We start from the raw sequence: 55,711 nt of genomic DNA, 5'->3' as shown, positions 1-55,711 counted from the left end.
CGGAGGACTCCAGCGGGCGTTTAAGGCTTGAGGCTGTTGTCGCCCTCGAGCCTGGGCCATATGGCACTGGTATGTAAAGTCTTCCGCGCCGCCGACTTGGACCGCTGCTCGATGCCAAGTGGCGAACGCAGGAATGAGGACCGGGAAACGCCGCCGCGGATCCCTTCCCCCTGCCTCACGGGGAGAAGGTACCGGCCAGGCGGGTGGCGACCATCCATCGACTATTCACGAGAAAGCCCCTTGGCGAGGCGCACCAGATTGACGAACTCGGCGCGGTAGCCGAAGGGGTCAGCCCCTTTGGCGGCGGACGCGAGATCGGCGATCGCCGCATAGGAATAGCCGGAAAGCGCCGAGTTCCCCGCAAGCTTCTGGCCGAAGGCGGCGACGGCGGCCGAGAAGCGGACGTCCGCCGGGGCGTCGGCGAGCGATGGCTCGGCATTCGCCTCCGTGACCGGCGTGGTGATCAGCTCGCTTTTGTCGCCGTCCGACTTCTTGTAGCGGATCTTGAGGTAAGCGAGCTCGTTCGCACGCGAAGGCGCGCCAGCGGCAGGCTTCTCCGCGGCTGCATAGCGCAAGTCATCGTTGAGGACGGCCGGACTTCCCTTCGGCGTCACTTCATAGATCGCGGTGACGCTGTGGCCGGAGCCGATATCGCCCGCATCCACGCGGTCGTTGTTGAAATCCTCGCGCTTCAGGGCGCGGGTCTCGTAGCCGATGAGGCGATATTCGGCGATCGCGGCAGGGTTGAACTCCACTTGCAGCTTGACGTCCTTGGCGATCGGAAAGAGCGATGAGCCCGCTTCCTCGACCAACGTCTTCTGCGCCTCCGCCAGCGTGTCGATATAGGTGGCAACGCCGTTGCCGTTCTGGGCGATCGTCTGCATCAGCGCATCGTTGTAATTGCCTCGACCGAAGCCGAGCACCGAGAGGAAGATGCCGCTCTTGCGCTTTTCCTCGACCCGCCGCTTCAGCTCCTCGTCGCTCGAGGGACCGACATTGAAGTCGCCATCCGTCGCCAGCAGGATGCGGTTGACGCCACCCTTGACGAAGGCTCTTTCGGCCAGCTGATAGGCCGCGTCGATGCCGGCCGCTCCGGCCGTCGAGCCGCCGGGTGCCAGCGTGTCGATTGCGGTCAGGATCTTTGCCTTGTCCTTGACCGCGGTCGGTTCGAGCGCGGTGCCGGCGTTTCCGGCATAGGTGACGATCGACACGGTGTCTTCCGGGTTCAGCTTTTCGATGAGCAGCCGGAATGCGTTCTTCAACAGCGGCAGCTTGTCCGGTTCGTCCATGGAGCCGGAAACGTCGATCAGGAAGACGAGATTGACCTTCGGCGCCTCCGCCGGCACGACCTCGTAGCCCTTGATCGCCACATGCATGAGGCGCGTGTCCGCGTTCCACGGGGTCGGCGTTACGGTGACCGTTGCCTTGAAGGGCTCGGCGGGCGATGCCGGGCGCGGCCAATCATAGGGGAAATAGTTGACCATCTCCTCGACCCGCACGGCATCGGGACTGGGCATCTCGCCCGCCATCAGCGAGCGGCGGACGAAGGAATAGGAGGCCGTGTCGACATCGACGGAGAAGGTCGAGACCGGCTCGGTCGCGACGCTCCTCACCGGATTGGCATCCGCGTTGCCGAATCGCTCACGGTTCTCATCCGGCTGCGGGAGAATATCGGCCGGTGCAGCCGGCGCCGGCATGACCTCCATTCGCCCGCGCGTCGCAAGGCCGACCGCCTCGCCAACGGTGCTCGGTGCCGCGGTGTCGGCAGCCGTCTGGCTCGCCGTCGCGTCGGCTCCCGCGGCCGATGCCTCGCTTTCTGTCTTTTCGGAGTGTTTTGTGGTGGCCTGCGAGCGGGCGAGCGACGCACCGCTGCCCGCCGGGGGCGCAGCCGGCTTAGGCTCCACCTTCACGGCAACCTCGATCTCCGGCTCTGGCGGCCGATCGTTGCGGATCATTTCCAAGGTCAGGAGGGCGGCGGCGGGCACGACGATGAGCGTTGCCAGTGCCGATCCCGCGAGCAGTTTCCGGTTCATGATGGGGCTCCATATCCGGTTGAGGATGGAGCTTGGACGACCGGGCATGGCTGATCCTTGGGCGGCAGTCGAATTTTCCGCCGCGGCGTCATAGGCCTCCATGGCGGCAGCGAGAGCGCGCGCCCGCGCCTCGCTCGAAGGCGTCGGCGGCAGCTTTCCGGCAAGCGTTTCGAAATCATCGGTCATGATCATACAGCCTCCTTGCCGAGCAATGTCCGCAGGCGCTTGCGCGCCTCATGGACGTGCCAGGAGATGGTCGCTTCGGAGCAGCCGAGCACGTCGGCCGCCGCGGCATGGCTCAAGCCCTCGGCATAGACGAGCAGGACGGCATCGCATTGCTTCTCCGGCAGCGCCCGGACTGCCGTCCAGAGCGCCTCCTGCCGGTCGTCGTCCTCCCCGTCGGATGCGCGCTGCGCCGCTTGATCCGATGCATAGGCCTGCATCCTGCGCGCATCGCGCACCTGCCGTCGTCTGTGGTCGCGCGCGGCGTTGAGCGTCAAGGTGTAGAGCCAGGTGCGGAAACGGCTGGTGCCGCGAAAGCCGCGAACAGCCGAGCCGAGGCGAATGCAGACGTCCTGCGCTATATCTTCCGCATCGGCCCCATTGCCGGACCAGCGCCAGGCGACCGCACGGACGAAATCATAATGGCGCTCGACCAAGAGGCTGAACGCCTCCCTGTCGCCCCTCACCGCCTTTTCAACGAGTTCCGCGTCCAAGTCCGTGCCCGCTTCTGACCTGTTTCCCCGTTAGACGTCCGCCAGTCGCTATTCCTTGGGTCCAGTCGAAAAAAAGTTATCGCGGGAATGAAGCGACGACTGCGATGATCGGCCCGAGAGGGAACAGCCGATCGTGGCGATTGATCTCCGGCGCATAGAGGCTCGAAATCGTGCCGTCGAGAAAGAGCGCATTCGGGCAATCGAGCATGTCGCGAAACAGCGTCGCGAAATCATGAAAGCGCACCGGCCGCTTCGACACCGCGAAGACGACCTCGCCGCCTTTCGTCACGCCGACGCCGTTTCGGGTTTTCAAACTATCGCTGTCCGGCAGGAAGCGCGGATGCAGCGCCCCGTCGATCACCAGCATCGGCCCCGATTGCGTCGCAAAGCGCGGCTTGATACCGGCGGCGCGATAGGCCGCCGCCGCCATAACGCCCGCCTTGCCGTCGCCGATGTAAAAGACGCCGTTCGGCAACAGGTGGAAATTGCCCCAGCCGGAATTGGTGTTGAGCGGTGCCTGCTCCATGCCCTCCTCCACATGCAGGCCAACGGGCGAAAGATCCTCTTGATACATGCCGCCATTCATGGCGAAGACGAGATACTCGTCGCGATGCCGCAACTCGAGCGACAGCGCCTTGAAGGATTTGAACGGCGCGCCCGCCTGATCCTTGTTGTAAAGGCGAATATCGCTCGCCGCCGGATCGAAGGAGCAGACGATATAGTCCTGGCCGAGGTGGCTGACGTTACGGCAGGCAGCATCTGCCGCGTCGTCCGGCGAGGGTTTGGCAAAGCCGGCCGTGAGAATGGCAGCGCCGACGAGGAAGGCTTTCGGAAACAGTGGCATGGTTCGCGACTCGAAGCGGATCGTGACGCGTAGCATCGCACGGATTGCGGCGGTTTGATGCGCGCGGTCTTTTCCGGGATATAGGGTTGGCAGGTCAATAACGGCGCGGACGCGCCGTGGCTGGATTCCTGTGACAAGCACAGGAATGAGGGAGAGAATGTTGCTACCGTGCTGCCAGGCTAACCAACTTGATGACCGGGAGTTCGTGCTGTCTACGCGTCACCAGCCAACTGACCTGGTGAAGGCGGGCGGATAGGCCCGTTGCGACCTGGTTTCAAAGCATCTTCACGCGCGCGGCGTGTCGCTGCGATGAATAGTAGAACGCCGCGCACCCGCTAAGCTCTCTCATCAAGTCAGTTGAACTGCTCGTGCGCGGCCAAAAATATGGCCCCTCATTCCTGTGCTTGTCACAGGAATCCAGCAGCGCCGCGTCCGCGGCGCAGGAGACCTCTTCACCTAGAGGCTCAGTGCCGCCATATGGAAACGGAGTTGCATATCCGGGTAGCGATAATCCCGCCCGACGGGACAGGCATCGCGCGAAAGACAGCCATGGGCGAGACAGCCGCCCGCCCCCGGCTCAGATCTCAGATGCGTGCGGCAGCGGCCGACATCGAATGTGCCGGAAGCCAAGGCGTCGGCCGGACAGGCGGAAATGCACGGCTTTTCCATACAGGCATCGCAGGGATGGCCAGCCGGAACGCTGCCCGTATGGGGCAGCTCTCGATCAAAGCCGAGCGCGCCGCGGTAACCGTGCCAGAGGCCAAAGCGAGGATGGACCAGGATGCCGAGCGGAGAGGCCTGCAGGCCCTCGGCGCGCATCGCCCATTGCTGGAACGGCTGCCACGGCGGATCGGAGGGGAAATAGGCCGTGGCACCTGTCGTCTCGGCCACCGTGTGGATCGCCTGTTTCGACCAATTGTCGAGCGGGTTTGCGCCGCCGCGATCCGGCTCGTGCTCGCGCCACCGGTTGAAAGGCTCCCAGAGCGAAGCGCCAATATTGCCGATGAGCACCACGCTGGCGGCGGGCTTGCCATCCGCGCGCGTCGGCGCAGCCTCGCCAGCTGCAAAATTCACCGTGCCGCGCAAAAAAAGACCGTGCGGCGCGAGCGCCGCACGGATCGTTTCCACCAATTCCTCCGCCGAAGAAACCGTCATTTCGGCTTCGGCCCCTGTAGATCGTAATGCGGGCGCCAGACGTCCTTCTGGATCATGTCGGCCACCTGCGCCCTGCCGCCTTGCTCCCTGGCTCGCTCGGGAGCCTTTCAGGTGAAGGCGTCCGGCATCGAGTCCTTGCGCTTGGCGATATACTCCTTCAGAGCGTCGTCGATCGCCGGATCGAGGTAAGGCGCCTCGTAATGTTCGAGCCAGGAACGGGCGAGCGCATTGGCGCGCTGTTCGATCCGCTTCTCGCCTTCGATTTCCCACTGCTCGAAGGAATTGTTGTCGGCGAGCGGCGAGCGATAGAAGGCCGTCTGGAAGTTGGCTTGCGTATGGGCGCAGCCGAGATAGTGGCTGCCGGGGCCGACTTCGCGGATCGCGTCGAGCGCCTGGGCGTTTTCGGAAAGGTCGACGCCTTCGGCCATCTTCTGCATCATGCCGAGTTGGTCCTGGTCGATCATGAACTTCTCGTAGGAGGAAACGAGACCGCCTTCGAGCCAGCCGGCCGCGTGCAGCACGAAATTGGTGCCGGCAAGCAACGTCATGTTCAGCGTGTTCGCCGACTCATGCGCGGCCTGCGCATCCGGAACCTTCGAGCCGCAGAGCGAGCCGCCGGTGCGGAACGGCAGGCCGAGACGGCGGGCAAGCTGCGCCGCGCCGTAGGAAACCAGCGACGGCTCCGGCGTACCGAAGGTCGGCGCGCCCGACTGCATCGAGATCGACGCGGCGAAGGTGCCGAAAAGCACCGGCGCACCCTTGCGGATGAGCTGCGTGAACGAGGCACCCGCGAGCACCTCGGCCAGAATCTGCGTAAGCGTACCGGCGACGGTGACCGGGCTCATCGCACCTGACAGGATGAACGGCGAAAGCACGCAAGCCTGGTTGTGGCGGGCATAGACCTTGAGCGCTCCCACCATGGTCTCGTCGAAGACCATCGGCGAGTTGGCGTTGATGAGGTTCAGCGTCACCGTGTTGTTCTCGACGAAGTCGTCACCGAAGACGATCTTCGCCATGGCGATCGTGTCTTCCGCGCGCTCGGGCGCCGTGACCGAGCCCATGAACGGCTTGTCGGAATATTTGATATGGCTGTAGACCATATCGAGATGGCGCTTGTTTACCGGAACATCGACCGGCTCGCAGACCGTGCCGCCGGACGAGTGCATCGACGGCGCCATATAGGCGAGCTTCACGAAGTTGCGGAAATCCTCGATCGTCGCGTAGCGGCGGTTGCCGTCGAGGTCGCGAACGAAAGGAGGTCCATAGACCGGCGCGAAGATCGTCGCCTTGCCACCCACATGGGCGCTGCGCTCGGGATTGCGCGCATGCCAGGTGAAGTTCGACGGCGCGGTCTTCAGGAGTTCGCGGCAGAGTCCCTTCGGGAAATGAACGCGCTGGCCGCGCACGTCGGCGCCAGCGGCCTTCCACAGGTCAAGCGCCTCGGCGTCGTCGCGGAATTCGATGCCGATCTCTTCGAGAACAGTATCGGCATTGCGCTCGATGAGCTGCAGACCTTCCGCGTCGAGCACTTCATATTCGCGAATCTTGCGCTGGATGTAGGGCAGAGACGGTCCCGGACCGCCGCCGGTGCGGGATGCCCGGCGCGCCGCCGCTCCCCGTCCCTCGCCACGCGCGCGGCGTCCGCCGCCTTCGACCGCGCCTTGTTCTGTCACGTCGCTCATTCGCTCATTCCTCTCCCGCCGCGCCTCTATGCAAGGGACGCGGCAACGCTTTGATTAAGTGGCGCATTTTCCTTCCGAAGGTCGACACCAACTGTCGGAACCATGCACCGGGATCGATTTTTGGCTAATGCTACCAAGCCGCCGAACCGGTACGGGTCTCAATGCGCCAAGACGTGGCGCATCTCAGACACTCAACCTCGACACCCGTCAAGGCCCGGCATGGGACCAAATTCGGCACCACGCGCACGAAAGTCGTTGCAGGAGGCAGACGGCGCCCAATGTAACATCTTGAACTGTTGCAGAATTTTACCGGCTGCCCGATTACGAATGCGGTCGAGATGCGATAGGACTGTGAATGCGCGGGCGAACCGGCGGCGCCGTCGCTTTTCATCATATGCGACGTCGCTTTCAAAAAGAGATTTTTAGGTTTGGGCCGCTAAGGATGAGCAACGCGTCCGGATCGTGTCCGATCGTGCCAGATCACCGCGCGAAGACTACCGTGCCAGGAACCGAGGAACCCTACTATGGCAGACGATGAAATCATTCTCGAGGACCTTTCCGACGAGGAACTCGTGCAGCAGATGCATGACGACCTTTATGACGGTCTCAAGGAGGAAATCGAGGATGGGACGAACATCCTCCTCAAGCGCGGCTGGACGCCCTACGACATCCTGACCCAGGCGCTCGTCGAAGGCATGCGCATCGTCGGTATCGACTTCCGCGACGGCATTCTCTTCGTGCCGGAAGTTCTGCTTTCGGCGAACGCGATGAAGGCCGGCATGTCGATCCTGCGTCCGCTGCTCGTGGAAACCGGCGCGCCGAAGCTCGGCAAGATGGTAATCGGCACAGTCAAGGGCGACATCCACGACATCGGCAAGAATCTCGTCGGCATGATGATGGAAGGTGCCGGCTTCGACGTCGTCGACCTCGGCATCAACAATCCGGTCGAAAACTACCTCGAAGCGATCGAACGCGAGCAGCCGGATATCCTCGGCATGTCGGCGCTGCTGACGACGACCATGCCCTACATGAAGGTCGTTATCGACACGATGAAGGAAAAGGGACTGCGTGACGACTACGTCGTCCTCGTCGGCGGTGCGCCGCTCAACGAGGAATTCGGCAAGGCTGTCGGCGCGGACGCCTATTGCCGCGATGCCGCCGTCGCCGTCGAGACCGCCAAGGACTTCATGAAGCGCAAGCACAACAGGCTTGCTGCCGGCTGAGCCTGAAATGGCTTTTCAGGAAGAAGGCCGGCTGCGCGGATGAAAACGGCAGCCGGCTTTCTTATTTAAGCGAAAGGAAGGGCGCAGATACGGCGCCCAGCCTTAAATCGTCAGTTCGCGGCTCTTGCAACCCGGCGACCAGCCGACTCTGTCGCGTTGACGGTGTTTGCGGTATCCTGCCCCATGCCGCGTATCGTGTTGGCGCAGGAACTCAGGGTTGTCAGCGCCATCAGGATGACGCCGATCGTTGCGAGAGTCTTCGTTGTCATGACCATGATTCCTTCATGTTGCTGCAAGGCGGAATAAAAATGGAAAACGCAACGTCGGCAAGAGAACGTGCACAACCAAAGAAAGTTCATGTCATTGGTTGCGGCGCCATCGCGCGCGAAATCCTTGCGATCTGCGAAGCCAACAAACTCGACCACATCGATCTCCACTGTCTGCCCGCCATTTGGCACAACACCCCGGAAAAGATTACGCCCGGGCTGCGCGAGGCGATCGTGCGGGCGCGCAAAAGGGGCTTCGAGCGCATTTTCATAGCCTATGCCGATTGCGGCACCGGCGGCCAGCTCGACCGGCTTTGCGAGGAGGAAGGTGTCACGCGCATTCCCGGCCCCCACTGTTATTCCTTCTTCGCCGGCAACGATGATTTCGCAAAGCGCTGGGACGACGACCTCAGCGCCTTCTTCCTCACCGATTTCCTCGCCCGCCAGTTCGAAGCCTTCGTCATAGAACCGCTCGGCCTCGACCGGCACCCCGAACTGCGCGACATGTATTTCGGCCACTACCGCAAGCTCGTCTACCTCTCGCAGGTGGAGGACGCAGCGCTCCAGGAAAAGGCCCGCCGCGCCGCCGACACCCTCGGCCTCGAATATGAATACCGCTTTACCGGCTATGGCGACCTGACCCGGTCGCTTATCGACGCCTGAAATCGGGCATTCAGGCTCGTTGCTCGACGATCGCTCCAACGATGCGGCGAACGACCGGAAGCACCAGCATGAGGCTGGGGAAGGCAATGGCCCAGGACGCGCCCCAGGCGTGAGGCCAAATTGCGGCGAAGCGATCCCACCCGGCATTCATCAGCGTCGACACCGATGACACGATTCCGGACATGAACACCGAGAGTATCAGCGGCGTGATGATGGCGGCGTAGCGCGCGGGAAGTTTCTTCATCCTCATTGAATTGCGCACGAGCGTGAGCATTCGAGATCCTTTTCGTTGGTCCGGAGGGTCGTCGATAAATCTGGTCACGCGGCTTGCCGCGCCAGTTCGTCTATATAGCTTCGCGGCGTTCACGGCTTCAACCTTGGCCGGATCGCGGCGAGAGCGCGGACCTTGCCTCGCGCTGGGCGCGCATGTCGGGTATGCAGCGGCCACAAAGTCCGCGCCTTTCTCGATATGCTGGCGGCGCACCTTGATCTTCGCGATCTCTGATCCGGGCGGACGGGGCGACCGCGAAACCAGCGAGTTCCTCGATACACCGATGCTTAAGCCTCATGCTCTAACGGTTGCGTATTCATGGAGAATGCGCCGGGAGACCTGTGTGACGGCTAGGGCAAGCAAGGGGAGAGTGCATTCCGCGGCGTCGGAACGTATCGTCGTGGTGACCGCAGGCGGTGACAATCCGAATATCATGATCAATGCGCTCGCCGCGCATTTCGCCGACGTGGTGGTGCTGAAGGAGCAGCCGGAGTCGAAGGCGGTCTTCCTAAAGCGGCGGGCACGAAAGCTTGGCTGGCCAACAGCATCTGGGCAACTGGCGACGATGATCGCGTCCCGTATCGGCAAGCGATTCATCCGCCGGCGGGCGGAAGAGATCATCCATGAGCACGGCGTCTCGACCGCGCCCAACCCGTCGGTCGCAGTACACCATGTCGCCTCGATCAACGATGCCGAAGGCCGCGCGCGGCTTGTCGCCCTTCGACCCGCCGTCGTCTTCCTCATCAGTTGCCGCATGCTGAAGCCGGAGACCCTTGCTGCAATCCCCTGCCCGGTTCTCAATTTCCACGCCGGCATCAACCCGCAATATCGCGGCCTGATGGGCGGCTACTGGGCGCGAGTCAACAACGACCTCGAAAACTTCGGCGCGACCGTCCACCTCGTCGACGAAGGCGTCGACACCGGTGCCATCCTCTACCAATCCCGGCAGGTGCCGACGCGCGCCGATACGATGCACACCTATCCGCTGCTGCAGACCGCCGCTTCGACCGGGATCGCCATCCAGGCTGTCGAAGACGCGCTTGCCGGGAATCTCCAGCCGATCGATGTCGCAGCCGCGTCGCGGCAATGGTACCATCCGCCGCTCTGGACCTGGGTTTGGAATGGCGCGCGGCGCCGAATCTGGTAATCAGGTGGGAAAGTGAGGAGAACGCAAATGTCACAAGAGCGCTATGAACTCGTTCTCGATCCGACCGATCATTGGACGGTATGGGACAATGTGACCGGCGTGCCTGTGGTGTTCGCCGATCAGATCCTTGGGGGTCTCACCGAAGAGGAAGCAGAGGCGGCCGTCAAGCTGCTGGTCGAACTTGACCGGAATCGCATGGCGACCGCCGTCGAGAATGCGGCGTAGTCGCAAGAACAAGCCGAGCGCGCTGACGGGAATTCCCCCGGTGTTTCCTTCATGCGGACGCGACGGGCCTGCCTCTACCGAGCGCCTGCCCTGAGTACACGATGGGTAGCGTTGTCGACGGCGTGGCCTGTTTGGGTGCTGTCCTGCACGAAACCCCGAGCGGTGTTTGCGCAAGACGAAAGCGCAAGAAGCCCGAGGCACATCATTGCGATCACGACTTTGGGCATCGCCGTCTCCGGAATGGGCGCGCTATCTGCGCGCGATCCCAGGGAGATGATGCACCTCGTGGCGAAATCAACCCCATCGCAAGGACGCGGCGATCACGAAGGCGTGCCGCCTTCCCAACGCCATGTTTTTGACCAGCAAGTAGCGGAACATCAATGAAGGATGAGGAGAGCGGTTTTTCATGCCGCGTTCCGCTCAAAGCTGCCTGGATTGCTTCGATCCGAATCATCGTGATCCGAAGGCTCGCCATAGCCTCCATGATTGGAGAAGACCATGGACCGCAAAACTCTTGTCGTCGCAATTGCGACAGCGCTTCTGGCGGTTGCGGGATGCACCACCAGCCAGACCAGTCAAAACGCCAGCACGCCTCCCCCTCCGTCGGCCAGTACCGGCTCCGCGGGCGGCGGGAGCATGGGCGGTGGCGGACAGGGAAGCGGGAGCTCGGGCTACTAGGGTGCCGTGCGTTCAAATGAACGCACAAAGGACGCCCTAGCACTTTGATTCTAGAGAATCTTATGCGCTTTCTGTGATTCCACCTGAAAGCGGGATGCTCTAGGGAACGGCGGGCGACGATCTCATTCGATGAGCGCCACGACGGCGAACACCAGGGCGGCGACGATGATCGCCAGAACCACGATCTGTAGCAAATTTGCGTCACGCATGCCGAGGGTCCTCAGGCTTTAAACGAGCGAGACAGTCCGCTGTTCCGCGCGCTCTGTTGCGAGCGACGTGTTCTTTCCATGCGAGCTGCGGCCCGCAAATCGCCGCCAAGTTTTTCCATAAGGCTTGTACCGGTAGCCGCCGGCGTGTGACCGGTCCGTGCCCCGCTGAAAGCACCGCGCCCCGGCGCATTCGCGACGAATGCGCGCCCGCCCGGATGCGCGGCTGGGGAGCGTCGTTTTTGGACATATCCGACGTCGTGGCAAGGTGAGCCACCGCGCATGGACATGCGCATTGTCGGCTCTTGAGGAGAAGAAGAATCCCATGGCAGATCGCATCATCGTCTACTGGCGCGACATTCCCGCCCAGGTCATCATCAAACAGGGTCGCAAGAGCGCCAAGCGCGAACTCTCGCTGCGCTTCACCGAGGCGATCGATATGTGCGCAATGCGCACCGGCGCCGCCGAGACCGACGACTACCTTGCCGAATGGCGCAAGGCCGACCCGGTTTCGGTCTCCGACGACCTGGAGGCGGAGGCCGACAAGGCTGCGGCGGAACTTGAGGCCGCCTATGACCGGGAACGGCTAGTCGCGCTCGTCAAGGCCGGAGGCCGGGACAATGCCTGACCCCAAGGTCGTCACCGGCAACGCTCAACCCGCCAAGAAGGCGGCAACCGGCGCCTATACCCCGCAGGGCGTGTCGCCGAGCCGGCGCTCGCGCCACAAATATACGGTGCGGCTCTGGGCGGTGCGCAATTCGCGCTTTCTCGAATGGTTTTATAACCGCTTCGCCGACATGTTCCTGCTGCTCCATCCGCTGTGGAACGCGATCGGCTACGGCCGCGTTGAACGGCCGGTGACCTTCGTCGAGCGTCACGTCAAGGGCTTCCTCTTCGACTGTCGCATGTGCGGCCAGTGCGCGCTGTCCTCGACCGGCATGTCCTGTCCGATGAATTGTCCGAAGCAGCTCAGGAACGGCCCCTGCGGCGGCGTGCGTGCCAACGGCAACTGCGAGGTGGAGCCGGACATGCCCTGCGTCTGGGTGCAGGCGTGGAAGGGCTCGCAGAACATGGTGAAGGGTGACGCGATCATGAATGTGCAGAAGCCGGTCAACCAGTCGCTGCGCGAAACGTCGTCGTGGTTGCGGGTGACGGCGGAAGCCGCGGCCGCTCGCGACGCAGCGAAGAAGGAAGGCCCGCAGCAATGAGCCCGGATATCAATCCTCACGATCCGGGCGCCCCGCTCGATCCCCTGCCCGGCCATTCCTCGCGGGGACGGCTGGAGCGTGTGCTGCGCCGCGGCGAATTTGCGGTGACCGCAGAACTCAACCCGCCGGACAGCGCCAATCCCGAGGACGTCTACGAGCGCGCGGCGGTCTTCGACGGCTGGGTCGACGGCATCAACGCGGTCGACGCGTCCGGCGCCAACTGCCATATGTCGTCGGTCGGGATCTGCGCGCTTCTTACGCGCATGGGCTACGCGCCGATCATGCAGATCGCCTGCCGCGACAAGAACCGCATCGCCATCCAGGGCGATGTGCTCGGCGCTTCCGCCATGGGCGTGCAGAACATCATGTGTCTGACCGGCGACGGCGTGCAGGCCGGCGACCAGCCGGGCGCAAAGCCGGTCTTCGACCTCGACTGTATGTCGCTGCTCGAGACTGTCCGCATCATGCGCGACAATTCGAAGTTCCTGTCCGGCCGCAAGCTGACGACGCCGCCGCATGTCTTTCTTGGCGCTGCGATCAACCCCTTTGCGCCGCCTTACGATTTCCGCCCATACCGGCTCGCCAAGAAGATCGAGGCCGGCGCGCAGTTCGTGCAGAGCCAGTATTGCTTCGATGTGCCGATGTTCCGCGAATACATGAAGAAGGTGCGCGATCTCGGCCTGCACGAAAAGTGCTTCATCCTCGTCGGCGTCGGGCCGATGGCCTCCGCCAAGACTGCCCGCTGGATCCGCTCGAACGTGCCCGGAATCCATATTCCCGACAGCGTGGTCGCGCGCCTCGAAGGTGCGCAGGACCAGAAGAAGGAAGGCAAGCAGCTCTGCATCGACATCATCAACGAGGTGAAGGAGATCGAGGGGGTCTCGGGCGTTCACGTCATGGCCTATCGGCAGGAACAATATGTCGCCGAGATCGTGCATGACTCGGGCGTGTTGAAGGGCCGCCGGCCCTGGAAGCGCGAGAGCCTGCCGAGCGATGCGCTGGTTGCCGAGCGGCTCGAACACATTCGCGAGGGCATCGAGGAGAACCAGGAGCAAATGGCGGAGGCCGCGGCGCACCACCCGCACTAGAGCATCCCGTTTTCAGGTGGAATCACCGAAAGCGGATAAGATGCTCTAGATCCAAGTGCTAGAGCATCCTTTGTGCGTTCATTTGAACGCACGGCGCACTAGGACGTTGGGGCGAGAAATCGCGCTCCCCGCTCGATATAAGAGGAAAACCGGCGCATCGGCCTGTCCAGCGCCTTACAAACGAAGACGGGGCCTATTACAAAGCCCTACGCTCAGGATCAAAGGATCTTACATGACCCGCACCATCGTCGCTTCCGCCACCCGAGAGATCGTCATCGGCTTCGACCAGCCCTTCTGCGTCATCGGCGAACGCATCAACCCGACCGGCCGCAAGAAACTCGCCGCCGAGATGATCGAAGGTAACTTCGACACCGTGATCAAGGACGCGCTGGAGCAGGTCGCCGCCGGCGCGACGATGCTCGACGTCAATGCTGGCGTAACCGCCGTCAACCCGAACGAGACCGAACCGCCGCTGCTCGTCAAGACGCTGGAGATCGTCCAGGGCCTCGTCGACGTGCCGCTGTCGATCGACAGCTCCGTCACCGCCGCGATCGAAGCGGGCCTGCGCGTCGCCAAGGGCCGTCCGCTGGTGAATTCGGTCACCGGCGAAGAGGAGAAGCTGGAAGCGATCCTGCCGCTCGTCAAGAAATACGATGTCCCTGTCGTCGCGATCTCCAACGACGAGACCGGCATTTCCATGGATCCGGACGTCCGCTTCGCCGTCGCCAAGAAGATCGTCGAGCGCGCCATGGATCACGGCATCAAGCCGCACGACATCGTCGTCGATCCGCTCGTTATGCCGATCGGCGCTCTGGGCGATGCCGGACGGCAGGTCTTCGCTCTTCTGCGCCGCCTGCGCGAGGAGCTGAAGGTCAACACCACGTGCGGCCTCTCCAACATCTCCTTCGGCCTGCCGCACCGCCACGGCATCAATGCCGGCTTCATTCCGATGGTGATCGGCGCAGGCATGACCTCGGCGATCATGAACCCCTGCCGTCCGCAGGAAATGGAAGCCGTGCGCGCCGCGAACGTCTTGAACGGCACGGACGCGAACTGCACCAACTGGATCATGACCTATCGCGACCACAAGCCGGCCGAAGGCGGCCATGCGGTCGCCGCCGCGGCGCCGGCTGGCGGCGGCGGACGGCGTGGCGGACGCGCAGCGCGGGCCGGTGCCGCTGCGCGGGCGGAATAGTCATGGCAAGGCACCATTCCCTCGCGAGCGATCTGATGGCGTTGTGGTTCCAGGCGCCCATGGTTATTGCCACCCGCACACAAGCAATGGCAATTGCCGCTATGACGGGCTCAGCAACGGACTATGCCGAAAGCAGCCGCATGGTGACGGAGAAGATGGCTGCGGTCGCGGAAAGCGTCATGGCAGCGAACGTCGCCATCGCGAAAGAGGGAATGGGGCTCGCGGCAGCCTTTGCCGCTGGGAAGGCCGTTTCCGGCGGCCACGACCGGGTGACGGCCGCGGCACTTCGTCCCTATGCCAAGCGCGTGCGGGCCAATGTCCGCAGGCTTCGGAAGTAAGTCGACTGGCGAGGCAGAAAGATGCTGAACGTGTCCCCGAAGGAAAACAAGAACGATCCGCTGGTGCTGTTCATGCCATCGGGCAAGCGCGGCCGGTTCCCGGTCGGCACGCCAATCCTTGACGCCGCGCGTTCGCTCGGGGTCTATGTCGAAAGCGTCTGCGGCGGCCGCGCGACCTGCGGGCGCTGCCAGGTTTCCGTGCAGGAAGGCAACTTCGCCAAGCACAAGATCGTCTCGTCGAACGACCATATCTCGCCGATCGGCCCGAAGGAGCAGCGCTACGCCAGCGTGCGCGAGCTGCCCGACGGCCGTCGGCTCTCCTGCTCGTCGCAGATTCTCGGCGATCTCGTCATCGACGTGCCGCAGGACACCGTCATCAATGCGCAGGTGGTGCGCAAGGCCGCAACGGACCGGGTGATCGAGCGCAACGCCGCCATCCAGCTCTGCTACGTCGAGGTGGACGAGCCGGACATGCACAAGCCGCTCGGCGACCTCGACCGGATGAAGGCCGTCCTCGAAAAGGACTGGGGCTGGAAGGATCTCCTGATCGCGCCGCACCTGATCCCGCAGGTGCAGGGCATCCTGCGCAAGGGCAACTGGACCGTGACCGCCGCGATCCACCGCGACATGGATTCCTCGCGTCCCTTCATCGTCGGCCTCTGGCCGGGCCTCAAGAATGAGGCCTACGGCATCGCCTGCGACATCGGCTCGACGACGATCGCCATGCATCTGGTGTCCCTCCTCTCCGGCCGCATCGTCGCCTCCTCGGGCGCGTCGAACCCGCAGATCCGCTTCGGCGAGGATCTGATGAGCCGCGTCTCCTACGTCATGATGAATCCCGACGGCCGCGAGGCGATGACCAAAGCGGTGCGCGAGGCGGTGAACGGCCTGATCGGCAAGGTCTGCACCGAGGGCGAAATCGACCGCCACGACATCCTCGACATCGTGATCGTCGGCAACCCGATCATGCACCACCTGTTCCTCGGCATCGACCCGACGGAACTCGGCCAGGCGCCTTTCGCGCTCGCTGTTTCCGGCGCGCTGCAATATTGGGCGCACGAGATCGACATCGAGGTCAATCGCGGTGCAAGGCTCTACATGCTGCCCTGCATCGCCGGCCATGTCGGGGCGGACGCCGCCGGCGCCACGCTTTCGGAAGGCCCGCATCGGCAGGACAAGATGATGCTGCTTGTCGACGTCGGCACCAATGCCGAGATCGTGCTCGGCAACCGGCAACGCGTCGTCGCCGCCTCCTCGCCGACCGGCCCGGCCTTCGAGGGTGCCGAAATCTCCTCCGGCCAGCGTGCCGCCCCCGGCGCGATCGAGCGCGTGCGCATCGACCCCGAGACGCTGGAGCCGCGCTTCCGCGTGATCGGCGTCGACAAGTGGTCCGACGAGGAAGGTTTTGCGGAGGCCGCCGCGTCGGTCGGCGTCACCGGTATCTGCGGCTCGGCGATCATCGAGGTCGTCGCGGAAATGTATCTGACCGGCATCATTTCGCAGGACGGCGTCGTCGACGGCGCCATGGCCGCGAAAAGCTCGCGCATCGTGCCGAACGGCCGGACCTTCTCCTACCTTCTGCATGAGGGCGACCAACGCATCACCGTCACGCAGAACGACATCCGGGCAATCCAGCTTGCCAAGGCCGCGCTCTATGCCGGCATCAAGCTCTTGATGGAAAAGCAGGGCGTCGAGCATGTCGACACGATCCGCTTTGCCGGTGCCTTCGGCTCCTTTATCGATCCGAAATACGCCATGGTGCTCGGCCTCATCCCGGACTGCGACCTTACCAAGGTGAAGGCGGTGGGCAACGCCGCCGGGACCGGTGCGCTGATGGCGCTCCTCAATCGCGGCCATCGCCGCGAGATCGAGGAAACGGTGAGGAAAATCGAGAAGATAGAGACGGCTCTTGAATCGAAGTTTCAGGAGCATTTCGTCAACGCCATGGCGATGCCGAACAAGGTCGATGCCTTCCCGAAACTCGCCGAAGTCGTCACGCTTCCCGAGCGCAAGGTGCTGACCGATGACGGCGAAGGCGGCGGCCGCAGGAGGCGCCGCAGCAGGGAGTAGGCACAATTCTGCTCATCGGGGCGATCCGGGATCACCGCCCGAATTTGAGCCTTAAAGCGGCACCGTCAGCCCGACCTTCACCCGATCCATCGCAACGAAGGTGCGGAATCTTTTGACGTTGTTATTGCCGAAGAAGAGGCGTCGCGTGAGCGCCTCGTAGTCGGCCATGGTCGCGACGACGATGACCAGAATGAAATCCGCCTCGCCTGTGACGTAGTAGCATTGCTGCACCTCCGGCGCGGCCGAAAACTCCGCCTTCGCCGCGTCGATCAGTTCGGCCGTCTCGCTGATCACCTCTACCTCGACGAAGATCGTGATCGGTTGGCCGACCCTGGCCGGATCTACGATGGCGCAATTGGCCGCGATGACACCCGCCTCCTCCATGCGCTTGATCCGCCGCTGCACCGCCGGCGCCGAGAGATTGACCGCCTCGCCAATCGTTCGCTGCGGCGTGGCATTGTCCTCCTGCAGGATCTTCAGGATCGCAAGATCGAAGGAATCGAGGGCGATTTCGGGACGAGTCTTTACCAAGCGTTCACTCCACGAAACAAACTTGCATTTCAGGCGCCGGAATACAGCGCATTTTTCATGCACAGTGCAATACAAATTCGCCAATCTGCTGATTTGAGGCGGGATGCGGACGGAAAACCGCATACTCTTCCTCATCCCGCTCTTTGCGGCGCGGGATGCGGGCGGAAAACCGCATACACTTTTCCTCATCCCGCTGATGAACGAGGACGCCCATGTTTGTTCTGAATACCCATCCGGACTACAACAAGCCGCTCGAGCCGACTGATGCCGAAACGCTTGGAGAAGACGGGGCAAACACGGTCGAGCGCTTCCTGGCGCATCGCACCAATCATGCCGAGACGCCGCTGCATGCGCTGCCGGCGCTCGCCCGCGAGCTCGGCGTCGGCGCGCTCCATGTCAAGGATGAGGGCCATCGGCTGGGTCTCGGCAGCTTCAAGGCGCTCGGCGGCGCCTATGCGGTGATCCGGCTGGTTCTGGAGGAGGCGCAACGGCGCCTCGGACGCCCGGTCGATATCGCCGAGCTGCATTCGCCGGAGGTGATGGCGGTAGCGGCGACGATGACCTTCGCCTGCGCGACCGACGGCAATCACGGCCGCTCGGTGGCGCAAGGGGCCGAGCTTGTTGGCGCGAAGGCGGTGATCTTCGTTCACGGCGGCGTCAGCGAGGCGCGCGTGGCGGCGATCTCTCGTTTCGGCGCCGAGATGGTCCGTGTCGACGGCACCTACGATGATACGGTTGCGGAAGCGGCGCGGGTCGCAACCGCGCACGGCTGGACGATCGTCTCAGATACGTCCTGGGCGGGTTATGAGCGCATTCCCGGATTGGTGATGCAGGGCTATACGGCAATGGTCCGGGAGGCGCTGCGCCGGCTGCCGGAACCGCCGACGCATGTCTTCGTGCAGGCGGGTGTCGGTGGCGTCGCCGCAGCCGTCAGCGGTCATCTCGCGCTTACATTCGGCGACAAGCGGCCGACCTTCACCGTCGTCGACCCTGTGCGCGCAGCCTGCATCTTCGAAACCGCGCGTGCCGGGCATCCCGTGAAGATCGCCCATGGCGAGCCGACGGTGATGGCCATGCTCGAATGCTATGACCCCTCGCTTGTCGCCTGGCGGGTGCTCAAGCATGCGGCGGACGTCTTCATGACCGTTGACGAGCAGGACGCGATTGCCGCGATGAACCGGCTGGCGCGCCCGTCCGGCCACGATCCGGCAATCGTCGCCGGAGAAAGCGGCGGCGCCGGACTGGCGGGCCTCATCCGGGCGGCATCGACCCCGGCAATTCGGGCGGCCGTCGGTCTCGATGAAAACGCGCGGATCCTGCTTTTCAATACCGAAGGCGCGACAGACCCGGAGCGCTATGCCGAGCTTGTCGGCATGACGCCGGCACAAGTCTGCGCAAAAACCAATCGGGCGTGATGCGTGCACGTTGCCGTTGCATTGGCGGAGGAAACAAATGGCTGACCTGAAACTGCTCGAACGCGAAATGCGCGGATGGCGGCGCGATCTTCACGCCCATCCGGAATTCGGCTTCGAGGAGAAGCGGACCTCCGCCTTCGTCGCGGCGAAGCTCAGGGAGTTCGGCCTTGATGTCGCCGAAGGCGTCGGCGGCACCGGCGTCGTCGGTACGCTCCGTCGCGGCAACGGCAACCGAGCCGTTGCGCTTCGCGCCGACATGGACGCGCTGCGCATTCCGGAACAGGGAGCGCTTGAGTATCGCTCGCAAAACCCAGGCGTTATGCATGCCTGCGGCCACGACGGCCACACGACCATGTTGCTCGGTGCCGCAAAGTTGCTCACCGAAGACGGCGGCTTCGATGGCACCGTGCGCTTCATCTTTCAGCCGGCGGAGGAATGGGGCAAGGGCGCACTCGCCATGCTCGACGACGGGCTGATGGAGCGGTTCCCGTTCGAGGAAATCTACGGGCTGCACAACATGCCGGGGCTTCCGGTCGGCCATTTCGAGACCCGTGCCGGCGCCATCATGTCGGCGGAAGACAATTTCGAAATCGTCCTCAAGGGCGTCGGCGGCCATGCGGCCCGGCCCCACGCGGCCAACGAGGTGCTGGTCGCCGCCTGCGCCCTCGTCACCAACCTGCAGACGATTGTGTCCCGCCGCCTGAGCCCGGCCGATATCGGTGTCGTCTCGGTCACGGAACTCCTGACCGACGGCACTCGCAATGCCCTGTCCGGCCTTGCCCGCATCCTTGGCGATGCTCGCAGCTTCCGGCCCGAAGTAAGTGCCGACATCGAGAAGCAGATGCGCGTGATCGCGGAAGGCACGGCGCTGACCTACAACGTCTCCGCCGAGGTGACCTATACGCGCGAATTCGTGCCCCTTCTCAACGATGCGGCCCTCGTCGAGGAAGCCTTCGCCGCCGCAAGAACCGTGTTCGAACCGGATCACATCGCCACGGCTCGCGAGCCGATGACTGGATCCGAGGATTTCGCCCGCTTCCTTGAACACGTTCCCGGCTGCTTCGTCTTTCTAGGCAACGGCAGGGACTCCGCGACGCTGCACAATCCTGCCTACGATTTCAACGACGCCGGGCTGATCCACGGCGCCCTCTTCCACGCCGCCATAGTCAGGCAGCGTCTGCCGGCGGACTGAGTAAAGCCGGTGCGTGACGGTCCTCCGGGCTCGAGCCGCGTCGTTTCGAGGAGCCAGATCATTTCATTGTTGCGAAAACGGTCTAATTCTCCGGCAGGCCCGCCTTCTTCATGCCGGCCGCCATCGTTTCGCGGAAACGGCTGACGTCACGCAGCGAGGGAAGCGCGACATATTTGGCGATCGTGTAGTCGGGCTGAATGGCGAGAAACCGTTCGGCCGCCCAATGGGCGGTCTTCATGTCGTCGTTCATCGCTGCCCAAGCCGCCAATTGACGATACGCCCAGGTGACGTTCGTATGGCGTGTGACCACGTCCCGGGCGATCGCGGCCGCTTCCGAAAACCGGCCGGCCAACGCGTAGGCAGCCCCGAGCCCCATGCGCATGTTGAAGACGAAGGGGTCGAGCGGGCTCAGCCGCATCGCCCGCTCGAATCGCTCCTGCGCCTCGGTTGCCTGGTCCTGGTAGATCCCGACCCAGCCGTAACGGGTCCAGGCCCAGGCATTGTTCGGATCAAGCGCGAGTGCGCTTTCGATGAACGCGGACGCTCTTTGCTGGTCGCCGCCAAGACTAGCGGCTGCTCCACAAGCCGTCAGCGCCGTCGGATCGTCCTCGACCAGGCCAGATGCCCGATCGATGGCCGCGAACATAGTCCGCAACTCGGCGGCCTGGTCCGGCGACCAGAGATAGGTGATGTTTAGCGCGTGGCACCAGGCAAGCAGCGCATGCGCGCGACCATATTTCGGGTCGAGCTGCAGCGCTTCCTGAAGGGTCTTCATCGCCTCCGCGATTGCCGCGGCATTCTGGCCCCAGAGCTTCGGGAAGGCGCGCATCACGAGGTCGTAGGCTCTGAGATTCGCAGGCGGCTTGCGCGTCGCGGATTCGATCTCCGCGTGGCGCACCGCCGGATGGATGGCGCCGGCGACCTGGGCCGCGATCCGGTCCTGGAATTCGAACAGATCCGCGCTCGCCCCCTCGTAGCGGTCCGACCACAATTGCTTGCGCGATTCCGCATCGACCAGTTGCACGGAGATGCGCAGACGGTCGCCACCGCGCCGAACCGTGCCCTCCACCACATAGGAAACCCCGAGCTCGGCTCCCACCTCGCGCACATCGATGAAGCGGCCCTTGTAGGTGAACGCCGATTGGCGGGCGATCACGAAGAAATCGCGAACGCGCGACAGCGCCGCGGTGATCTCCTCGACGACGCCATCGACGAAATAGTCATCCTCCTCGCTGCTCAGATTGTCGAAGGGCATGACAACGACGGAAGGCTGCTCCCTTTCGCGTGGCACCGCGGCATGGGTTTTCGCAGCCGCGACGGATGGCGCCTTCTCCTGCGTCTGCGGGCCTGTAGGTTTTTCGATCAACGCCCTCGTCGCCGTTTCCGGCTCGACACCGAGTTCCCGCTGCAGGGCTTCGCGGCAGAGGAGATATTGCCGCATGGCAGCATTCGCCTGCCCGCGATGCTGGTAGATCCGGATCATGGCGCGGTGCGCCTCCTCGGCGGCGGGTTCAGAAGCGAGCAGCCGCTCCGCCAGGCGCTCGCAGGCCAACTCGCCAGCCGTGTCGCCGCCACCCTTCAGGTCGCGGCTCAACCGATCGACGAGTTGCAGCGCCTTCTGCCGGTAGCTGCTGACATGCGGCCGAAACCATTGCTCGAGTTCTTCGGGAATTGAGATCTCCGCAAGGAGGTCACCGCGATAAAGTTCGGCCGCCGCCGCGAGATTGCCGATCCCGCCCCGCTCGATCAGACGATCGAAGACCCAAATGTCGGCCTCGCCACTACCGGCGGCAAGGCTGATGGTTTCGAGATCGGTCTCGATCTCGATCGCCGCCCGATTGTCGGCCGGGAAAGCGCGCCGGATATCGACGAGCGCCTGCCGCAGGCTGTTGCGCGCCTGCGCCTCGCCGCGCCCCGGCCAGAAGGCATCGGCCAGCAAGGCCCTTCGCACGCCGCGACGCCCCGAGAGAACCAGGGCGGCAAAGACAAGCGCGGTCTTGCGCGTCGTAAACTTGACCGGCTCGTCCGAAGGCGAAACGACGGTGAGATCCCCGAGCAACCCAATGCGCATGCGCTGGCTCCGTTTTCACGAGATGCGAGCCACGTTAGCATTGATTGCGTTCGATTTAACGCAGATTTAGCGCTCGCCCCCTTCGGTCTCATCCGCATTTTACTCCCGCCTGAACAGCGGCAAAACGCGGCCATGGCAAGCTCCCTCCATCAGTTCGAAGATGGAGGCCGAGATGGCTACCACAGACTATCACTCCGGATATGCAACCCACGCCGGCGATATCGTCCACGCTCTGAAAGAACGCCTCGCCTGTGCCGCAGCTGCCTTTGCAAAGCAGCACCGGCACGCGCAGACACTGAGAGCGCTCGAAGGCCTCGGCCACGACCAGCTGCAAGACATCGGCTATCCGGCCAACGCGCTGGAACCGAGACCCGCCATCGAGATCAAGGCTGGCCTGATGACCAACTTGATGTCGATGCGGTGAGCTTGGCGCGGGCCTCCTGTGAGTTACGCCATCTTGGCGACATAGGACGCCAGCAATCCGCCCCAGCCGCTCTCCGAATCGAGCACGCCCCGCAGTTCCTGGGTTCTGGCGCCATAACTCTCGAGCTGGCGATGTTCGAGGACAACTGTCGTCTCGTTCTCCCCCTTCGCCTCGAACAGCACCTCCACTTCGGTGTGGAACGCGGGATCGAAGTCGAATTCGGCGTTGAGTTGCCAGGCAAAGAGGATGCGGTTTGGTCGGTCGCAAGCGATGACACGGCCCCAGTCCCGCTCTTCGCCGGCATTGCCGATCTCGTACCAGCGGCCACCGGCAATGGCCTCGACGACAACCGTCTTCTGGCCGGACTCGGTCAGGCTATGGCCCTTGATCCACCAGCTTCCCATGCCGTTGACGAAGACATCGAAGGCTTTCTCCGGCGATGCGCGGACAGTGACGGACTTGCGGACCGGTGCCGGGTCTATCGTGTGCATGATGCTTTCCTCCCGTTGCATCGATGATGTCATGCTGTGTCAGTTATCGTCCGCCGTCTCGACCACGGCCTTGAAGGCGGCAAGCTGGTCGCTCCAGAAGCGGTCGAGCCATGCGCGGAGAGGCCCTAGCCCCTCCGGATCGATCGAATAGATCCGGCGCGCGCCGGAAGGCTCGTCACGAACGAGCCGCGCTTCCTTCAACACCTTTAAATGCTGGGAAATCGCCGGCTGCGACACCGGCATTCCCCGCGCCAACTCCGCGACCGACTGCCGCCGCCCGGCGACACGCTCGAAAATCGCGCGCCGGGTCGGGTCGGCAAGAGCTGCGAACAATCTATCTTCATAAGTCATGGCTTATTATAAGTCATGGCTTATTTCTGTCAATCGGCGTGCGACGACAGTCCCGGAAAGCGAAGCGCCGCGCATTCGATCGAACACGCGGCGCCAGAACGCGACTCTTCAATGAGTTGAACGGATCTATTGCATCTGCAGTTCGGCAAAGGCGGCGCGCACATGTTCGGCGACCGCCAGCACCGGCGCCGGCGCATCATCGATGACCTTGAGCCCAATGTCGTAATGGCCGAGATCCGGCAGCCCGTCGTGTTCGCCGAGCGGCACCATCTCGCCGCGGACGAGATAGCGCGGCAGCGGCGCAATGGCGAGTCCGGCGAGCACCGCGGCCCGCTGCCCGGTGGTATAGGCGCTCAGGAACGCGATGCGGAACTTGCGCCCCGCCCGGGACAGCTTCTCGACCGCATCGGCGCGCCAGACGCAGCCGTCTTCCCACATGGAAACCGGCAGCGGATCGCGCAGATGCGCATTGCCGCATTTCACGCCAGCCCAGACGAGTTTTTCCTGCATCAGGATTTCCGTGTCCTTCGGCACATCGTCGGTCAGGCTGTTGAAGATGGCGATGTCGAGCCGATGCTCGTCGACCCGCTTGCGCATGGCGTTGCTCATGCCGATCGATACGTCGACGGTGACATTCGGGTAGGAGTCGGCAAAGCGCTTCAGCACGTCCGGGAGGATCCGCTCGCCGACATCCTCCGGCGCGCCGACCCGGACGACGCCATTCATGTCGGGCAGAAGGAACCGCGATACCGTTTCATTGTTGAGCGACAAGAGCCGCCGGGCAAAGCCAAGCAGCATTTCGCCCTTCGGTGTCAGCGACACCGAGCGCGCGTCGCGCAGGAACAGCGTGCAGCCGAGCAGCTCCTCCAGCTTTTTGATCTGCATCGAGACGGCCGACGGCGTGCGGTAGACGGTCTCCGCCGCAGTCGTAAAGTTGCCGGTTTCGGCAATGGCGACAAAGGTCTTCAGCACGTCCATTTCGAGGAGCGGGAGCGCGTGGCGCAACATCATGTTCATGGCGGAGTCCTCATTCAGAAAATCTGAAAGATAACATGATTTCATTTCGTTTGATTGAACATCACTGGTGGGCGATAGTCAAGCTGCAAGGAAGGTTCAGGGCAGGATCAGACAAGGGGAAGCGAATTTTTCGCCCACGTCCCGCCCGAACTTCAGAGGAACCGATCCCGTCCATGCTTCTGGATCGACCCGATCCAGGGCAGCGCGATCCCGGAAGGAGGAAGCTCATGTCTGCGTTGACATTGGTGGTTACACCGCACGGCAATGCCTCTTACGTCAAAGGCGGCAGGCAGATGGCAGCCAAGACCAAGCAGGACGCGATCGTTCGGCTTCAGCCGGAAACTGCGGCGCTTCCCTCGAAGATCGCCGGAGACGGCGACATCGTCCTCTCCCTCCTGTCGCACGCCCGATCCCTCATCGACCGGATCGCCACACGGCGGCACGCGAGCAACATTGCAAGGAATCGGGTGGAAACCCGCCGCGAACTGGCGAAACTTCCGGCACGGGTCAGGAATGACCTGTTACTCGCGGAACAACAACCGGTGACGCTATCGGATAAAGTTGTTTCATAAGGCGGCAGCAACCGATCACCATGTTTGATGGAAAGCATCAAACATATTCGTTTGAATGATCAATGAGGTTGCACCATATGTACTTTCATGGTCGCGACCTTTTGAGAGACTCAGAAGGAACCAGAAATGTCCACGAACCAGTCATCATCGTCATCGAGCCACGGGCTGTCCGCCCTGCCCGGCCTGTTCAACCTGCGCGCCCGCGCCTGGGCCGCCTGGAAGCGGCACCGCAATGAAGTCGTCCTGGAAAGCCTGTCCTACGACACCCTGAAGGATATCGGCTTCCCGTCCGCCGACGACGAGGTCCACAAGACCGAACAATGAGCGCCGACGTTAAATGTCCTCCCGCCCGACATCGGGCAAGACTTGACCTCCTCCAAGGGCATTCCCGAAACGGAATGCCCTTTTTGTTTGAGGCCTTGCGCGGTTCGCGGCTCGTCCCGATGCCAATGGTCCGCAAGTTCCGGCCTCACGCGGCCAGATTGAACTCCACCCTGTTGCGGCCGTTTTCCTTAGCCCGGTAGAGGGCGACGTCGGCCTGCTTCAGCGCCACGGCGAGATCGACGATGCCATGGTGCCAGTGTCCGCCAACGCTTGTGGTGATGCTGATCTGCCTGCCATCCACTTCGAGGCCTGCCCCCTGCACGTTCTGCCGGATGCGCTCCGCCAATGACCTGGCGTTACCGAATTCCGTGTTCGGCAGGAAAACCACGAACTCCTCGCCGCCCATCCTGGCGACGACATCGCTTTGCCGTACGGTGTCGCTCAGCAGACGGCCGACGGACTGCAGCACGATATCGCCGACGTCGTGGCCATTGGCGTCGTTGATATCCTTGAAATGGTCGAGGTCGACAACCAGCAGGGCCGAGCCGATGCGGTTGCGCTCCTGCGCCTGCCGTTCGTATCGCTCCTGGAAACTGCGCCGGTTCAGGAGGCCGGTCAGCGGATCGGTCTTTGCTTCATTGCTGAGCCGCGACTCACGCGCCGCGTGCCGCCGTTCCCTGTCGATGAAGCCGCCGAGAATGACCGCTCCGAAGAGATTGAAGCCGACGCTGAAGGCGCCGATCTCGGACAAAAGCTTCGTTCGAAGCACTGCCGGCAGCAGCAGCGTGCCGAGCAGGCTGAGCGAAATCATCGCGCCAAGCGCGAGGAAGCTCACGAAGGTGCTGTTCAACCGCGACCGCACCGATTGCGCCCAGATGACTCCCATCAGATAGGCGATGACCATGGATGCAAGCCCGGCAGACAATCCGATTCCGCCGGCATGGACGCGGGCGATGGCAGTGATGATCAGCGTGGCGGAAGCTCCGAGCGGGCCGAAGAATGCGGAAGCGCAGCCGACGATGAGGTTGCGCGCATCGACCAGCACGCCGGAGCCAAGATAGATGGGTTGGAAAACCGCGATCGCCGCCGCACCGCCGAACAGCACGCCCATCACCACTTTCCGCAGCGCACTTGACATGCGTCGACGCAGCAGCGAACCGTAGAAGATCGCCAGCAACGCCATCAGACCCAGACTGTTGAGAAAATGCATCGTACCGTTCACACGCGTCCTCCTCCGGGCGCCTTGGGTACGCTGGATAACCTAACGGATGCTTCCGTTCCAAGTGTTACTTTCTGCCGCATCGCTCAGCCACCCGGGCCGATGCAGGCAGCGGCGCGCAATCTCATGCCGCCAGGCGCTCGACTTCAACCGTCACGTGGGAAAGTTCGTGGAGATGCCGGAGCTTGTCGCGGTAGAGCGACGGGCTTTGCGGGTTTTTCGTCACCAGCGAAACGATGGCGCCGTGATGGCCGGGGCCGAGCTGCCAGACGTGGAGATCCGTGATGCGGTCGCCGTCCCTCTCGATCGCCGCGCGGATCTCCTCTGGCAGTTCCTCGCCCGCCGGAATGTAATCCAGAAGCACGCTGCCGGCGTCGCGGATCAGGCCCGCAGACCAGCGGGCGATGACCAGCGCGCCGACGACGCCCATCAAGGGATCGAGCCACAGCCAGCCGTACAGACTTCCCGCTGTCAGGGCGACGATCGCCAGGACCGAGGTCAGTGCATCCGCCAGCACGTGCAGATAGGCGGCGCGCAGATTGTTGTCGCGGCCGTGCCCGGCCGCGCTCTGCGCATGATCGTGATCGTGGTGCTGGAGATGATCGTGGCCGTGGTGATGATGGGAATGGTCGTCGCGGAGCAGCCAGGCACTGACGAGATTGACGACAAGGCCGAGCACGGCGACGGAAATCGCCTGCGGGAAGCTGATCGCCACCGGGTTCATGAGACGGACGAGGCTTTCCCAGCCGATCAGCAGTGCAATCAGCGCAAGCACGATCGCGCTCGCGAAACCGGCGAGATCGCCGAGCTTGCCGGTGCCGAAGGTGAAACGGCGGTTGCGAGCGTTGCGTCGGGCAAAGAGATAGGCGAGCGCCGTAATCAGCATGGCGGCGGCATGCGTCGACATGTGCCAGCCATCGGCGATGAGCGCCATCGAGCCGTAGAACGTGCCCGCCGCGATTTCCGCGACCATCATCGTCGCGGTCAGCGCAATGACGAACCAGGTGCGGCGCTCGTTGCGCTGGTGATTCTCGCCGAGAAACACATGATCGTGGCCGGACGAGGCGGAAAGATGGGCCTTGTTCATTTCAGGTATCTCCTGACGACTTCGATCAATTCGTCGGCGCCCTGCTCGCGGGCGCGCTGCCCCTGCTCGCGATCGGCGCCCGTCCCCGGCGCGGCAACATGTTCGCGAATATGGTCCTCGATCAGCTCGACAGTAAGGCCTTGGACCGCGCCGCGCACCGAGGCCACCAGGTTGAGGATTTCGCCGCAGGGCCGCTCGGCCTCCAGCGCGCGTTCGATCGCCTCCATCTGTCCCTTCAGGCGGCGGACGCGGGCGAGCAGTTTCGTTTGATTCCGGATCGTGTGCATAGCATAGGGGAGTACCCTATATTTGCCCGAAGAGCAAGCTCGCCGCAAACGCCGCCGAACCGGGCGACTGCGCAGGACGCCTCCGGTATTGATGAGGCTCGCGTCGCGCGCTGCGGGCCGTGCAAGAGAGCTTGTCAAATACCGACACGCCCGAAGCGCCCTTTCGAGAGGTCGCAATCAACAACGTTACAACCAAGAGACGCAAGTGCAAACGCAACTCAGCCAGAGCGATTTTTGCCAGATTGCGCCATGCACCGGACGCATTGTGTCGCTATTTCACAAAATTGCCGGAAAGCGGCCCGAGACGGTCGCCATTGTCGCCATGTCGCAATGGGAAATTTCTTTGCAGTCGCGGCTTTCCATGTCAATGTCGCAAATTGACAAGCCGAGCGGCCTGTTCCACGCGACGAATATGCGCAGCGTAAGCCTGGGAGGCCTCATGAACAAACCCCTGACCAAAAAGCGTTCGCTCGTTTTCTTTCTGGTGCCGAACTTTTCCATGCTGCCCTTCTCGGCGGCGATCGAAACGCTCCGCATCGCCAACCGGATGCTCGGTTACGAGGCCTATACATGGCGCCTCGCCTCCACCGACGGTCAGAAGGTCTTTTCCTCCAGCGGCATCGCGCTCGAGGTCAACACCTCCCTTGCCGACGAGCGCAAATTCCTCGGCGGCGAGAACCGGCCCTCGATGGTGCTCGTCTGTTCCGGCATCTATGTCGAGGATTTCCAGAACAAGTCGGTCAACGCATGGCTGCGCGAGGTCTACAATCGCGGCGTCGCCGTCGGCAGTCTCTGTACCGGCGCACATGTGCTGGCATCCGCAGGCCTCCTCACGGGCAAGCGCTGCGCCATCCACTGGGAAAACCTGCCCGGCTTCTCGGAAAGCTTCCCGCAGGCCGAGGTCTATGCCGATCTCTACGAGATCGACAGCAACATTTACACTTGTGCCGGCGGCACCGCCTCGCTCGACATGATGCTGAACCTGATCGATCAGGATTTCGGCGAGAGCCTCGTCAATCGCGTCTGCGAACAGGCGCTGACCGACCGCGTGCGCGGACCGCATGACCGCCAGCGCCTGCCGCTCAGGGCCCGCCTCGGCGTGCAGAACTCCAAGGTTCTGTCGATCATCGAGCTGATGGAAAGCAATCTCGCCGAACCTCTGTCGCTGCTGGAAATCGCCGAGAACGCCGATCTTTCCCGCCGTCAGATCGAGCGTCTTTTCCGCCAGGAAATGGGCCGCTCACCGGCGCGCTACTACCTGGAAATCCGACTCGACCGCGCCCGTCATCTGCTGATCCAATCGTCGATGCCGGTGGTCGAGGTGGCCGTTGCCTGCGGCTTCGTCTCCGCCTCGCATTTCTCCAAGTGTTATCGCGAGCTCTACAATCGTTCGCCCCAGCAGGAGCGCGCAGAGCGCAAGCTGACGCTGCAGATGGCGCGCTGAATCTGCCACACCACCTGCCAAATCTTTACGCGCAGCGTGGAGTCAAACACATACGGAGATCTCTTACAGGACGAAGAGATCTCCGTAATGCGTTGAATAGTTGCATTATTTTCTCCGTTCGCGCGGAAGCAAAGATCCATTAATATTATTTTTACCTCCGGCTTTTCCTGCCGCCCGACGCCCTCTATGCTCGCATAACGCGAAAGGCGTTCGCCAATCGCATCTGTTCTTGACCTCATGAGGAATGCATGTCCGGCCATAATTTGTCCGCGGGGCTTGCCGCGGGAGCGCTGTTGCTTTGCGCTTACGGAGTGCAAGCCGGCGACCTCACACATGAGGCCGCCTCAAGCAACTGGTCCGGCTGCTATGTCGGCGCCCATGCGGGTTACGCGCACGCCAAAGCAGAGGCGACCGATTCACCGTTTACCGAAGGCGCCTTCGAGGGCACGGGCACATCCTGGAACAGCCTCGGCGCACCCTATGAGGTGATCGAGAGCGACGACCACGCAGCGATCGGCGGCGTCGAGGCCGGATGCGACCGGCAAGTGGACGTCGACGGGCTGTCGCTGGTGTTCGGTGGCGCGATCGATTTCAGCCTGATGGACCTCAGCTCGGGCGGCGCATCGAAGATCGTCGGAGACACGCGAACGAGCTTCGACACCGATTGGGCCGGTACCGCGCGCCTGCGCGCCGGCATCGCCGCCGAGGATCTCCTGTTCTACGTAACCGGCGGTCTGGCGGTCGCCGATATCGACGTACGAGCCTTCGACACGCAGACCTTCCCGACGATCGGCCTCATGGATGTCTCCGGCGGCGGCGTCAAGACCGGCTGGGTGGCCGGCGCCGGGGCGGAATGGCGCCTCGCGCCGAACTGGTCGGCCTCGCTCGAATATCTCCATTACGATTTCGACGATGTCACCGCCACCGGCGCGGCAATCGATCCGGCCGGCGCTTTCCCGCGCTTCGAGAACGACCTCGATTTCGATGTCGTGCGCGTCGGCCTGAGGTGGCGACTTTAAGGCTTGACGAAGGGAGCGTCAGCAGTTGGGGGTGAACGAGGGGCGGAGGCGAAGGCATTGGCCTTCAACGAAGTTAGCGACAAAAATCTTATTTAAACAAGATATTACAGTGATTTTTTCGCACGCCTGCAAGGGCGATCGGCACTGTAGATCGATAATCAGCAGGGACGGGTGAGCCCAGAGCCTTGACGGCCGGGCCAACTCCCGTCCGTAAGCCGGCAATCGCCGACATTCATTTGGCACCGCTGTCGCCAGCAGACCGGTGGAGCATCGCAGGAGTGCAGACATGGCGCAGACATTGATCGACTTTTCCGCCGGCCAGATCACCGACGGATCGGCGGGCGGGGCCGATACCACCCTCAGCGCCGGCGGGCTGGTCTTCACGATATCGGCGCAAGGCAACTGGAGCGCCAATTTCGATAACGGCCGGTTCAACTTCACCGAGGATCCGGCCTATGGCGGCGAGCAGTTCACGATCACCATCACCAGCGCAACCGGCGCGCTGATCGACTTCTACGACTACCAGATCAGTGTGAACGCCGATCCGATGGTCAGCGGCGGCTGGGCACCCTCCTTGAATGTCGACAGCACATCCTGGCCCGGTGACGGGATCCACGGAGACGGTGTCGGGCCCTACTACTATCGAGCGAGCTTTGGCGGCAGCGTTCCCGCCGTCGTAAGGGGAACGTCGCTCAGCCTGGCCGACATCATCATACCGGACACGACCACGACCGGCACGATGAGCTTCTGGCTCGACAACATAACGATCGACTCGAACAATCGACCGGTCGTCGCGAATTTCGATGCCGCCGACGCGAAGGACTACGTTAGTGGCAGCCAGAGCGCTGTCCTCGTCGACACCGCCAGTCTCGCCGCCGTCAGCGACACCGACAACACCGGCTGGAGCGGCGGACAGGTCCGCTTCACGCTTTCCGGGCGCATCGCGGGCGAAGATGCGCTCGGCCTGCGCAACGAAGGCACCGCCGCCGGACAGATCGGCATCTCCGGCAACGATGTCACCTATGGCGGCGTAGTGATCGGAACGTTGAGCGGAGGCGGCACCAACTCGAGCTTCCTGCAAGTCACGCTCAACGGCAGCGCAACGACCGCGGCAATCGACGCCATCATCCACAATCTTACCTATAGCAACCTGGGTACGTCCCCCAGCGGCACGAGAATCATCTCGCTGACCGTTCGCGATGCCGAGAGCGGCACGTCGGCATCGACACAGACGACGATAAATCTCGTTTCTCCGAATGACGCTCCGGTCGTGACCACATCCGGCGGCAGTGCCGCGTTTGCCGAGGGCAATGCAGCAATCACCGTCGACGGCGGCATTACCGTCTCCGACAGCGACAACACCACCCTCGCCTCCGCCACGGTTGCCATTACCGGCAATTTCCAGTCCGGCCAGGATGTTCTCGGCTTCACGAATGATGGCGGCACGATGGGCAACATCGCGGCGTCGTACGACGCCGCGACCGGCGTGCTGACGCTGATCTCCGCGGGCGGCACGGCGACGCTGGCCGAATGGCAGGCTGCGCTGCGCGCCGTCACCTACACGAACAGCTCGAATTTGCCGACGACTGCGACGAGAACGATCAGCTTCGCGATCGATGACGGGCTGGAAAGCAGCAATATCGCCACCAAGACCGTCGCGCTGACGTCAGTCAACGATGCGCCTGAGGTGACGGTTCCGGCCAGCATCAGCGTCGTCGAAGACGTTGCAACCGCGATCACCGGGATCAGCTTCTCCGACACAGACGCAGGTGGTGCAAGCGTAACCGTCACGCTCTCGGTCGGCGCCGGAAGCCTTGCCGCCGCCGGCGGTGGAGGCGTGACGGTCGGGGGAAGCGGGACCGCACTGACCCTCACCGGGACGATCGCCAACATCAACGCCTTCATCGCTGCCGCGAACGTCGCCTACACGACAGCCGCCAACGCCACGGGCAATGTGACGCTGACGGCGACGATCAACGATGGCGGGAACACCGGCAGCGGCGGCGCGCAAACCGACAGCGATACGGTGACGCTTGCCGTGATGCCAGTCAATGACGGGCCGGTGGTAACCGCGCCCATTTCGATCGCAGTCGACGAGGACACGGCAACGGCGATCACCGGCATAACCATCAGCGATGTCGATGCCGCGTCCGCTTCGATTAGCGTGACGCTCTCGCTCGCTTCGGGCACGCTCGCAGGCTCCTCGGGAGGCGGCGTCGCCGTAGCCGGAAGCGGAACCGGGTCGCTGACGCTGAGCGGTTCGATCGCCGATATCAACGCCTTCATCGCCGCATCCAACGTGACGTTCACCCCGGCCGCCAACACCACATCCAACGTGGTGCTGACCGCATTGGTCAATGACGGCGGGAATAGCGGCATCGGCGGTGCGCTGACGACCCCAGCGACCGTGACGTTTGTCGTGACCGCGGTGAACGACGCGCCGGTCAATCATGTGCCGGGACAGCAGGTGACTGAGGCGGATGCGCCCGTTCTCTTCAGCAGCGGCAACGGCAATGCGATCACGATCTCGGATGCCGATGCTGGCGGCGGCACGGTGCGGGTGACACTGACGGCAAGCAACGGTGTGCTCGCGCTCGCGGGAACGACCGGACTGGTCTTCATCACCGGCAGCGGTGTCGCGGATTCGACGATGACATTCGAGGGAACCGTTACCGACATCAACACGGCGCTGAACGGGATGTCGTTCCTGCCGACGGGAGGCTACTCCGGCCCCGCTTCGCTGCAGATCACCACCAACGATCTGGGGCTTGCAGGATCGGGCGGCATGCAGAGCGATACCGACACGATCGCCATCAATGTCGATCCGCCCAAGGTGGTCAATGTCGAGGGTATGTTCGATACCACCTACCATATGCGCGATACGGTCACCATCGTTGTGACCTTCGACAAGGAGATCTACGTCGATACCACTGGCGGGCGCCCGACGCTGCTCCTCGAGACGGGAGCTATCGATCGCGAGGCCGTTTACCTTGGTGGTTCGGGAAGCAAGACGCTCACCTTCGCCTATACGGTGCAGAAGGGCGACTCGAGCGCCGATCTGGACTACGCCTCCATCAATGCGCTGATGCTGAACGGCGCAACCATCAAAGCGCTCAACTCCCTCGACGCCCTCCTGACCTTGCCAAGCGTCGGAGGGAGCCATTCGATCGGCGGACAGAACGACATCGTCATCGATGGCTCCTTCGGAGCCCCAAGTCTCACTGGCGACAGGCAGGCCTCGCTGGCCGAGGGGGCCTCGTATACATTCACGGTCGAGGATTTTTTCAGCGACCCGGCCGACAATGCCGCCGACGCTGTATTCACAGTATCCGGGGTGAATCACGGAAAACTCCTGGTAAACGGAGTCGAGGCCTCGCAATTCACGGGATCACAGCTTGCGAACGGGCTCGTCACCTTCCAGCACGACGGCTCGGAAGACTATTTCGCTCCGTTCTATGTTCATGTGGACGACGGCACCGACAGGTTCCTTTTGTCGATCGATTCCATCAACGACGCACCGATCCGCACCGGCGATCTCAGGGCCGCGGTTGCGGAGGGCGGCAGCTATAAGCTTACCGTCGCTGATCTCAACTTCACCGATCCGGACGGAGCTGCCCCCTATATCGAAATTCAGGTTTCCAACCTGAAAAACGGCGTAGTGTTCGTCAACGGCGCAGAGGCGACGAGCTTCACGGCGGCCGACATCAAGAACGGCCTCGTCACCTTCCGTCACAATGGGTCGGAGACCTCATCGGCCTCCTTCCAGTTCACCGCATCGGACGGTTACGAGACAACGCCACCCATTCCCGCCACGTTCAACTTCACCGTCAACCCGGTCAACGATGCCCCTCGCCTTACCGGCGATCTCAAGGCGACGATCACGGAAGGCGGCAGCTACAAGCTCGTTGCCGCCGATCTCGGCTTCATCGATCCGGACGACACCGCCGGAGGCGTTGCCTTCAACGTCTCCAGCGTCACCAACGGAACCGTGCTCGTCAACGGCGTCGCGGCGACGCGCTTCACCGGCGCGCAGCTCGCAGCCGGCCTCGTTACCTTCCGCCACAACGGCTCGGAGACGACGGCGGCCTCCTTCAAGGTGGCTGTGGAAGACGGCAACGAGGACCTTTCGGCACCCGTTCCCGCCACCTTCACCTTCACTGTGGGCATGGCCAACGACGCCCCAACTCTGGCCCTGACGCAGCGTCTCGCCGTTATCGCGGAAAACGCCTCGACCGCTTCCGAGCGCAAGGTCGCCGATCTCCTCGTCACTGACGACAGGCTCGGCAGCAACGTCCTCACGCTCGCGGGCGCCGACTCCGCGCTCTTTGCCGTCCATGACAACGCACTGTGGCTCAAGGCCGGCGCGCGGCTCGATTTCGAGACCAATCCCTTCCTCGATGTCTCCGTCCTGGTCGACGACAGGACCATCGGGACCGGCGCCGAAGTGATGAAAGCGGTCCGGGTCTCCGTCGCCGATGCCGTCGAGCGCTATGTCGGCAGTTCGGGCGCCAACACGCTGACGGGCACGTCGGCCGCGAGCGAGTATTTCGACGGCGGCGCCGGCAATGACACGATCAATGGCGGGGCCGGCAAGGACACGATCGTCGGCGGACTCGGCGCCGACCGGCTGACTGGCGGTGCAGGAAACGACACCTTCGTCTTCAACCTGATAGACGACTCGGCAAAGGGTTTCTCCGGCTACGTCAACAATGTCGCCTATGGCCCGGCCTCGGGCGCCGGCTATCGCGACATCATTACCGACTTCGGCAATGGCGACGACGTGATCAGCCTCACCGCCATCGACGCCAATACCGCGCTTGTCGGCAACCAGGGCTTCACCTGGCGCGGTAAGGGCGAATTCACGCGCAAGGCCGGAGAACTGATCTACAAGACCTTCGACACCGCCGGCACCGCCAACGACAAGACGATCGTCTACGGCGACGTGACCGGCGACGGCCGCGCCGACTTCCAGATCGAGCTTTCGGGACTGAAGCCGCTCACAGCTGGCGATTTCCTTCTGTGAGGCGAAATGCCTCGCGCGCAAGTGCGCGGGTCCGAATGGAAAGCTTGCATGGAGGTCACGCGTGAAGTCAATCATGGCGCAGACGCGCCGTGGCTGGCTTCCTGTGACGAGCACAGAAATCCAGCCGCGTTCTAGATTTCTGGCAACGAGCGTATGAACTTAGCCTTTACGCGCGACGATGCTGCGGGCGCTACTGGCTAGAAGTTAAAATAGATACTGACTCCCGGCCGCCGGTGGTAGCGGTAGTAGTCACGATAGCCGTAGTACCCATAATGGCGAGGGTAGCAGCGACCATAGTAGCGGCAGGAACGCCAAGCGTAACGCCTGTTCCAGTGACGATCCGCATGCCAATGGCGATGGCGCCGGTGTCTGACCTGTTCTACAGGTCCGGTCTGCACTTGCTCGGATTTCGGCACGAAAATCGGTGCGGCGTTTAGCGGTAAGGCAAACGACACGGCCAGGATTATGGCTGTCAGGGCGGATAGGAGTTTTTTCATCATATACTCTCCTTCGCTTGCTACTACATTGCACCGTCAAGCCTGAACCTCCGATGAACGGCCCACGCGTCGCCGCGACAAATCGCGCTCTCGATCGCCGGAGACTTCGAAAAATAGCTATCGACCGGCGGTATGGGCGCAGACGGCGTCGGCCGAGCGCGGCAAACAACCGCCGAAGCGCGTCGGACACAGCCTGTTCGCGCGTCGATTCGAAGGATTCGCAAGCGACAAGGTACCGCGAAGCCTGACTCACCGTCACGTCGTCGCTGTTCTGGGTCAAGCGGCGTTCTTTCTAGCTATTGGGTGATTGTGGATGGGCTGCCATGAATCGATGTGATTTTCGGATCAATTATTTCTCGGTAATTCTTGTCCGTCAGATGAATTTCTAAAGTAAAGCTATGAAGAACAGGCTCACTTTCGCGCGCTCCTGAAGATACTCGGACCAAAGTCCCAAGACCGGAACCATTGCACAGCCCGTTCGTTGTTTTGACGAATCCAACAGGAGGACGAGACAATGAAAAAACTTGTACTCATCGCGACGGCAGCCACATTGCTTGCGGGTTCCGCTATCGCTCAGACCAACAACGAGGGCAAGGGCGGAACCGCGACGGGTATGGTCGGCGGTGCTGCAACTGGCGCCATAATCGGCGGCCCGATCGGGGCCGGCGTTGGAGCCGTAGTCGGCGGCGCACTAGGCGGCGCACTCGCACCGCCTCCTCCTCCGGTCGTCGCCTACGTAGAGCAGCAGCCGGTGCAGCAATCCGTCGTAGTGCAGCAGCCGATCGCTGTCGGCAAGCCCCTCCCTAAGGCTGTCGTGCTGACGCCGGTGCCGGAGAACCCCGCCTACGCATATGCCGTCGTTAACAAGCAGCGCGTGATCGCCGAGCCGAAGTCGCGCACCGTGGTGCAGGTCATCAACTGACCGGGCGAGTTGCAACACCCCACCACCACTCAGCCCCACCTACCCTGCAGGGGGGTGGGGTTGGTTATCGGCCACATTCCACTCTCATTCTGAGATGCGGAAGGCAGGACGAGGCACGGGTGCTCCGTCCCTGGTCGGTCCGCATCAATCGAAGCCCTGATCACGCGCTCTACGCGCCCGTCTCGCTCGTCTCCATCTTCGAATTCCGCCCGCCGGAATTCAGCAAATTCCGAGTCCGAAACACTCTCGTGACGGTTGGGCCCGTGTTTCGCAATCGTATCGGTTGAGCGACGCGCAACAATTCGACGAATCCCGAACTGTGGCTCATACACATCGCGTGGCGGATAAAACTCAGCCTCGCTAAATTCGCTCTTCCGCCAGTGGGCATTCCGTTCTCTATCGGATGGAACCAACGAACCTTCCAACGGTTTTCCCTGCAGCATGCGTCAAAAGGACAGCCATGATGTTTACCGCCCTGTTCGTCGCTTCGCTCCTGGCGCCCACGAACGTACCCTCCAATGTCGCTACGGTGGAAGAGTTGCAAGCGGACTTCGAGAACGCGGTTGCCTGTGAGGAGATAGACGGCCGCAGGGTCTGGAAAGGTGCGATCGCCTATTACATTCAATCCTATGTCTATGAGAGCGATGTCGCAGGTCAGACCGATGCCGCCGACGCCGTCTTGCCCGAAGACAATACACCGGAAACGGTCAAAGAGTTCGAAAGGGCCTGCGCGGCGATCGATTCGGCCCAGTCGTCCCGTTGAGGACACCTCAACCGTCGTCTGAAACCCGTAGCGGTTTCTTCCGCGCTTTGCGACCGGCCACCGCTTCGGCACGCAGAGCGGTTTCTTCGCGATTGGCACTTCGCATCTTCAGCGGGCTTGTTTGGTATTCGCGGCTGTAGGCGCGCGAGAAGGCAGAGAGGCTGTCGAAGCCGCAGCGCAGCGCGATATCCCGAATCGGAATCCCTGAATCGCGAACAAGCCGGTGCGCCACCTGAAGCCGAAGGCGAAGATAATAGGCCGCAGGACTGATCGAGAGCCCTTTCGCGAAAAGGAGTTCGAGCTTGCGCCGCGAGATGGATAACCGCCGTGCCAGCGCCGCCACGGTCATCGGTCGCTCCAAGGTGCGCTCCATCAGCCTTATCGCGCCGGCGAGCTCGGGATCTCGGGCCTCAATGCGGCCGAGCGACACGAAGGGCTGCACATCCGTGGCGCTGTGCATCTGGTCGTAAACGAAGATGCTGGCAACATCGAGCGCCAAGGCGGGGCCTAACCTCTCGGTAATCAGATGCAACATCATGTCGAACGTCGGCGAGGCGCCACCGGAGGTCCAATATTTGCCGTCGGTGACGAAGCGGTCACCGAGGACGGTAAGCGCGGGAAAAGTCTGGCTGAAATCCTCGAGCTCTTCCCAATGCGCCGTTGCCTTGCGGCCATTGAGAAGTCCTGATCGACCGAGCAGCCAGCAACCGGACTCGATGCCCGCCACGATGTCGAAATGGCGAGCGCACTCCTGCAGCGTGGCGAGAAACCGCTTGCCGACATGCCTGTGGAGGTTGAAGCCGCCGATTACGAGGAGAAGATCGCCGCCGAGCGGCGGTACGAACCGGCCGTCGACATTGATTGGTACGCCGCAGGTCAACATGACCGCCTCTCCGTCTCCGGACAGAAGCCGCCAGCGAAAGACCTGTCTGCCGGCCACGCGATTTGCGGCGCGCATCGGATCCAGCACAGAGGCCAGCGACATGATCGACGACTCGGGCAGGACGACAACCACGACCTCAATCGGAGATTGTTTTTCAATACGTTCCCTCATGCGGATAACGTCAAATTTTATGCGGCTTATGTCAAATCCGAAAACGGCTTTCAGGCATTATCGACAGGCAATCGATCTCCCTTCGCGCGGCGTTTGCAGCCCCGCGCAGAGACGTTCCCCTTTCGGCGATTTTTTCCGGGACGGGCCGGCCGGATTCAAACCCGCCGGTCCGTTTTTTTCTTTGTGCGAATGCACATGATTCAGCCCACCTGATTTTTGGCAGACTCGTCGCCCATTAGTTGATATCGTCAGTTGGACAACAGGAGGCATTTGTGATGATCAGAAATGTGCTTGTTGCGATCTTCGGCGCGTCGCTGTTGGCAGGGACATCCCACGCAGCAGACTTGACGGAGGCTCCAGCGCCCGCGCCGGTTGTCGAAGCAGCACCCACATTCGTCTGGACCGGCGGCTATGTCGGACTTCAAGGCGGCGGCGGATGGCTCAACAGCGATTTAAGCGTCCCCGGAGCAAGTGCCTCGGAAGACTTTAACGGCGGCCTCTTCGGCGCGTTCGCTGGTTACAATTACCAGCATGGTGACTGGGTCTTCGGCATCGAAGGGGATGTCACCTACAACTGGAACGACAAGACCTTCACAGTCTTCGGCGCGAATACGGAAGTCGGCACCGATGTCTCCGGATCGGTGCGCGGGCGCGTCGGCTACACGTTCAACGAAAAAGCCCTGCTCTACGCGACCGGCGGCTGGGCGGTGACCCGCGGCTTCGTCGATGTTGCTGGCGCTTCGGAGGAAAAGGAGACATTCAACGGCTGGACCATCGGAGCCGGCGTCGATTACGGCTTCACCAACAGTGTCTTCGGTCGGGCCGAGTATCGCTACAATGATTTCGGCGACAAGGATGTGGGTGGCGTCAATGTCGATCTCGACCAACACCAATTCACAGTCGGCGTCGGAGTGAAATTCTGACGCCTGCGATCGGCCCGATCAACACCCCCGGCTCTACTCTCCGGGGGTTTTTTCTGAGGAGAGACCACCTGCCGCGCGCAAGATGTCAAGCAATATTGCCCTATTGTTAAGGATAAACATGCGGGAATTCAAAGCGCTACAGCGATCTTTGCGCATCCGGTGAGACGCGGCGCTGGAGGAGCCACGCACGAAGGATGGAAAAACGGGAGGAGCAATGGGAAAGTTTCTCGAATTTCTGGGTGGCATCATCACGATCGGCACGCTCGCTTTGCTGGCGATGACGCTTATACCTTCTCTCGACATCAGGACCCTGCTGGCGGTGCTCCCCTGGGCGTTTCCGGCAATTGCTGGCGGCCTCATTCTGGTTGCCTTCGGCTCGATGCTCGATCACCTCGCCGCGATCCGCTCAGCCGCGGAAAAACAGGCGGACATCTTCCAGAAACTGCTCGACCGACGGGCTCCGCCAAAGGCCGAATAGGGGCGAAGGCCGCTAGCAACGACGCGGCTGTAGGCATGAACCTGAATTGTCGCGACAGGTCAGCGGCGATTTTCCGGCCCGGCGGGACCTTGCGGCCGCCGAACATCGATCTCTTCAGCCGCGCACTCGTCGCTTTCAACGCACTGCGGATCAAAGTGGATTCCGCGACCACAACGCCATGCGACATCGTTCGCGTGGCTCGAAATCCGAGTGCAGTCTTCGGTAGATTGAGGACGCCTTCAATTCTACTGGTTGAAAAATCCAACTGCTGGCTCCAATATTCACGGTGAGACGACCAACCTGAGGAGGGAGCCGCCATGAACAGAAATGTGGTTATCGGCATTATCGTTGTCGCGCTTATCGTCCTTGCCGTGATGTATCTGATGCCAGCAACCGGTCCACAGACAACCGAGACGGCTCCTGCTCCGACGACGACGGAACCAGCGCCACAGCAACCGGCAACGCCACAGCAACCCGCGACAACACAGTAAGCGTTCCTGCTCGCTGCGCTGAACGCAAAAGCGCCGCATCCCTTTGAGGCATGCGGCGCTGTGACACCTTTGAATCGCCGATCCGTGTTCAGCGAAACATATAGCAATCAGCGGCTTCGAGTACGCTCAGTAGTAAGGTGAGATACACTGCTGGCGAGGCCCGTAGTAAGGCTGGAAGCTGTTGTCGTATGCTTGGTAAGAACGATATCGGGCGTAGCACCAATCCACGTGGGCTCGGCTGAAGTCCCTATAGACGCGTCGCGGCGGCGGTGGTGCCGCGATTGCACCTCCAATGACCACGCCCGCTCCGAACGCTGCCAACGGATACCACCATCCGTCACTGTGCCGGCGATAGCCGTCGCGACGATAGCGATAACCACGATAACCGTTGTACCGACCGTAGCGAGGCCCGTCGTATCCGCGCCAGCCGTAACGCGGTCCACCGTGGTGCCATGGCCTGTGGTGGACCAAGTCAATGCCGCTCGAGTTGGACTGCGACACTGGCGCAAAGGGCATGGCCTGAGCCGGTGCATAGCTTGTAAATGCGGTGACAGCCGCAAGGATCAATGTGCCGATTTTCTTCATCGTATCACCGAATCTGTTTCCGATGAGGCGATCTTTCCTTGTGGCAACTGAACCGAGTATGAACGAGCGCGGCAGTGAAACCACATCGCGCACGAGATCAGTTGCGTCTCGATGGGGAAGTCTACAGACCACAAGAGAAGAACTTTGGCCGGACTTCTGGGGAGCAGAAACTGGTGCGCCTTGGATCTGCGTTGTTTCCGAGCCCGGCAATGTCGACTTGGTGAGGGGCGGGTATCCTTGTGCCCGACATTTGTGCATCAAGCCGGCTTGTCACGGAACATGACCTTCCCTGATCCGCTAGGGGATCAGGGAAAAATCACCGAACCAACCGGCGTCAGCCTATGCGAGGGCAGCCTGGGCGATTTGCAAAATACACGGTCGTGTATCGACCCCGGCGACCGACGCCGTCCACGACGACCTGTCTGCGCGTAATCGCCTCAATCTCGGGATCACGTAGCCCCAGCCTGTAGGCACGCCGAATAGCCTGCCGTTCGCTGCAGCCGCGATAAGGTCGATAATCGTCATCATACCGTCGGTCGCGCATCTGCACGTCAGGACCACCTGGGCCGATGTACAAGTCCAGAGACTGGGCCGGCGAAGCAGATGGCAGGGCCGCCAGGGCGCCGGCCATAATCAATCCGGTCGCGAGAACCTTGCCAATGTTCATGGCTTCTCCTCCATATCCTCATTTAAGTTGCCGCTAAACTGATACTTGAACGGTGCTGGAGCAGATAAAGTTCCAGAAAACCGCTGGCTCGACGAGAACATAATGGAAACATTTGTCGGTGTTGCCGTCGGCCATCGCGGACCGGGGGTTAGTTCTCGGATCATGCGCGAACGTGTGTGCGATGAATGATGGCCCGCTCGGGAACGCCGTGGGCGAGCGCGGCCGACCGACCATGGCTACTTGCCGGTTATGGACCGCCTGCCATCGATCCGACGACCACCATCACGACCGCGTCGACATCGATTTCGCCATCGACCGTGAGCTTGTCTCCGATGCGGCTGACACGCAGTTTCGAGGGATTCTCGGCCGCCTGCCGTTCAAGTTCTTCGACAACCGCGGCAATGGCCTTCGCCTCCAGATTGCCCTCATTCAGATTGCTGGTACCCATTTCCAGAAAACGCCTTCCTTGCGCTCGGGATAATGCTTGAACTCGCACTCGAATTGCCGGCCGTAAGACGCAGCCTCCGCCAATGCCGCCTGAGCCGGCGGATTCATTCCCGTACCGGGAGCGAACCAATCTTCGAGGAGATCATCAGGAACGTAGGTCCCTATCCTCAAAGGAAGACTGGCCAATACGAAGTCCATCTCTTTTGGTGGCGGCATGCGCTTCTCCTGACCGGTCTAACAAAGTTGCAGCCCGGAGGTTCCCAGCTTGGTCCTTCCGCACCGCGCGGCCATTCCTGTGGCAGATTAAACGTCAGCGGATCGTCCCCGCTCGCTCCCTGTTCAACGAGCTTACCAGAGCCCCCTGTAGCGCGCCAAGGGCAATGCTCCGACCTTGGCAAGGCTCGTGAACTGCGGCTGCACTGCGACAACGTTATATCGGACTTTAGTCCGGCGCCGGGCTGCGTTTGGACCTCCAAAGGTCCGACGCGCCGTGCCGCCAGGTGCGATATGGTTTGTCGACGATGTTGCGGCGACGATGCGCTGGCAAACGAATGTCGCCGACCACCTCACGACAGTTCGACGGGGATCTTTACTTATGGCTTTTTCGGACGCGGAATGGAGAGATCGCATTTCCAGTTTCGCTTGGGGAGCTATATCCAGCCCCGCATCGATTGTCCTTTATATTGCGGCTGCCATGCTGATCGCCGCACTTGCGAGCGCAGGAACAGGCATCCCTTCTTACGTGCTCGTAGCAGCAGCGGTTGTAATCGTGCTGTTCATCGACCCCCCGGAGAAAATAGCAAAACACAGGGAGCGGCGGCGGCGATAGTCGCGGTGGAGGTTCCGCTTTATCGGCGATGCGGCCGCCGATTCGAAGAAGGAACAGCTGATCAGAAGTGCCGCTTACCTGCTGGCGGAGATGCCTCGCGAGCGCGCGACGATGAAATCACCCACTGGATCGCGGGGACCACCAGCCGACGAGGGCGCAACAGCTCATGAACTTGCTGCGCTGTTCGGTTGGACGAGTACCAGAATGGCCGAAATCTACACGCGGAAAGCCGACAGAAAGAAAATGGCAAAGAGCGCTATGGATAAAATGGGCGCCCGCACCGAACCCAAGCAAGGGTAACTGATTACGCGGTCTTGGTTTGTCCATTTTGCCAAATCATGCATTGAAATCATTGAATAATTTTCAAGCTCTCCAAATCAACTTGGGCATCCCGCGGCATTTGATTTGGGCACATTCGGAAGCAAGCCAAAGAAAAACCCGCCGGAGCGGGTTTGCGGGATTGTTTGGCAGGTTTCGTCAGACCTCGTATCCTGCTCGAGCCAAGTCCGACCTTCTGTAGAAGCGAGCGACAGGTGCCTCGGGTTCGAAGATCGGCATGATGCCGGCATTCTCCAGGTCCACCTTGATCGCAGCCCGGTAGCCATGCCGGGCCTTGGTAATTGCCGTCAACGATACATAGGTCGCCTGAAACTCTGCCAGAGACTGCCGCTCAATAAACTTCACCTCCCGGCCATTTTCACGACGGAGGGTCCGCTGACGGAGATAACCGCGCTTGATCAAGTCCGCGACCGTGAACGTCGCCGTCCCAAGCTCGAGTTCCGCCTCCTTGAGCCGCATCAGTTCGTCGTCGCCCCCGGACAACGGACCGCCCTCGAAGAGCTTCAGGGCGTCCGATGCCACCCTAGCTCTCTGCAGAACGGGTGTCCTGCCGGCAACGACGAATGCCGCGAGGCTGCCTTCGAGGATCATGGCGACGAGTGTGTGAAACGGGCGATGCCATGAGCGGGCGGCCTTGCTGAGGGACATGTACCCCTCTTCACTCGCTACCGCCGTCATTTTCGCCGTCAGACGGTGCGTCAATTCCTCCACCGCTGCCTTGCGGACGCGGGTGTAAGCCCGTTCATCGTCTGACCGCGTTTCGACCTGCTCCAGGATGCCTGCGTTGAGAACGTCGTAAAGTCGTTCTTCCCGAAGTCCCAGCGCCGCCCCCGCCTCTTTGCTCGTCAGGGTATGGTTGGCGGCTTCCAGAATCGGCCGCAGGGCCACGGCATCGAAGTAGGTGCGGCTATCTGGGAGGCCATCTCGAAAATCGGGATCATTTGCCTTCATCAAAGCTCTGATCCGATCTTTGTTGATCCCATAGTCGGCATGCGCTGAGTTCACACAGTAGAGGTGCCGGGTGTGCACGGGCTTGAGGATGATTTGACCTTCCCCGAACGGCATGTTGCGCTCGAGGATGTCCTGCATGAGATCGATCACAGGACCATACGCTTCCTTCGCGGCGTTGCGTCGGAACCAATGCACCATCGGGCCAATTACGGATTCGACATACTGTGTCGTCGGTCGATTCCGATCGATAACCTCCGCAACAACACGCCGGATTTCGCCTTCTCCCTTTACGGCCAGGCTGAACCCCCATTCACGCAAATCAGTCTCGTCGTGCATCCATGCACGGACGTCGTGGAGGACCAGGAAATCACCGAGATAGCGAGAGAACTCGGCGGCGACGTGAGCCTCGAGCCTGTCGAGGAAGTCCTCTCCGCCTTCCATGAATACTCGGTCGTGCAGATACCGATTCAATCGCGGCTGACGGCTCGGAACAGGTGCTGCCGCGGCTTCCTCGATCAATTCGAGATTGGAATTCACGAACTGCGGGAAGTCGTGAACGTCATCAGCGGCGTCCACTGCCACCTCCGTCAGTCGGCAGCCGTGAACCGGGCATCCTTCAATACCGCGAATGGTCCACCACGCACGGCGATAGGCGCGGGACGCCAAGCGTCCCGCCTCCCTCTCTCGGTCTCCCAGCACGCATTTGGCGCAGAAGCGATGCATTCGGCCCGACCGCATGTCCTTGCTGAGGGTTGCACAGCCCATCTGCCACGTGCCGCCAGCCCCAGACGCCCGCACAGACAGTTTTTCCAGCGTAGCGACTGGCACCCCAGACCACTCGCAGACCAGCGACAGGGCATCCGTCTTGCCATGCACGATGGCGTTGGCGGTGGTGTCCGTATGGGCGAGGAACGCCCGCAACGACGGATATCCGTTGGCGGCGGCAAGACGGGCGACGAGATCGATCGCCGCCTCGTCGTCATGATGGGGAAGCGCTACAGGCAGAACCATCACTTGCCTCCCTTGCCAGCGCTGGCCAAGTCGGCCAGCGCGTTGCCGGGATCGATTTCACTCCAGCGCGCGGCGGTGAAGACGTTATCGCTCGGAAGGCACCCGCTGTCACGCTGGTAATTGTGGGCGAAGGCACGGCGGTCAACGGTCCCCTTGCCCTTGTGCATGACGAGGAAACACGCCGCCTGGACTGCCTCGATGATCTTCCCGTAGCACCCGCTGTTGGCGACGCACAGACGGCCGAGGAAGTCATCGGCGCGGAGTTCCTCGGAGAGGTTCAGGCCGCACTTACTTTCGACGATGTCCGTCAAGACCTGCCTGATGCTGGCATTGTCTCCGGGGAGGCTCAGCGGGATGAAGCGCATCACCATCGAACGGTTGGCCAACTGCTGATCGCCCGTGAGGAGCTCGGCGAGTTCTGGCATCCCGGAATAGATCGTATGCAACGGCCAGTCGTCGATCTGCATAAGGCTCTTGAGGCGATCCTGGACGTCGAGGATCGCGCGGCTGCGGCTGTGGCGCAGCAAGTGCTGGGCTTCGTCTACGTGGAGATAGATGATCCCGCGCTCGCGCAACTGGGCCTTCACGGTCGCGAAGAGCTGGCCTTCCGTCATCTTGGCCTTCGACGGAACTCCGATCGCATCCAGGATCGCCATGGCGAAGTCTTTCGTCGTGCACGGCTTCGGTGCCTCGATGCTCAGCAGAGGCCGCACGGTCTCGCCGAACTCGTTCTTCCACGGCTGAAATTCGGGGATGCGGCTGAAATGATGGCGCAACGCGAAGGACTTGCCACTGCCAGAGGCCCCGATGAGGAACAGGGCGCGCCGACGCGATCCTACGCCGCGGCGGCAAGCCTCCACATTGTCGACGAGGTCGCGCAGCATCGTGCCCAACCGAGTGTCGCGTGCGTGTTCGATGTAGCCGCTGTAGACCTCGGCCTTCTTGTCGGCGATTGCTTCGAATGCGATGACGTTCGTAGCGTTTTCCATTACTCAGTACTCCTCGTAGTAGTTGTCAGTGGTTTCGGTAGGCTTGGGTGCCTCGGCCGGCGTCTCATCGACATCGGCTTTCTGCTTTTTCTTCTTCCTCGCATCGCGCTCACGCTCTGCGTGGTATTCGGGGATCAGTCGGGAACCGGAGACCGATCCGTCGCGCAGGGGGTCTTCCGGCGTTTCGAATGCCTGGATCAGCTCTGGCGTGCTTGCCGAGCGGACAGCCTCCCAGGAACCGAACAGGTCATTTTCCAGGATCGCGTAGTGGCTCGCGTCCAAGTGCCGCGCGGTCAGGTTTGCCCGCAGCGCCGCAGCTTCCCCGCTCTTACGCAGGCGGTTGATGGCCCGGTACATCGCTTCCAGACCGGCTTCCGCCTCTGTAGCGTTCTGACGGCGGATATCGCGGCGGGCTGCAATCCACTCAGCCAGCGACACGGAACGGTCGAGGCCGACCATGTTCCGAACAACGAACCACCCCTTGTCGCCGCGAACGGCGATGTGTTCGAGGTTCTCGGGATCGACCTTGATCTCGAAAGCCATCTGGCCGTATTTCGTGCGCTGGCGGTGCAGTTCCTCGTTCCCGTAAGGCACTCCCATGAACGGGATGCCGTACTCCCCAATGCGACGCTCGTAGCGCTCACCGAAGATGTGGAGCATCTGCTCAGGGTCCTGGCTCGGGAATTCGATGCCGTGCTCCTGGACCGCTCTGATCCAGGCGTTGTGTGGCGTAGCCCCTCCGAGACCGCTATGCGGTTTGTTGTGGTAGATGTCGCAGATCGCGAAGGTGAACAGCCTGACGACCTCGTCCGCCTGCAGGCTGATATGATGCTCGGGGTTGTAGTCGCCCTTTTCGGCGATCGAACCGAACGTCCGACCTTCGAAGTAGCTGGCGATCAACGGGCCGATCGAGTGGAACAGGCTCTCGATGAAGGGGCGAGCCTTGGGATTGCCTGCCTGCGGACGGTTGAAGGTGATCCCAGCGGATCGCATCACGGCTTCCACGCGTCCGTTGGCAAACTCCTTGCCGTTGTCGCTGAAGACATCACGCGGCTGGACAAATGCGAACCACGGCGTCTCCGCGCCGACGAACTCCGAGATGTGGCGCTTGTCGGTCATGATCATGCGGATCGCAGCGACGGCGGAGACCGCATTGGGATTCAAGCTGGCGCGGAAGGCAAGGATGTAGCGGGTGGCGACATCGATTGCGGCCACAAACCAGATGCGCTTGCCTTCGATTGCTGCCCGATACGCAGGCGGAAGCATCGCCCACATGCCGGTTTCGACGAAGAGGGACATGAGGTCGACGTTCCAGAAGTCGATCTCGATGCGCTCCCCGACACTGAGTGCGTTGATACCCCTCTTGGCAATGCCAAAGTGCTTGAGAGCCGACGCGCGGCCATGGCGGCCGTCCCACTTATCGAAGGCATCGAACTTGGAGATGATCGACTCGAATTTGCTTCGCGTGATCTTCAGAAGCTTGCGCGGGCGGTCGGCGTTTTCTTTCGCCAGTGCCTCTTGGTAATTGCGATACACCTGCGCCATGGAAGGCTTGAGCGGCGAAATGTAGCCGCGCGCCGCTTCGTAGGCAAAGGCGAGCGAATCATTGTCCGCCGCTCTCAGATGGAAGCCAGGCCCATGATGACGGTGAACGATCCCGAGGACCTGCTCGCCGCTCTCGTGATAGCGCTTGTAGTCGCGGCGGAACGTCTTCACCGACGGCGTCGGGAATGCCTGCACTTCAACCATCTGGTCGGCGCGGGTTTCGCCTTCTTCCTCAAGGCCCAGCATTTCCGCCAGGATTTCCTTGCGCCAGCCGCGGAGCTTCGCCTCGAACGTTTCCTTCGACCATCGCGGCTTCTTTCCCAGCTTTTGGCGTTCCGCATCGAACCGCTCGATGAGCTTTTCACGGAACAACGCGAGGGCGCGCGGCTTGCCCACGATGTCCTCAAACGTCTGCTCACCGAAGATCGCCCGGAGCTTCTGGCTCTCGGGGGTGTTGTGCTTGTAGCGAATCTTCGCGGCTCCGCTGGCGAGCCGCGCGTAGATGTCGCGATGGGGGATGAACACCTCGTGTTCACCGTCGTTTTCGTTGCGGAAGCGGTAGCCGTCCGCGTCACGGTGCAAGGGCAACCAATTGACGTTTTGGTCGGAGTAGCGGTCGTCGCGACCCATGTTGACGATCGCGTAGTTGAAGACGTGCGGAAGGGGGAAGGCATGCGTCATGGCAGGCTCCATTTAGGGCAACGGAAGGAAGGTGTGGCGTGGGTTACCGCCGGACCATCAACACGGTCAGGTCGTCGATCGGTCCCGGCGTTTCAGGCACCAGGACCCCGTCGTCGATCAGCAGAAGGATCGCTGTCCGGCGGGCAGCACGGTCGCAGCAGTTGCGAAGCAAACCTCCGAAGCGGAAGTAACCGCTCAGGGTCTGAACGATCGCCAGGGCGCGTTCATACTCGTCCTCGTCGCGCATACGACGGGCACGCATGATGCGCATGGCGTTCTCATAGGCACCATAGGTCGCCTCGCGCTCCGTCATGAGGCGGATGTCATGGACAGCCCCCGCGGTCATGGTGCCGTTCTTGTTCTTGCGCAGGAAGCCTTCGGCCTTGATGCGCGCCATGAGGTCCCGCATCGCCGCCGTTTTGCGGGCGTGCTTCACTGGAACCGCAACCGTGTGGCCATCTTCGAAGACGACACAGTAGTCGCAGATGTGCTCGCACCAGATGCCCTCGGCATCTCGGTAGAGAAGGACGGGATACTGAGAGTAGATCGCCTTCACGTCCTTGCGGAGCTGCAGGTACGTGGAGACACGACGCTCGAGATCGCTCTCGTGATAGAGAACGGTGTTGCGGAAGACCGATGACCCGCGGAGCGTCTTGGCGTGCGTCGCAGGCGGTTTGCGGACCGCATGCGTGGCAACCGGCTCGTTCCAGAAGGTGGTCTTAGTCGTCGTTCCTACGACGATTCCGCGTTATTCCCCCGTCCCCGGCTTCGGGCGAGCCGATCTCAGCCATGCGATTGGCCTGGCCGAAAGTGCGCTGATGCTTGATGGCGGGCAGGCTCAGAAAACCGAGGCCTGCGCGTTCGAGCTTAATGTGGCGGGAAACCTGACGTGCGAAATGCATGGAGCCCTCCTTGGCTAGGAACACGACGACACATACAAACGTGGGCAACCAGCGGACCAAATGGTCCAGCTAATTACTTGGTCTGTATGCATATCCGGTTCATGCCTGGCTCCTTTGCGGTCAGTGACCGTGCTCATATAGATTCCGCCGGCGCTGCATAGAGGGTCGGCGCGGGAATCCAGGCGAATCGTGCACCGATCTGGTGCACTTCGTGCGCTAGGGTAACTGGAGTACTAACGGATTGGGGTCTTCGAAATCGGAGTCTTGAATTAGGACAGACGACAGTCTGACCCAGCCCCGATCAGGGCGTCGTATTATTTGACGAGCCCATCCCCAAGCCGTCGGCCTGGAGCTGTGGCCAGATATGATGTGTCTCGCGATACGCATAACAACCTCGCGGAAGGACTGACACTCGCTAACTGAAAAGAACGGATAGTGAACAAACTTGGAAATGTCAAGTGGGGAAGCTCAAAGGAATTTTACAGCCACGGGCAGCAGGACATGACATGGAGACCAGCCGTTCCCGGCGCGTCTGTCGCCTTAGCTTTCCATTACTAATTTTGGGTTGTAAGTGAAACGACGAGGTCGACATTATGTGGCCTCATGCGCGATGAGGCCGAGATTGGACAAGAACAAGAACCTTCGCGATTTTTTCGCGGCCCCCGTCAATCAAACCACACGTGAGCGAATATTCTTCAGCCGCTTGTCCTTTGACCTGAAGATCGCCGCGGCACGAAACGGATATCACCTGCATCTATACGAACCGGACGTTGATCGCGATGGGTTCGATATAGTCGTGGAAGACGAGGACGTGTCTCGTTGGTTTCAGACGAAGGCAGTTCTGGCCACGGCCGCCACGACAAGCTGGGATATCAACGCAGGCCTGCTGTGGCCCACTATCGACGTAGGCGAAAAGTATGGTCGCGCGCCAGTTGAAGGAGGCAGAGGGGGCGGCGTCATCCTTATAGAAATAGACGATACCGCTCAAACGGGGGATGTAGTCTATTCGTATACGGATTACGACATAATCACTGCAATCGCCGAAGGTTTTTTGACGGAGCAGATCGCAGTTAAAACGGGTCCAGGTCGCCCGTACAAGCCTGCCCGACTCGAAGCGACAGAAACGCTCAAGCTCATCCACGCTTCGGACAGAGACAAAAAGGTATGGGTATCGCGAAAGCTCTTCGTCGAAATGAGCTCGGCCGACGCCTTGCTAGCCGCGATGGGTATGAGAACCGATAACAATTATGGCATCTACACCATAAGGAATAGCTTCCGACAGGTGATGATAGACGATACTGGAAATTCAGCTGCGAATACCGACCTCGACCTCGTCAGTGCGCTGAACTACCACATGGCGATTTTAGCTGGATACCAACCGACGGCGACCGCGGCTAAACCCGCACGATTCAAACCGTTCACCTGGGTTAAGTAGCTCCATCAGGCTAAACCAGTTGCCTGAGGAAATAGGCGTTGGGAAGAAATGCCCAAATCAAATCCAGCGAAATGACCCGATCAGCCAGCGCAGGGACAAACCAAACCCGCGAAATCAGTAACGACTAATAAAATCAATTACTTGCAAGAGTGTTTGGCGACCCCTGCAGGATTCGAACCTGCGACAACCTGCTTAGAAGGCAGGTGCTCTATCCAACTGAGCTAAGGGGCCGTTGGGCGTCGCCCTCTCGCGGACTTCCAAGGAACCTCAATGGGTCCAGGGCTGCATCCGGTTGAAACGGAAATTGTCCGAATAGGACACATTCTTGCGCGTCGAATCCTTCGGCGCAATCACACGGTAATCGATGCCGTTGCGTTCGGCGTAGGCGATGGCCTGTTCTGCACTTTCGAAGGTGAGACGCAGTTGCTGGCGCATATCGCCGGAGCTTGTGTATCCCATGATCGGATCAATGGTACGCGGCTTTTCCTGATCGAACTCCAGCACCCACAGATTCGTCTTGGCCTTGCCGGATTGCATGGCTGTCTTTGCGGGACGATAGATCTTCGCGGACATTGTTTCGAACGGCTCCCGTTTACCCATCGCAGCGCTGCGCCTTTCTCAGACGCCAACGATCGCTGAAACACTTTGATTTGCTGCATGATTCCTGAGTCTAAATCGATTCCGATTAAGGAATTATGCAGCAGCCCAGCGGGCTTTCGCCCGCGCCTCGTGTCTTCCCTTAGCGCAGATTGATCCAAAACGGAATGACCAATGAATCGAAAATGAGGCTTTTCCGACAGCATGCGTGCCGCATCGAAAACTCGCTCCCGACACGGTGATTCGGCTGCTTGCGTACGGCCGGAACCGGAGCGTCGGAGAACTTACTATTGCGGCACCGCACCACAAATTCGGCCGCGGCGGCGAGAAGAAGAAGAAAATAAATCAGGAAATTAAGTGGTCGGAGTGGAGAGATTCGAACTCCCGACCCTCTGGTCCCAAACCAGATGCGCTACCAGACTGCGCTACACTCCGTGCCAACGAGGCCCGGAGATACACGCTTCGCCTCGTGCCTGCAACATGAATTTTTGTGCCCAGTTGAAGGGCACGGGGAGACCCGACGCACTCAGTTCGCGGCCGGAATCCGGGAGCCTTCGAGCCGGTCGCCAGGTTTTACGCCGAGTCGCCTCACGGTTCCGGCGTTGAGTTCGAGCACGAATGCCACCGGTTCACCCGAATCGATGATCGCCTCGGACAACGGCACCGCATTCTCGTGAATCGTGCGAACCGTTCCATCGCGGGCGACGAAGAGCATGTCCAGCGGCAGGTAAGTATTCTTCATCCACATCATCACCCGGCGCGTCTCTCCAAAATCGAACAGCATGCCGTGATCCGGCGCCATCTGTCGGCGATACATCAGCCCCTGCTCGCGTTGGGCCGGATCGACCGCGAGTTCAACCGTCAGATCGCGGGGGCCGGCGCCTGTCAGGAGGCGGAGCTTGTCGCGGGCAAAGGAAATGTCGGCGGCGACTGCGGAGACGAGCAGCGACAACAAAAAAAGCGCCGTGACAGCGCTTCTTGCAAAAATGCGGGGAGACGGGATCATCAGTGGGACCGGCTGGTTGGCGTCGGGCCGTCCGGATGAATCTCCGCAGCCATGAGACCCTTTTCGCCGTCGCCGAAGCGCACCAGAACCACCTGCCCGGGCCGTAACTCCGTGAGCCCAAAGCGACGCAGCGTCTCCATATGCACGAAGATGTCTTCGGTGCCCTCGCCGCGCGTCAGGAAGCCAAAGCCTTTGGTGCGGTTGAACCACTTGACGAGCACTCGTTCCAAGCCGCTGGTCGGCGTGACCTGAACATGCGTTCTGACCGGCGGAAGCTGCGACGGGTGAACGGCGGTCGACTGATCCATGGAAAGAATGCGGAAAGCCTGGTATCCGCGGTCCCGTTTCTGAACAAGAGCGACGACGCGCGCACCCTCCAGAACCGTTTGATAGCCGTCGCGCCGCAGACAGGTCACGTGCAACAAAACGTCCTGCATGCCGTTGTCAGGTACGATGAACCCGAAGCCCTTCGCTACGTCGAACCACTTGATAACGCCGGTAATTTCGATGAGGTCAAGGGCGTCATTGCCAAAGTCGTCATTGTGGATGACGTCTTTCGAAGATGTTCTATCCGCCATTCTCCCAGCCCCTCGTTTACGCGCAACTCTTGATACGGTTAACTGATTCTTATTGACCAGAATAACATCGTCCCGCCGCGCATGCGCAAGTCCCACGACATATTTTGGCCGGGGTCATTTATGGGGACGCAGCCTTGCCTCTGGCTTGCTGCAGGTTAAGTATACGCCATATTCTCAGAAACAGGGACAACCCAATGCGCTATCTGCACACGATGGTTCGTGTAAAAGACCTGGACCAGGCTCTGCACTTCTATTGCACGCTCTTCGGCCTCAAGGAAATACGCCGGTACGAAAACGAAAAAGGCCGATTCACGCTCGTCTTCCTTGCCGCGCCCGGCGACCTCGACCGGGCGAACGACGAACGCTCCCCCTGCCTCGAACTCACCTACAACTGGGACACGGAGGACTACAGCGGTGGTCGCAACTTCGGTCATCTCGCCTATGAAGTGGACGACATCTACGGCTTCTGCCAACACCTGATGGACAATGGCGTCACCATCAACCGTCCGCCCCGCGACGGACACATGGCTTTTGTGCGCTCGCCCGACGGAATTTCGATCGAGATCCTGCAAAAGGGCGAGAGCCTGCCCGCGCAGGAACCTTGGGCATCCATGGGCAATACCGGCAGCTGGTAAGCTCCGCGCAATTCCGGCCGACTAGCGTCTGAACCGTGCCAGCGGTTCGACCGTGTGGCACGACACAAGGCAAGGCCTGAACATCGACGAGCGGTCTTAAGGCCCGGCCAGATGCCGGGCCTTCGCATATCTATTGTGAAGGTGCAAAAGGTTAGCCCAGGTTTACAAATTGCGCGAGGTTCATTAACTTTGCGCACCAGACGTTGAAATGGGGTTCTGCTTCGCAACCAGTTGCGCGTCAAAGCCCTTTACTTGGCCTGACCTTTCCCGTGGCGAGCTTTATGCTCGCCGCGAGGAAAATGAGTTGTTTGTTCTGGGGCGATGTTTCGGAACTGAGACTTAATGCATGCGCGAGGGGGAAAGCCTCGAGCGTGCACGGAGAGCGGGGATAAGACGTTGCAACATCTGGAGGCGAAGTGCGCGTTCCTGACATTCGGGCGCGCGGCGGCATTATCCGTATCATTGTTCGCATTGGCAGGTTGCATGTCGTCGGCTGGCGACGAGACAACGGCTTCACTGAAACCGCAGCAATCGACGACACCGTCGCAGACCGCCGAGGCCGAAGGTGACGCCGGCGAAGCAGAGCTTGCGGCCAGCTCCGCCAGCGGGGCGCAGCAGGCGCCGGGCGACGCTGCCCAGACCGGTCCAGAGGCGACACAGCAAGCGTTGACGATGCAGGGCACCGGCCTGCGCGCCACATCGGCCAGCATTTATGGACAAAACCCCACCGCCACGGCTGAGGGCCAAAACGACGCCGACGCAGCGGCTGTTGCAGCGCCCGGTAACGGTGTCCTGCCCCAACCAACGGCGGTCAATGCGACAACCAACAGCCTCTTCAGCAACGGGCAAACCATGGCCGAACCGGCCGCCCCTTCCCAACAGGGCGCAAGCAATGAAGCGCCGACTGAAGCGCAGACCGTTGCAGAAACGGCAGCGAGCGGACCTGCGACAGCGGAAGGGAACGACATTCCGGTCGCCGTTCCGTTGCCGCTCAGCGCACAGGCGGCGTTGTCCGGCAAGATGCCGGCCGAGCTTCAGCCGGTAGAAGTTGCCTCGGTGGACCCAGCGGCGCTTCAGCAAGCGAATCCCAATCAGCCTGTCGATCCAGAGAGAAAAGAGAGCGAGACGCAGGAAACGAGCAAGACCTGGACGCTCGCGAGCCTCTTTGCTCCGAAGCGGAAGGAGAAGCCGCGCTCCGACGGCGAACGCACCGCCCGGCTGAGCGAGAAGAAAACGATCACAGCCAGCAATGCGCGCCAGCCACAGGTTGCCTCCCTCGCCTACGCGTCGTTGCCTGGCGTCAACATGAATCCCCTGTTCAGCATGGAGCATGAAGCTCACGTTGCCGATGAGGAGGACGCACCCGTCGAAACGGCGGCGCTATCCGGGCTTGCGCGTCTCGCGCCGAACGGCCTCATCCTGCAAACAGAGAGAGTGGAAACCGGCTGCTTCAAGCCCGAGCTTCTCGAGATGTTGAAGACGGTCGAGAGGCACTACGGCCGCAAGGTAATGGTGACGTCCGGGCTCCGGGCGATCAAGGTCAACCGGAAACGCCAATCTCTCCACACGCAGTGCGCGGCGGCCGACATACAGGTCAAGGGTGTCAACAAATGGGAGCTCGCGAGTTTCCTGCGCAGCATTCCGGGTCGCGGCGGTGTCGGCACCTACTGCCACACGGAATCGGTCCACATCGACATCGGTCCTGAGCGGGACTGGAACTGGCGCTGCCGCAGACGTAAAGGCTAACCTTAGCGCCCGAAGAAAGCCCGTTCGATCGCATTGTCATTTTTTTGAGAAAAATGAATTTAGCCGCTTGCGGGAATCCGAAGCGCTCTCTATAAGCCACCTCGTCTTGGGCGCCCATCGTCTAGCGGTCTAGGACGCCGCCCTTTCACGGCGGAAACACGGGTT

Annotated in this window: 57 protein-coding genes, 2 tRNA genes and 1 pseudogene (1 of these 60 running past the window's edge); 29 read left to right on the top strand and 31 right to left on the bottom strand. The window is 61.6% G+C overall.

The annotated features are described in order from the left end of the window. A protein-coding gene (locus QN224_RS22830) for a hypothetical protein (protein ID WP_283978476.1) crosses the window boundary here: on the top strand, window positions 1-31 show its 3' end. Its footprint begins 314 nt before the window's first position; the window shows 31 of its 345 coding nt (coding positions 315-345); the start codon falls outside the window, past its left edge; it ends in the stop codon at window positions 29-31. Between the two features lie 190 nt (window positions 32-221). Here the strand turns inward: QN224_RS22830 and QN224_RS22825 are convergent, their stop codons facing one another. The 5 genes from QN224_RS22825 to QN224_RS22805 form a co-directional block, all read right to left on the bottom strand. Further along, on the bottom strand, window positions 222-2,225 hold the full coding sequence (locus QN224_RS22825) for a VWA domain-containing protein (protein WP_283978475.1): 2,004 nt from the start codon (window positions 2,223-2,225) through the stop codon (window positions 222-224). Beyond that, complete coding sequence (locus QN224_RS22820; RefSeq protein ID WP_283978474.1) at window positions 2,222-2,749, bottom strand: RNA polymerase sigma factor; 528 nt, start codon at window positions 2,747-2,749, stop codon at window positions 2,222-2,224. The genes QN224_RS22825 and QN224_RS22820 overlap by 4 nt, the downstream gene beginning before the upstream one ends. 76 nt (window positions 2,750-2,825) lie before the next feature. Then, entirely contained in the window at window positions 2,826-3,593 is a 768-nt protein-coding gene (locus QN224_RS22815; protein WP_283978473.1) for a phosphodiester glycosidase family protein, read from the bottom strand. 456 nt (window positions 3,594-4,049) lie between these two features. Further along, on the bottom strand, window positions 4,050-4,748 hold the full coding sequence (locus tag QN224_RS22810; protein ID WP_283978472.1) for a ferredoxin: 699 nt from the start codon (window positions 4,746-4,748) through the stop codon (window positions 4,050-4,052). Between the two features lie 107 nt (window positions 4,749-4,855). After that, window positions 4,856-6,430 (bottom strand): trimethylamine methyltransferase family protein, encoded by a 1,575-nt coding sequence (locus tag QN224_RS22805; RefSeq protein ID WP_283978471.1) that lies wholly within the window; start codon window positions 6,428-6,430, stop codon window positions 4,856-4,858. Window positions 6,431-6,954: 524 nt separating this feature from the next. Here QN224_RS22805 and QN224_RS22800 point away from each other — a divergent pair. Continuing rightward, complete coding sequence (locus tag QN224_RS22800; protein ID WP_173512822.1) at window positions 6,955-7,653, top strand: B12-binding domain-containing protein; 699 nt, start codon at window positions 6,955-6,957, stop codon at window positions 7,651-7,653. Between the two features lie 110 nt (window positions 7,654-7,763). Here QN224_RS22800 and QN224_RS22795 read toward each other — a convergent pair whose 3' ends face one another. After that, window positions 7,764-7,922 (bottom strand): entericidin, encoded by a 159-nt coding sequence (locus tag QN224_RS22795; RefSeq protein ID WP_173512821.1) that lies wholly within the window; start codon window positions 7,920-7,922, stop codon window positions 7,764-7,766. Between the two features lie 39 nt (window positions 7,923-7,961). Here QN224_RS22795 and QN224_RS22790 point away from each other — a divergent pair, with 39 nt between their 5' ends. After that, window positions 7,962-8,582 carry a DUF1638 domain-containing protein gene (locus QN224_RS22790; RefSeq protein WP_283978470.1) on the top strand — a complete coding sequence of 207 codons (621 nt, stop codon included), beginning with the start codon at window positions 7,962-7,964 and terminating at the stop codon, window positions 8,580-8,582. A 10-nt stretch (window positions 8,583-8,592) separates the two neighbouring features. Here QN224_RS22790 and QN224_RS22785 read toward each other — a convergent pair whose 3' ends face one another. Beyond that, the gene (locus tag QN224_RS22785; protein ID WP_283978469.1) at window positions 8,593-8,856 is read right to left on the bottom strand and encodes a DUF2798 domain-containing protein; all 264 of its coding nucleotides are present in this window, start codon (window positions 8,854-8,856) and stop codon (window positions 8,593-8,595) included. 430 nt (window positions 8,857-9,286) lie between these two features. Between QN224_RS22785 and QN224_RS22780 the strand changes: the two genes are divergently transcribed. Next, the gene (locus QN224_RS22780) at window positions 9,287-10,000 is read left to right on the top strand and encodes a formyl transferase (protein WP_283978533.1); all 714 of its coding nucleotides are present in this window, start codon (window positions 9,287-9,289) and stop codon (window positions 9,998-10,000) included. Window positions 10,001-10,027: 27 nt separating this feature from the next. After that, window positions 10,028-10,225, top strand: a complete 198-nt coding sequence (locus tag QN224_RS22775; protein WP_173512818.1) for a hypothetical protein — start codon at window positions 10,028-10,030, stop codon at window positions 10,223-10,225. A 74-nt stretch (window positions 10,226-10,299) separates the two neighbouring features. On the opposite strand, the gene QN224_RS22770 is transcribed toward QN224_RS22775, so the two are convergent. Continuing rightward, a complete protein-coding gene (locus QN224_RS22770) occupies window positions 10,300-10,452 on the bottom strand; it encodes an entericidin (RefSeq protein ID WP_283978468.1) in 153 nt (50 codons plus the stop codon). Between the two features lie 271 nt (window positions 10,453-10,723). Between QN224_RS22770 and QN224_RS22765 the strand changes: the two genes are divergently transcribed. The 7 genes from QN224_RS22765 to QN224_RS22735 all read left to right on the top strand — a co-directional run bounded on the left by QN224_RS22765 (window position 10,724) and on the right by QN224_RS22735 (window position 17,008). Next, entirely contained in the window at window positions 10,724-10,903 is a 180-nt protein-coding gene (locus tag QN224_RS22765; protein WP_283978467.1) for a hypothetical protein, read from the top strand. A 531-nt stretch (window positions 10,904-11,434) separates the two neighbouring features. Next, a complete protein-coding gene (locus QN224_RS22760) occupies window positions 11,435-11,737 on the top strand; it encodes a virulence factor (RefSeq protein WP_283978466.1) in 303 nt (100 codons plus the stop codon). Continuing rightward, on the top strand, window positions 11,730-12,317 hold the full coding sequence (locus QN224_RS22755; protein ID WP_173512815.1) for a methylenetetrahydrofolate reductase C-terminal domain-containing protein: 588 nt from the start codon (window positions 11,730-11,732) through the stop codon (window positions 12,315-12,317). The genes QN224_RS22760 and QN224_RS22755 overlap by 8 nt, the downstream gene beginning before the upstream one ends. Further along, window positions 12,314-13,405 carry a methylenetetrahydrofolate reductase gene (locus tag QN224_RS22750; RefSeq protein WP_283978465.1) on the top strand — a complete coding sequence of 364 codons (1,092 nt, stop codon included), beginning with the start codon at window positions 12,314-12,316 and terminating at the stop codon, window positions 13,403-13,405. The genes QN224_RS22755 and QN224_RS22750 overlap by 4 nt, the downstream gene beginning before the upstream one ends. A gap of 232 nt (window positions 13,406-13,637) precedes the next feature. After that, a complete protein-coding gene (locus QN224_RS22745) occupies window positions 13,638-14,600 on the top strand; it encodes a methyltetrahydrofolate cobalamin methyltransferase (RefSeq protein ID WP_173512813.1) in 963 nt (320 codons plus the stop codon). Window positions 14,601-14,602: 2 nt separating this feature from the next. Next, window positions 14,603-14,938, top strand: coding sequence for a hypothetical protein (locus QN224_RS22740; RefSeq protein ID WP_283978464.1), 336 nt, complete (start codon window positions 14,603-14,605; stop codon window positions 14,936-14,938). A 21-nt stretch (window positions 14,939-14,959) separates the two neighbouring features. After that, window positions 14,960-17,008 carry an ASKHA domain-containing protein gene (locus tag QN224_RS22735; RefSeq protein ID WP_283978463.1) on the top strand — a complete coding sequence of 683 codons (2,049 nt, stop codon included), beginning with the start codon at window positions 14,960-14,962 and terminating at the stop codon, window positions 17,006-17,008. Window positions 17,009-17,059: 51 nt separating this feature from the next. Here the strand turns inward: QN224_RS22735 and QN224_RS22730 are convergent, their stop codons facing one another. After that, on the bottom strand, window positions 17,060-17,539 hold the full coding sequence (locus QN224_RS22730; protein WP_283978462.1) for an Lrp/AsnC family transcriptional regulator: 480 nt from the start codon (window positions 17,537-17,539) through the stop codon (window positions 17,060-17,062). A gap of 212 nt (window positions 17,540-17,751) precedes the next feature. Here QN224_RS22730 and QN224_RS22725 point away from each other — a divergent pair, with 212 nt between their 5' ends. Then, window positions 17,752-18,954 carry a diaminopropionate ammonia-lyase gene (locus QN224_RS22725; RefSeq protein ID WP_283978461.1) on the top strand — a complete coding sequence of 401 codons (1,203 nt, stop codon included), beginning with the start codon at window positions 17,752-17,754 and terminating at the stop codon, window positions 18,952-18,954. Window positions 18,955-18,991: 37 nt separating this feature from the next. Continuing rightward, complete coding sequence (locus QN224_RS22720) at window positions 18,992-20,146, top strand: M20 aminoacylase family protein (RefSeq protein ID WP_283978460.1); 1,155 nt, start codon at window positions 18,992-18,994, stop codon at window positions 20,144-20,146. 82 nt (window positions 20,147-20,228) lie between these two features. Here QN224_RS22720 and QN224_RS22715 read toward each other — a convergent pair whose 3' ends face one another. Beyond that, complete coding sequence (locus QN224_RS22715; RefSeq protein ID WP_283978459.1) at window positions 20,229-22,217, bottom strand: BTAD domain-containing putative transcriptional regulator; 1,989 nt, start codon at window positions 22,215-22,217, stop codon at window positions 20,229-20,231. A 172-nt stretch (window positions 22,218-22,389) separates the two neighbouring features. On the opposite strand from QN224_RS22715, the gene QN224_RS22710 reads away from it, so the two are divergent. Beyond that, window positions 22,390-22,641: a hypothetical protein gene (locus QN224_RS22710; RefSeq protein WP_283978458.1), complete on the top strand. Its 252-nt coding sequence runs from the start codon at window positions 22,390-22,392 to the stop codon at window positions 22,639-22,641. Window positions 22,642-22,664: 23 nt separating this feature from the next. On the opposite strand, the gene QN224_RS22705 is transcribed toward QN224_RS22710, so the two are convergent. From QN224_RS22705 to QN224_RS22695, 3 genes are all read right to left on the bottom strand, one after another. After that, complete coding sequence (locus QN224_RS22705; RefSeq protein ID WP_283978457.1) at window positions 22,665-23,132, bottom strand: SRPBCC family protein; 468 nt, start codon at window positions 23,130-23,132, stop codon at window positions 22,665-22,667. A 39-nt stretch (window positions 23,133-23,171) separates the two neighbouring features. Continuing rightward, window positions 23,172-23,483 carry a helix-turn-helix transcriptional regulator gene (locus QN224_RS22700; RefSeq protein ID WP_173512804.1) on the bottom strand — a complete coding sequence of 104 codons (312 nt, stop codon included), beginning with the start codon at window positions 23,481-23,483 and terminating at the stop codon, window positions 23,172-23,174. Window positions 23,484-23,609: 126 nt separating this feature from the next. Beyond that, complete coding sequence (locus QN224_RS22695; protein WP_173512803.1) at window positions 23,610-24,500, bottom strand: LysR substrate-binding domain-containing protein; 891 nt, start codon at window positions 24,498-24,500, stop codon at window positions 23,610-23,612. Between the two features lie 371 nt (window positions 24,501-24,871). On the opposite strand from QN224_RS22695, the pseudogene QN224_RS33920 reads away from it, so the two are divergent. Both QN224_RS33920 and QN224_RS22685 read left to right on the top strand, forming a co-directional pair. Then, window positions 24,872-25,072, top strand: a pseudogene (locus tag QN224_RS33920) (hypothetical protein); the annotation flags it as partial. Window positions 25,073-25,198: 126 nt separating this feature from the next. Next, window positions 25,199-25,396, top strand: a complete 198-nt coding sequence (locus tag QN224_RS22685) for a hypothetical protein (protein ID WP_173512802.1) — start codon at window positions 25,199-25,201, stop codon at window positions 25,394-25,396. Between the two features lie 145 nt (window positions 25,397-25,541). On the opposite strand, the gene QN224_RS22680 is transcribed toward QN224_RS22685, so the two are convergent. From QN224_RS22680 to QN224_RS22670, 3 genes are all read right to left on the bottom strand, one after another. After that, a complete protein-coding gene (locus tag QN224_RS22680; protein WP_283978455.1) occupies window positions 25,542-26,618 on the bottom strand; it encodes a diguanylate cyclase in 1,077 nt (358 codons plus the stop codon). A 121-nt stretch (window positions 26,619-26,739) separates the two neighbouring features. After that, window positions 26,740-27,702 carry a CDF family Co(II)/Ni(II) efflux transporter DmeF gene (gene dmeF, locus QN224_RS22675; protein WP_283978454.1) on the bottom strand — a complete coding sequence of 321 codons (963 nt, stop codon included), beginning with the start codon at window positions 27,700-27,702 and terminating at the stop codon, window positions 26,740-26,742. Continuing rightward, complete coding sequence (locus QN224_RS22670; RefSeq protein ID WP_283978453.1) at window positions 27,699-27,989, bottom strand: metal/formaldehyde-sensitive transcriptional repressor; 291 nt, start codon at window positions 27,987-27,989, stop codon at window positions 27,699-27,701. Before QN224_RS22670 ends, dmeF begins: the two co-directional genes overlap by 4 nt. A 439-nt stretch (window positions 27,990-28,428) precedes the next feature. Here QN224_RS22670 and QN224_RS22665 point away from each other — a divergent pair, with 439 nt between their 5' ends. The 3 genes from QN224_RS22665 to QN224_RS22655 all read left to right on the top strand — a co-directional run bounded on the left by QN224_RS22665 (window position 28,429) and on the right by QN224_RS22655 (window position 35,475). Then, window positions 28,429-29,433: a GlxA family transcriptional regulator gene (locus tag QN224_RS22665; protein ID WP_173512798.1), complete on the top strand. Its 1,005-nt coding sequence runs from the start codon at window positions 28,429-28,431 to the stop codon at window positions 29,431-29,433. Window positions 29,434-29,681: 248 nt separating this feature from the next. Beyond that, window positions 29,682-30,452 (top strand): outer membrane protein, encoded by a 771-nt coding sequence (locus tag QN224_RS22660; RefSeq protein ID WP_283978452.1) that lies wholly within the window; start codon window positions 29,682-29,684, stop codon window positions 30,450-30,452. A 286-nt stretch (window positions 30,453-30,738) separates the two neighbouring features. Continuing rightward, window positions 30,739-35,475 carry a cadherin-like domain-containing protein gene (locus QN224_RS22655; RefSeq protein WP_283978451.1) on the top strand — a complete coding sequence of 1,579 codons (4,737 nt, stop codon included), beginning with the start codon at window positions 30,739-30,741 and terminating at the stop codon, window positions 35,473-35,475. Window positions 35,476-35,672: 197 nt separating this feature from the next. On the opposite strand, the gene QN224_RS22650 is transcribed toward QN224_RS22655, so the two are convergent. Then, complete coding sequence (locus QN224_RS22650; RefSeq protein ID WP_283978532.1) at window positions 35,673-35,972, bottom strand: hypothetical protein; 300 nt, start codon at window positions 35,970-35,972, stop codon at window positions 35,673-35,675. Between the two features lie 514 nt (window positions 35,973-36,486). Between QN224_RS22650 and QN224_RS22645 the strand changes: the two genes are divergently transcribed. Together QN224_RS22645 and QN224_RS22640 are read left to right on the top strand one after the other, a co-directional pair. Beyond that, the gene (locus tag QN224_RS22645) at window positions 36,487-36,894 is read left to right on the top strand and encodes a DUF1236 domain-containing protein (RefSeq protein ID WP_283978450.1); all 408 of its coding nucleotides are present in this window, start codon (window positions 36,487-36,489) and stop codon (window positions 36,892-36,894) included. A gap of 463 nt (window positions 36,895-37,357) precedes the next feature. Next, on the top strand, window positions 37,358-37,657 hold the full coding sequence (locus tag QN224_RS22640; RefSeq protein ID WP_283978449.1) for a hypothetical protein: 300 nt from the start codon (window positions 37,358-37,360) through the stop codon (window positions 37,655-37,657). Between the two features lie 7 nt (window positions 37,658-37,664). Here the strand turns inward: QN224_RS22640 and QN224_RS22635 are convergent, their stop codons facing one another. After that, a complete protein-coding gene (locus QN224_RS22635; RefSeq protein ID WP_283978448.1) occupies window positions 37,665-38,711 on the bottom strand; it encodes a GlxA family transcriptional regulator in 1,047 nt (348 codons plus the stop codon). Between the two features lie 275 nt (window positions 38,712-38,986). Here QN224_RS22635 and QN224_RS22630 point away from each other — a divergent pair, with 275 nt between their 5' ends. The 3 genes from QN224_RS22630 (at window position 38,987) to QN224_RS22620 (ending at window position 40,603) form a co-directional block, all read left to right on the top strand. Beyond that, window positions 38,987-39,634, top strand: a complete 648-nt coding sequence (locus tag QN224_RS22630; RefSeq protein ID WP_173512793.1) for an outer membrane protein — start codon at window positions 38,987-38,989, stop codon at window positions 39,632-39,634. A gap of 214 nt (window positions 39,635-39,848) precedes the next feature. Further along, the gene (locus QN224_RS22625) at window positions 39,849-40,112 is read left to right on the top strand and encodes a hypothetical protein (RefSeq protein ID WP_173512792.1); all 264 of its coding nucleotides are present in this window, start codon (window positions 39,849-39,851) and stop codon (window positions 40,110-40,112) included. Window positions 40,113-40,429: 317 nt separating this feature from the next. Then, complete coding sequence (locus tag QN224_RS22620) at window positions 40,430-40,603, top strand: hypothetical protein (RefSeq protein WP_173512791.1); 174 nt, start codon at window positions 40,430-40,432, stop codon at window positions 40,601-40,603. 126 nt (window positions 40,604-40,729) lie between these two features. Here QN224_RS22620 and QN224_RS22615 read toward each other — a convergent pair whose 3' ends face one another. The 8 genes from QN224_RS22615 to QN224_RS22585 form a co-directional block, all read right to left on the bottom strand. Next, window positions 40,730-41,188 carry a BA14K family protein gene (locus QN224_RS22615; RefSeq protein ID WP_283978447.1) on the bottom strand — a complete coding sequence of 153 codons (459 nt, stop codon included), beginning with the start codon at window positions 41,186-41,188 and terminating at the stop codon, window positions 40,730-40,732. Window positions 41,189-41,522: 334 nt separating this feature from the next. Further along, complete coding sequence (locus tag QN224_RS33915; protein ID WP_173512789.1) at window positions 41,523-41,855, bottom strand: hypothetical protein; 333 nt, start codon at window positions 41,853-41,855, stop codon at window positions 41,523-41,525. 247 nt (window positions 41,856-42,102) lie between these two features. Further along, window positions 42,103-42,303 carry a hypothetical protein gene (locus QN224_RS22610; RefSeq protein ID WP_283978446.1) on the bottom strand — a complete coding sequence of 67 codons (201 nt, stop codon included), beginning with the start codon at window positions 42,301-42,303 and terminating at the stop codon, window positions 42,103-42,105. Next, entirely contained in the window at window positions 42,285-42,518 is a 234-nt protein-coding gene (locus tag QN224_RS22605) for a hypothetical protein (protein ID WP_173512787.1), read from the bottom strand. Before QN224_RS22605 ends, QN224_RS22610 begins: the two co-directional genes overlap by 19 nt. A gap of 1,090 nt (window positions 42,519-43,608) precedes the next feature. After that, window positions 43,609-45,432 carry a TniQ family protein gene (locus QN224_RS22600; protein ID WP_283978445.1) on the bottom strand — a complete coding sequence of 608 codons (1,824 nt, stop codon included), beginning with the start codon at window positions 45,430-45,432 and terminating at the stop codon, window positions 43,609-43,611. After that, a complete protein-coding gene (locus QN224_RS22595) occupies window positions 45,432-46,421 on the bottom strand; it encodes an ATP-binding protein (RefSeq protein WP_283978444.1) in 990 nt (329 codons plus the stop codon). Before QN224_RS22595 ends, QN224_RS22600 begins: the two co-directional genes overlap by 1 nt. Before the next feature lie 3 nt (window positions 46,422-46,424). Next, window positions 46,425-48,647 (bottom strand): Mu transposase C-terminal domain-containing protein, encoded by a 2,223-nt coding sequence (locus tag QN224_RS22590; RefSeq protein WP_283978443.1) that lies wholly within the window; start codon window positions 48,645-48,647, stop codon window positions 46,425-46,427. A 43-nt stretch (window positions 48,648-48,690) separates the two neighbouring features. Beyond that, entirely contained in the window at window positions 48,691-49,203 is a 513-nt protein-coding gene (locus tag QN224_RS22585; protein ID WP_283978442.1) for a hypothetical protein, read from the bottom strand. A 133-nt stretch (window positions 49,204-49,336) separates the two neighbouring features. On the opposite strand from QN224_RS22585, the gene QN224_RS22580 reads away from it, so the two are divergent. Beyond that, on the top strand, window positions 49,337-49,567 hold the full coding sequence (locus QN224_RS22580) for a hypothetical protein (protein ID WP_283978441.1): 231 nt from the start codon (window positions 49,337-49,339) through the stop codon (window positions 49,565-49,567). A 604-nt stretch (window positions 49,568-50,171) separates the two neighbouring features. Continuing rightward, window positions 50,172-50,984, top strand: a complete 813-nt coding sequence (locus tag QN224_RS22575; protein WP_283978440.1) for a hypothetical protein — start codon at window positions 50,172-50,174, stop codon at window positions 50,982-50,984. 154 nt (window positions 50,985-51,138) lie between these two features. Here QN224_RS22575 and QN224_RS22570 read toward each other — a convergent pair. The 5 genes from QN224_RS22570 to QN224_RS22550 form a co-directional block, all read right to left on the bottom strand. Continuing rightward, a tRNA-Arg gene (locus QN224_RS22570) sits at window positions 51,139-51,215 on the bottom strand. Between the two features lie 36 nt (window positions 51,216-51,251). Then, complete coding sequence (locus QN224_RS22565) at window positions 51,252-51,557, bottom strand: ETC complex I subunit (protein ID WP_283978439.1); 306 nt, start codon at window positions 51,555-51,557, stop codon at window positions 51,252-51,254. A 382-nt stretch (window positions 51,558-51,939) separates the two neighbouring features. After that, a tRNA-Pro gene (locus QN224_RS22560) sits at window positions 51,940-52,016 on the bottom strand. A gap of 91 nt (window positions 52,017-52,107) precedes the next feature. Continuing rightward, complete coding sequence (locus QN224_RS22555) at window positions 52,108-52,587, bottom strand: DUF192 domain-containing protein (protein ID WP_269275985.1); 480 nt, start codon at window positions 52,585-52,587, stop codon at window positions 52,108-52,110. Beyond that, complete coding sequence (locus tag QN224_RS22550) at window positions 52,587-53,165, bottom strand: cold-shock protein (RefSeq protein WP_173512784.1); 579 nt, start codon at window positions 53,163-53,165, stop codon at window positions 52,587-52,589. Before QN224_RS22550 ends, QN224_RS22555 begins: the two co-directional genes overlap by 1 nt. A gap of 194 nt (window positions 53,166-53,359) precedes the next feature. Between QN224_RS22550 and QN224_RS22545 the strand changes: the two genes are divergently transcribed. Beyond that, window positions 53,360-53,800: a VOC family protein gene (locus QN224_RS22545; protein WP_283978438.1), complete on the top strand. Its 441-nt coding sequence runs from the start codon at window positions 53,360-53,362 to the stop codon at window positions 53,798-53,800. A gap of 396 nt (window positions 53,801-54,196) precedes the next feature. Next, the gene (locus QN224_RS22540) at window positions 54,197-55,546 is read left to right on the top strand and encodes a D-Ala-D-Ala carboxypeptidase family metallohydrolase (protein ID WP_283978437.1); all 1,350 of its coding nucleotides are present in this window, start codon (window positions 54,197-54,199) and stop codon (window positions 55,544-55,546) included. The last annotated feature ends 165 nt before the right edge of the window (window positions 55,547-55,711 follow it).

Origin of the sequence: Sinorhizobium sp. 7-81, assembly GCF_030124405.1 — a bacterium.
Lineage (GTDB): Bacteria > Pseudomonadota > Alphaproteobacteria > Rhizobiales > Rhizobiaceae > Sinorhizobium > Sinorhizobium psoraleae.
The sequence above is the reverse complement of the archived record's forward strand: the minus strand, read 5'-3'. Positions and strand labels throughout refer to the sequence as shown.

Bases quoted from the DNA above. Each gene is read 5' to 3' on its own strand.
- QN224_RS22620 (WP_173512791.1), top strand. From the start codon at position 40,430: ATGAACAGAAATGTGGTTATCGGCATTATCGTTGTCGCGCTTATCGTC.
- QN224_RS22750 (WP_283978465.1), top strand. From the start codon at position 12,314: ATGAGCCCGGATATCAATCCTCACGATCCGGGCGCCCCGCTCGATCCC.
- QN224_RS22770 (WP_283978468.1), bottom strand. From the start codon at position 10,452: ATGCCCAAAGTCGTGATCGCAATGATGTGCCTCGGGCTTCTTGCGCTT.
- QN224_RS22610 (WP_283978446.1), bottom strand. From the start codon at position 42,303: ATGGGTACCAGCAATCTGAATGAGGGCAATCTGGAGGCGAAGGCCATT.
- QN224_RS22810 (WP_283978472.1), bottom strand. From the start codon at position 4,748: ATGACGGTTTCTTCGGCGGAGGAATTGGTGGAAACGATCCGTGCGGCG.
- QN224_RS22595 (WP_283978444.1), bottom strand. From the start codon at position 46,421: ATGGAAAACGCTACGAACGTCATCGCATTCGAAGCAATCGCCGACAAG.
- QN224_RS22645 (WP_283978450.1), top strand. From the start codon at position 36,487: ATGAAAAAACTTGTACTCATCGCGACGGCAGCCACATTGCTTGCGGGT.
- QN224_RS22565 (WP_283978439.1), bottom strand. From the start codon at position 51,557: ATGTCCGCGAAGATCTATCGTCCCGCAAAGACAGCCATGCAATCCGGC.
- QN224_RS22775 (WP_173512818.1), top strand. From the start codon at position 10,028: ATGTCACAAGAGCGCTATGAACTCGTTCTCGATCCGACCGATCATTGG.
- QN224_RS22705 (WP_283978457.1), bottom strand. From the start codon at position 23,132: ATGCACACGATAGACCCGGCACCGGTCCGCAAGTCCGTCACTGTCCGC.
- QN224_RS22755 (WP_173512815.1), top strand. From the start codon at position 11,730: ATGCCTGACCCCAAGGTCGTCACCGGCAACGCTCAACCCGCCAAGAAG.
- QN224_RS22795 (WP_173512821.1), bottom strand. From the start codon at position 7,922: ATGACAACGAAGACTCTCGCAACGATCGGCGTCATCCTGATGGCGCTG.
- QN224_RS22545 (WP_283978438.1), top strand. From the start codon at position 53,360: ATGCGCTATCTGCACACGATGGTTCGTGTAAAAGACCTGGACCAGGCT.
- QN224_RS22640 (WP_283978449.1), top strand. From the start codon at position 37,358: ATGTTTACCGCCCTGTTCGTCGCTTCGCTCCTGGCGCCCACGAACGTA.
- QN224_RS22715 (WP_283978459.1), bottom strand. From the start codon at position 22,217: ATGCGCATTGGGTTGCTCGGGGATCTCACCGTCGTTTCGCCTTCGGAC.
- QN224_RS22720 (WP_283978460.1), top strand. From the start codon at position 18,992: ATGGCTGACCTGAAACTGCTCGAACGCGAAATGCGCGGATGGCGGCGC.
- QN224_RS22825 (WP_283978475.1), bottom strand. From the start codon at position 2,225: ATGATCATGACCGATGATTTCGAAACGCTTGCCGGAAAGCTGCCGCCG.
- QN224_RS22670 (WP_283978453.1), bottom strand. From the start codon at position 27,989: ATGCACACGATCCGGAATCAAACGAAACTGCTCGCCCGCGTCCGCCGC.
- QN224_RS22605 (WP_173512787.1), bottom strand. From the start codon at position 42,518: ATGCCGCCACCAAAAGAGATGGACTTCGTATTGGCCAGTCTTCCTTTG.
- QN224_RS22760 (WP_283978466.1), top strand. From the start codon at position 11,435: ATGGCAGATCGCATCATCGTCTACTGGCGCGACATTCCCGCCCAGGTC.
- QN224_RS22815 (WP_283978473.1), bottom strand. From the start codon at position 3,593: ATGCCACTGTTTCCGAAAGCCTTCCTCGTCGGCGCTGCCATTCTCACG.
- QN224_RS22695 (WP_173512803.1), bottom strand. From the start codon at position 24,500: ATGAACATGATGTTGCGCCACGCGCTCCCGCTCCTCGAAATGGACGTG.
- QN224_RS22550 (WP_173512784.1), bottom strand. From the start codon at position 53,165: ATGGCGGATAGAACATCTTCGAAAGACGTCATCCACAATGACGACTTT.
- QN224_RS22710 (WP_283978458.1), top strand. From the start codon at position 22,390: ATGGCTACCACAGACTATCACTCCGGATATGCAACCCACGCCGGCGAT.
- QN224_RS22590 (WP_283978443.1), bottom strand. From the start codon at position 48,647: ATGACGCATGCCTTCCCCCTTCCGCACGTCTTCAACTACGCGATCGTC.
- QN224_RS22780 (WP_283978533.1), top strand. From the start codon at position 9,287: ATGATCAATGCGCTCGCCGCGCATTTCGCCGACGTGGTGGTGCTGAAG.
- QN224_RS22555 (WP_269275985.1), bottom strand. From the start codon at position 52,587: ATGATCCCGTCTCCCCGCATTTTTGCAAGAAGCGCTGTCACGGCGCTT.
- dmeF (WP_283978454.1), bottom strand. From the start codon at position 27,702: ATGAACAAGGCCCATCTTTCCGCCTCGTCCGGCCACGATCATGTGTTT.
- QN224_RS22735 (WP_283978463.1), top strand. From the start codon at position 14,960: ATGCTGAACGTGTCCCCGAAGGAAAACAAGAACGATCCGCTGGTGCTG.
- QN224_RS22700 (WP_173512804.1), bottom strand. From the start codon at position 23,483: ATGACTTATGAAGATAGATTGTTCGCAGCTCTTGCCGACCCGACCCGG.
- QN224_RS22805 (WP_283978471.1), bottom strand. From the start codon at position 6,430: ATGAGCGACGTGACAGAACAAGGCGCGGTCGAAGGCGGCGGACGCCGC.
- QN224_RS22635 (WP_283978448.1), bottom strand. From the start codon at position 38,711: ATGAGGGAACGTATTGAAAAACAATCTCCGATTGAGGTCGTGGTTGTC.
- QN224_RS22600 (WP_283978445.1), bottom strand. From the start codon at position 45,432: ATGGTTCTGCCTGTAGCGCTTCCCCATCATGACGACGAGGCGGCGATC.
- QN224_RS22740 (WP_283978464.1), top strand. From the start codon at position 14,603: ATGGCAAGGCACCATTCCCTCGCGAGCGATCTGATGGCGTTGTGGTTC.
- QN224_RS22725 (WP_283978461.1), top strand. From the start codon at position 17,752: ATGTTTGTTCTGAATACCCATCCGGACTACAACAAGCCGCTCGAGCCG.
- QN224_RS22800 (WP_173512822.1), top strand. From the start codon at position 6,955: ATGGCAGACGATGAAATCATTCTCGAGGACCTTTCCGACGAGGAACTC.
- QN224_RS22685 (WP_173512802.1), top strand. From the start codon at position 25,199: ATGTCCACGAACCAGTCATCATCGTCATCGAGCCACGGGCTGTCCGCC.
- QN224_RS22630 (WP_173512793.1), top strand. From the start codon at position 38,987: ATGATCAGAAATGTGCTTGTTGCGATCTTCGGCGCGTCGCTGTTGGCA.
- QN224_RS22665 (WP_173512798.1), top strand. From the start codon at position 28,429: ATGAACAAACCCCTGACCAAAAAGCGTTCGCTCGTTTTCTTTCTGGTG.
- QN224_RS22785 (WP_283978469.1), bottom strand. From the start codon at position 8,856: ATGCTCACGCTCGTGCGCAATTCAATGAGGATGAAGAAACTTCCCGCG.
- QN224_RS22660 (WP_283978452.1), top strand. From the start codon at position 29,682: ATGTCCGGCCATAATTTGTCCGCGGGGCTTGCCGCGGGAGCGCTGTTG.
- QN224_RS33915 (WP_173512789.1), bottom strand. From the start codon at position 41,855: ATGAACATTGGCAAGGTTCTCGCGACCGGATTGATTATGGCCGGCGCC.
- QN224_RS22625 (WP_173512792.1), top strand. From the start codon at position 39,849: ATGGGAAAGTTTCTCGAATTTCTGGGTGGCATCATCACGATCGGCACG.
- QN224_RS22615 (WP_283978447.1), bottom strand. From the start codon at position 41,188: ATGAAGAAAATCGGCACATTGATCCTTGCGGCTGTCACCGCATTTACA.
- QN224_RS22650 (WP_283978532.1), bottom strand. From the start codon at position 35,972: ATGAAAAAACTCCTATCCGCCCTGACAGCCATAATCCTGGCCGTGTCG.
- QN224_RS22655 (WP_283978451.1), top strand. From the start codon at position 30,739: ATGGCGCAGACATTGATCGACTTTTCCGCCGGCCAGATCACCGACGGA.
- QN224_RS22790 (WP_283978470.1), top strand. From the start codon at position 7,962: ATGGAAAACGCAACGTCGGCAAGAGAACGTGCACAACCAAAGAAAGTT.
- QN224_RS22745 (WP_173512813.1), top strand. From the start codon at position 13,638: ATGACCCGCACCATCGTCGCTTCCGCCACCCGAGAGATCGTCATCGGC.
- QN224_RS22765 (WP_283978467.1), top strand. From the start codon at position 10,724: ATGGACCGCAAAACTCTTGTCGTCGCAATTGCGACAGCGCTTCTGGCG.